This window comes from Pseudomonas sp. MIL9, from assembly GCF_016887925.1.
GTDB classification, from domain to species: domain Bacteria; phylum Pseudomonadota; class Gammaproteobacteria; order Pseudomonadales; family Pseudomonadaceae; genus Aquipseudomonas; species Aquipseudomonas mohnii.
Genome location: NZ_JAFEHE010000026.1, coordinates 1 through 56,613 on the forward strand (window position 1 = coordinate 1; position 56,613 = coordinate 56,613).

Here is a 56,613-nt window from a genome sequence, read left to right on the forward strand (position 1 = left end):
GCACCCACACGAATTGCTTGATTCAGTTGTTAAAGAGCGGTTGGTTAAGAGCTTTCGTCTCAACCGAGGCGCGCATTCTACAGCAGCCTCATTTGCTGTCAAGTGATTATTTTCAGAAGTTTTCAAGGATTCCTTAACAACTTCAACCACTTGCGCTTTCGATCTCTCGTCAGCGGGAGGCGAATTCTACAGCGTTACTCGCTGCTGTCAACACCTCTTTTTCAACTTCCTTCGCGCTTCGATGACCTGAAGCAACTTGCTGCCGAAAACTGCGTAACTCATTGTATTCCAAGGAGTTTTCAGTTTCGACTGCGCCGGAAGTGGGGCGAATTATAGGCTTCCAGAATCTGCCGTCAAGCACTGATTTGGGTTTTCTATCAGACAGACAAAATCACCGCTTATATATAGACGCGCCTGTAACGATTGCGCAGTATATTGCCCATTACCAAGAACAATACCCCCAAGCTCTCTACTTCGGACGATGCCACTCAATGAATGATCAGCCTCGCAGCCTTGCCTCGACCTTGTTTTCGGTCGGCCTGCTATTAATAGCCATGGCATCGATCCAGTCCGGAGCCTCCCTGGCCAAAAGCATGTTCCCTGTTGTCGGCGCACAAGGGACCACCACCCTGCGCCTGATCTTTGCCAGCGTAATCATGCTGCTGTTGCTCCGACCATGGCGGGCGAAGCTCACGGCAAAATCTCTGCGCACTGTCATCGTCTATGGCATGGCGCTGGGCGGAATGAACTTCCTCTTCTATATGTCTTTGCGCACCGTTCCGCTAGGGATCGCGGTGGCGCTGGAGTTCACCGGGCCATTGGCAGTTGCCATCTACGCTTCACGCCGCGCTATCGACTTTCTGTGGATCGCCCTGGCAGCCGTCGGTCTCCTGCTGTTAATTCCCACAGGAGCAACCACAGCGAGCATCGATCTGGTGGGTGCCGGTTATGCGTTGGGGGCCGGTGCCTGCTGGGCGCTGTACATTCTTTTCGGCCAAAAGGCCGGTGCCGACAATGGTGTGCAGACCGCCGCGCTGGGAGTAATGATTGCTGCGCTGTTCGTAGCCCCCATCGGGATTGTTCATGCGGGCGCAGCGCTGCTGACCCCCTCACTGATCCCGATCGCCCTCGGCGTCGCCATTCTCTCCACCGCACTGCCTTACACCCTGGAGATGGTCGCCCTCACACGCATGCCGGCCAGGACTTTCGGCACATTAATGAGTATTGAACCCGCTATTGGCGCCCTTTCAGGGTTGCTGTTCCTCCATGAGTACTTGTCGCTGTCACAGTGGATGGCCATCCTGTGCATCATTCTGGCTTCCGTCGGTGCCACCATGACGATGGGCAGTGCCGCAAAGCCCGCTGTTGCGGCGGATTGATACAGGAATTGACGAGACTCTGGTATTTACCGCTCAATTAGGCCATGTTTAGGCCCGCAACCCAGTGACAGACATGGACTTTTCAAGACAGGGATATCAGAACGCTTCATGCGTAAGCGATTACAGCCGAACCCGGGCAAAAGACCCGGGACGCTACAAGGACAGCAATGAAACGAATTTTGATACTGATCGCCGTACTTGCAGTTGCGGGCTGCGCGGCGACATCCAAAACCCAGATCAAACACGGCAAGAAAGGACTGCATATCAACTGTTCCGGGCTGTCGTCTTCCTGGGACAAGTGTTATGAGAGCGCCGCGAACTCATGCGCGCCCAAGGGCTACAAAGTCATCGCCAAGTCAGGGGATGTCGTGGAAGAGCCAGGGGACTACCCTTTTGGCCTCAATCCGGCCGGGTATACAAGCCGCAGCATGATCGTCATCTGCAAATAGCTTGAAGCCTCCGTGTCAGGCTCTCGGACTTGCAATCTGGCGGCTGGTCTCATCGTAACTGGACTTCAGCACCCTGCGCTGCAGCTCCGGAGTAACGAGCATCCGCGCCACCACCAACGCCCCGATGCATTGCGACAGAATGGCCCAAGCCAGGCTGTCGCTCTCCAGCACCTGCGCCCAGCTTTCCTGAAGCTGGCAGATCCAGTGCTCTGCCTGCTGCCGTATCACTACGTCGGAACGGGCGATCTCGGCACCCAGGGCCGGTAATGCACAACCGGTTTCCGGATGATCGACATGGGACATGCTCAAGTAATGCTTCAAGCATCGCTCGAGTCTATCCCGGTCCTGATCAGCCCCCAGCCGTTCCAGGCTTTGACGCAGCTCACGCTCGACAATGGACGCGAACAGCTCGTCCTTCGACGAGAAATGGTTGTAGAACGCGCCGCCGCTCAAACCGATCGCTTTCATCAAGCCGTCCACGCCCACGCTGGAAAAACCAGACTTCTTGGCCGACACCGAACTGCTTTGCACAGGAAGGTTTCATCGCCTGCCTCACCCGGCGCAGTGCGAACAAACTCCAGCCACTGGTCGATGCCATCAAAGCCAATGGTCACGAGGCCCATGGTTTTGCCTGCGATGCACGCAAGGAAGATGACGTGATCGCACGGGTCGAACAGATCGAAAGCGAAATTGGCCCCATCGAGGCGTTCGTATTCAAGATAATCAGTTGTTCTTCGGCCAGGATCGTCTGGAGGTCGTCCTGGACGCTCTGAGTTAAATATCGATGACCAACCGCCCTTGCGCCGCTCCCGACAGGAGCAGCTCATGGGCGACCTCGGCGGATTCCAGGTTGAACCGGTGCGGATCGAGAATGGGCACCACACTGCCCGCTTCGATCAGTCGCGCCGCCTCCTGAAGGATCCGGCCATGGTACTCACGCCCGTTCCCGGTCAACAACGGTAACAAGGTGAACACGCCGGAATAGGTTGCACCGCGAAAGGACAGCGGCGCCAGGCTGTGCTGCCCCCAACCCAGACAACTTACCACATGACCGTGATAGACCCGTGCCGCCTTGAAGGACGCATCCAGGGTTTCACCGCCTACCGTGTCATAGACAATGTCAAAACCCTCCCCGTCCGTATGCTCAGCCACGTAGGCCTCCACCGACGTCTTTCGGTAATCAATGAAGGTCGCGCCCAAGCCTTCGATGATTTCCTGCTGCCCCGCCGACCCGGTGGCGAACACCTCGGCACCAAACACGCGGGCGATTTGCACCGCCACATGCCCGACACCTCCTGCACCACCGTGAATCAGCACTTTCTGACCCGCACGCACCCGAGCGCGGTCGACCAATCCTTCCCACGCCGTAATCAGCACCAATGGCAATCCCGCCGCTTCGCGCATGCTCAGATTGGCCGGCTTGCGCGCCAGCAAACGCGCATCGACCACCGCGTACTCAGCCAGCGAACCCTGGACACCGCCGATTCCTGTCGCCATGGCATACACCTCATCGCCGGGCAGCCAGTCACTGACGCCCTCGCCTGACGCTTCGACGGTGCCCGCCAGATCCATACCCAGTACCGCTGGCAGTGGCTGGCGAGCATGGGCAGCCTGGCCCGAACGAATTTTCCCGTCTAACGGATTGACCCCGCTGGCCGCGATCCGCACCAGTACCTGTCCCGCTCCAGGCACCGGTCGCTGAATCGAAGCCAGGCGCAGAGGTGCATTAGCAGAGTCAACAATCAGCGCGCGCATATGCATTGAGTCATTCATTTCGGCTACTCCCGTCAAAGGTGGTAGAGCCATCTTCCAGCAAGCCACTCATGCCGATAAGACGCCGAATAGCTATAGTGACCATTCCCATATGGCATCAATGAGAAATCCCGTGGACAAACTCCATGCAATGGCGATTTTCGTCCGGGTGGTCGAACGCGGCAGCTTTTCCGCCGTCGCCCGGGAAATGCAGACCAGCCAGCCGACCATCAGCAAAGTACTGCGCGCACTGGAAATCGAGCTGGGTGGAAAGCTGATCGCACGCAGTACCCGTCGGTTATCCCTGACCGATGAAGGCCAGCGCTACTACAACGAGTGCCGACAAATCCTCGCCGCCGTCGATGCAGCCGAGCACAGCTTCCAATCCGGCAGGGAAACGATTGCCGGTCATCTGCGCATCGGCTCGTCGGTCAGCTTCGGGCGCTTGCAGATTGCTCCGCGCCTGCCGGCATTCCTCAAGCGATATCCAGAGATTGAAATCGACCTGCAACTGAATGATCAGAACCAGGACCTGGTCAGCGAAGGCCTGGACGTGACGTTCAGGATCGGACAAATGAATGACAGTGGCCTGATCGCTCGTCACATCGGCACCACCCACCGGGTAACCGTCGCAACGCCCGCCTACCTCAAGCAACACGGTGAACCACAAACACCGCAGCAATTGAGCGAACACAACTGCCTGCTATTCAACCTGCTGAACAGTCAGAACCTGTGGGTTTACCAGCGCGATGGACAACTTCATGAGGTGCGGATCAAGGGCAACGCCCAAAGCAACAACTCCGAGGCGATTCGCGAGATGGTGCTGGGTGGCCTGGGCATTGCAATGTCGCCGGTGTGGCTGTTCAGCGAGGATCTGAAAGCCGGGAGAGTGACCGCGATTCTGCAGAATTACACTGCGCAATCGCTGCCGATACACGCGGTGTCCCCGGCGAATCGTCGTCAATCCGCCAGGGTCAAAGCCTTTGTCGACTACATGAGCCAGGCGCTGGAAGCAGCGCCCGACTTGCAGGCGATCAAATAGCCGCGGTGCGCGTGTTCAACCATTCCAGGGCCGCACCATCGAGCAACGGGCTCAAGCGCTTGCGCACTTCGGCGTGATAAGCATTGAACCACTGCTTTTCTTCTTCCGTCAGCAGCGACGGCTCCAGGCAACGAGTGTCGATCGGGCACAGGGTCAGGGTTTCGAATTTCAGGAACTCGCCGAATTCGCTGGTGCCTGCTTCGCGGTTCATCGCCAGGTTTTCGATCCGCACACCCCAGCGGCCCGGACGGTAAGTGCCTGGTTCGATAGAGGTGATCATGCCCGGTTGCATCGCGGTTTGCGGTGCAGGTGCGGCTTGATAGGCAATGACTTGCGGACCTTCGTGAACGTTGAGGAAGTAGCCAACGCCGTGACCGGTGCCATGGCCGTAATCGACGCTTTCGGCCCAGATTGGCGCACGGGCGATCGAGTCCAGCAGCGGCGACAGGATGCCTTTCGGGAATTGTGCACGGGACAAGGCAATCACGCCTTTGAGCACACGGGTGCAATCGCGCTTCTGCTCGGCCGTCGGTGTACCGACCGGTACCATCCGCGTGATGTCCGTGGTGCCCCCCAGGTACTGGCCGCCGGAATCGATCAGCAGCAGACCATCACCTTCGATCACCGCGTGTTCTTCTTCGGTGGCGTGGTAATGCGGCATGGCGCCGTTGGCGTTGAACGCGGCGATGGTGTTGAAGCTCAGCGACACATAACCCGGACGGCGCTCACGGGCGGCGGTCAGTTTCTCGTCGATGGTCAGCTCGGTGATGCGCTCGCTGCCCGCGAGTGCCGAGTCCAGCCAGGTGAAGAATTCGCAAAGCGCCGCGCCATCCTGTTCCATGGCCTGACGGATGTGCTCGGCGTCAGCCAGGCTTTTTTGCGACTTGGCCAGGGTGGTCGGGTTCAAGCCTTCGATCAACTTGACGCCGCTGTCGAGGTTATCCAGCAATCCTGCCGTGACCCGCGCCGGGTCGACCAGCAAGCTCGCCCCTTTCGGAACGGCGCGCAGTGCTTCGGCCACTTCGCTGTAATCGCGCAGGGTCACGCCATCCTGTTCAAGGACCGCACGCAGTTCGGCATCGACCTTGCTCAGTGCCACGAACAGGGTTGCCTGCTGCTGGCTGATCAAGGCGAAGGAAACGAACACCGGATTGAACGACACATCGCCGCCGCGCAAGTTGAACAGCCAGGCGATGTCATCGAGGGTGGCGATGAAGTGCCAGTCAGCGCCGCGCGCCTGCAGGGTTTCCCGCAGTTTGGCGAGTTTTTCGCCACGGCTGACGGTCGCCTGCGGAGGCAAGTGCTGATAGATCGGCTCGTTCGGCAGGCTCGGGCGGTCGCTCCAGACCTCGCTCAACAGATCGATATCCGTGCGCAGACGAGCGCTGCGTTCTTCCAGCTTGCCGCTCAAGGTACGTGCGGAGGCCACGGCCATCACCGCGCCATCGACCGCGACCACACCGCCTTCCGGGGTTTGCTCGGCCAGCCAGTCCAGCGGCCCCGGCTGACCCGGTTGCAGCTTGACCAGTTCGATGCCGCTGCCCTTGAGTTCCTTGGTCGCCTGCTCCCAGTAACGGCTGTCGGCCCAGACGCCAGCAAAGTCCGCAGTCACGATCAGGGTGCCGACCGAGCCATGGAAGCCGGACAACCACTGCCGCCCCTGCCAGTAGCCCGGCAGGTATTCGGACAGGTGCGGGTCGGCCGACGGCACCAGCAGGGCGTGAATGCCCTCGCGGCTCATCAGTTCACGGGTTTGCGCCAGGCGCTGGGGCACCGATCCATTGATCGAAGACTGCGTACTCATCATGACTCCTGCTAACCACTCATCATTATTGTTTAGCGCCGATCGGTGTCGGCGCTTCGAGGCACTACTGCCAGAATGCCGGAGCACTGGCGCAGGCCGTTTTAATCAGTTGTACCGCTTGATCGATATCCTGCTCGGTGGTGAAACGCCCCAGGCTCAAGCGAATGGTGCGACTCGCCGAACGAGCGTCATGCCCCAGGGCCAGCAGCACATGGGACGGAGCATTGCTCGCGGAATTGCAGGCCGAGGTCGCGGAAAACGCGATCGACGCGAGCAACGCCGCCGAATTGAACTCGCCCTCACTGAAGGTCAGGCTCAGGGTATGGGGGATGCGTCGGGTCGGGCTGCCATTGAGGCGTACGCCGGGAATGCCCAGCAATTGATCGAGCAGGCGTTCACGCAGACGCACGATCAAGGCTTTTTCTTCATCGAACGCAGCCGCCGCCAGAGCGAATGCCGCGCCCATGGCGGCAATCTGGTGGGTGGCCAGGGTCCCGGAACGCAAGCCGCCCTCGTGACCGCCACCATGAATCTGCGCCTGCAAACGCTGGTGCGCGCGCGGCCCGACATACAACGCACCAATGCCTTTGGGCCCATAGATTTTGTGCGCCGAGAACGACATCAGATCCACCGGCCATTGCGCCAGATCGATCTGCACTTTGCCTGCCCCCTGCGCCGCGTCGACATGAAACAAGGCGTCGCGATCACGCACCACCTGGCCAATGGCCGGGATGTCGTTAACCGTGCCCAGCTCGTTGTTGACCAGCATCAGCGACACCAGGAAGGTGTCCTCGCGCATGGCTTCGCTGACGGCTTGCGCGGTGATCAGGCCGTCGCCGTCCGGCACCAGATAGGTCACTGCCACACCCGCGTCCTGCAATTGTCTTGCGGTATCGAGGATGGCCTTGTGTTCGATCTGGCTGGTGATGATGTGGCCGCCGGCAACGCCGCGGGCCTGGGCAACACCCTTGAGGGCAAGGTTGTTCGATTCGGTTGCGCCGGAAGTCCAGACGATCTGTTCAGGCGTGGCGCCAACCAGTTCGGCGACCTGGCGCCGGGCCTGCTCGACGGTTTGCCGGGCCTGCTGGCCGAATGCGTGGGAGCTGGATGCCGGGTTGCCAAAGTTGCCGCTGAAACCCAGACACTCGACCATGACCTTGATGACCCGCTCATCCACCGGCGTGGTGGCGGCATAGTCGAAATACAACGGACGTTTATTCATAAAAGACTCGCAGAGCGTGTTCCGGGATCAGGAGGCTCGTCACTGTAAACATCAACACGCAGCCTCGTGAGCGGCGCCCGGTTTCAGAACGTTACCAATACCTGATCGGATGCTGTTAAAGAAGTACCACTTCATTAAAAGTGCGTAGGAACGCTCCTGAAAAGCGAGCTTAACAGGCATCGGGCGACCGGTTGAAGCAATGCGTCAGCGAAAGCTTTCGAGCAGCAGCGGATACAGCGAAGCCACCAGCAACGCGGCCATGCCCCAGTTGAACAGGCGCAACCAGCGACGGTCCTTCAGGACGTTGCGCAACAGCGTGCCGCACGCAGCCCAAACGCCAACGCTCGGCAGGTTGATCAGGGCGAATACCGCGGCAATCACGATGACATTGGTGAAGTAACCCTGCATCGGCGTGTAGGTACTGATGGCACCAATGGCCATGATCCAGGCTTTGGGATTGACCCATTGGAATGCAGCGGCGCCGAAGTAGCTGATGGGTTGCCCTCCAGCCTGTTCGCCGTCCGAGACCGGCCCGGAATGGGCGATTTTCCACGCCAGATACAGCAAATACGCAGCGCCGACATAACGCAGCGCGGTGTAGAGCAATGGATACGTCTGAAACACCGCGCCCAGGCCAAAGCCCACCGCCACGACCAGCACGAAAAATCCGCAGGTAATGCCGAGCATGTGAGGAATGGTGCGGTTAAAGCCGAAGTTCACCCCGGATGCCAGCAACATTGTGTTGTTCGGGCCTGGCGTGATTGAGGTGACAAGGGCGAACAGGGCGAAGCCCAGCAGCAGATCAAGCGAGAGTGTCATGGGTGGCAGTCCATCAGGGTCGATCAAGTAACGACCCTATCGCACACCCCGGGTGAAACCCACGGACAGTTGGGTAAAACTTCCGGCAGTACAGTTTTCGCTTAGCTAGGACGACCGTGAAGCTGTACAGCGCGTCCAGCGTTCATCTCACCCTGCTTGTCGAAGCCGAACGATTTTTGCGGTTCGCCGAGCAATTCAGCTTTTTTCGCCTGGTATTCGTCGAAGGACAGACCCCGGCGATTCAACGCCTCCAGCGCAAGCTCCCTGGTTTCTTCAGCGGTGTAAGGGCGCAACTCCGGCGAAGTCTGACTGGCGCATCCGGCGAGAACGGAGACGGTCAGCAGCAACAACGTGGCGATCAGAGGTTTCATGTTCAGGCGTCCTGGCATCTGGGTTCGGGGCAATGAACACAGGCTACTCGCGTCTCTGGCCGGGTAAAAATCATCGTTCTCGATAGTCGCTATCGAGTTTTCCTGATGTTGCCAGACCGTAGGCGCCGTCTCGGGGGCGTGTCGACCTTGAACCTTGCGCTGTTCCAGGTGCCGACATCGCCGACAAGCCAGCTCTATTGGGATCTTTATATTTCCAAATGATCTATAAATATCAACCAACGATCTTTTGAGGAATAACAAATTGCCTTTATAACAACTGCATCCCCTGACGCACTGTTGCTCACGCAACTGTTCGCCAGGCAACAGTCAATCAACAAACAGCCCTTGGAAATCAACAGCGCGGTCTGATCAACTCGCTGCAAGCCCCGTAAAACGTGGCTTCGAGGGATTGGTACAGCTCTTGCTCAATGGGGAAAAGCCCAGTGATGACTCACTGCTCCCACAGCAACTGTTTAAAAAGGAACTGATCATGTCGCGTCCATTGAAAGTCGTTGCCGTCTCCGGCGGCACCTGGCGTCCCTCCCGCACCCTGGTGCTGACCCAAGCGCTGTTGGCGCAACTGGCCGAGCAACTGCCGATCGAGAGCAAGTTGATCGAACTGGGTGACATCGCCCGGCCATTGGGCGCGGCGCTGTCTCGCCAGGAACTGAGTGAGGACGTCGAAGCCGAACTGCAAGCGATTGAAAACGCCGATCTGCTGATTGTCGCCGCACCGGTTTATCGCGGCTCCTACCCTGGCCTGCTCAAGCACCTGTTCGACCTGATCGATCTGAATGCACTGGTGAACACCCCGGTACTGCTGGCCGCCACCGGTGGCAGCGAACGTCATGCGCTGGTGCTCGATCATCAGCTGCGCCCCCTGTTCAGTTTCTTCCAGGCGTTGACCTTGCCCATTGGCGTCTATGCCACCGAAGCCGATTTCTCCAATTACCAGATCACCAGCGAACTGCTCAGGGCCCGCATTCAACTGGCTGCAGAACGCGCGGCGCCGTTGTTCAGCGTGCACCCCAACAATCTGCTGAAAATCGCTTAAGGAATTCGTCATGGATGTTTTCTGGTTTTTGCCGACCCACGGCGACGGGCATTACCTGGGCACCACTCAGGGCGCACGCCCGGTCACCCTCAACTACCTGAAACAAGTGGCACAGGCCGCGGACAGCCTCGGCTACCACGGCGTATTGATTCCCACCGGGCGCTCCTGCGAAGACTCTTGGGTGATCGCTTCAGCCCTGGTGCCGCTCACCGAACGCTTGCGTTATCTGGTGGCGATCCGTCCGGGCATTATCTCGCCCACCGTGTCGGCACGCATGGCCGCCACCCTGGATCGACTATCCGGTGGCCGCTTGCTGATCAACGTCGTGACCGGCGGCGATCCGGACGAAAACCGTGGCGACGGCAGCTTCCTCGATCACAGCGAACGCTATGAAGTCACCGACGAGTTCCTGAAAATCTGGCGCCGGGTATTGCAAGGCGAATCGGTGGACTTCGAAGGCAAACACCTGCGGGTACAGAATGCCAAGGCGCTGTATCCACCGGTGCAGAAACCTTATCCGCCGCTGTACTTCGGCGGCTCGTCCGATGCCGCACACGACCTGGCCGCCGAGCAGGTCGATGTCTACCTGACCTGGGGCGAACCACCGGCCGCCGTGGCGCAGAAACTCGCCGATGTCCGTGAACGTGCCGCCCGTCACGGGCGCACGGTGAAGTTCGGGATTCGCTTGCATGTGATCGTCCGCGAAACCGCCGAAGAAGCGTGGAAAGCCGCAGACAAACTGATCGAACACATCAGCGACGAAACCATTGCCGCCGCGCAGAAGTCGTTCTCGCGCTTCGACTCCGAGGGTCAACGGCGCATGGCCGCGCTGCATGACGGGCGTCGCGACAACCTGGAAATCTCGCCCAATCTGTGGGCCGGTGTCGGCCTGGTGCGTGGCGGTGCCGGGACGGCGCTGGTCGGCGACCCACAGCAGGTCGCCGCGCGCATCAAGGAGTACGCGGACCTGGGGATCGAGAGCTTCATCTTCTCCGGTTACCCGCATCTCGAAGAGGCGTATCGCTTCGCCGAACTGGTCTTCCCGCTGCTGCCCGAGCCGTACGCGAGTCTCGCCGGGCGTGGCGTCACCAATCTCACCGGGCCGTTTGGCGAAATGATCGCCAATGATGTGCTGCCGACCAAAACCACGGCCTGACCCACGCACTACCTGTAGGAGCGAGCCTGCTCGCGATGGTCGTCAACGATGACGCTGTCATTCAGACATCCCGCGTAATCGTTGTTCTCCATCGCGAGCAAGCTCACTCCTACAGGGGACCTGCGTCTTTTAAAAAGGAAAACAGCGTGACTGCCAAGCCGCAAAGCGCCCTGATCCCCCCATTGCAGACCGCCCGTCAATTGGCCGCCGAATTTGCCCTGACCGCCGTCGAGCGCGACGAACGCGGTGGTACGCCCAAGGCCGAGCGTGATGCGCTGCGCCACAGCGGGCTGCTCGCGTTAAGCATTCCCACCCGGTTCGGCGGCCTCGGCGCCAGCTGGAGTGAAACCCTGACCATCGTGCGTGAATTCGCCAAGGTCGACAGTTCGATTGCCCATGTGTTCGGCTTCCATCACCTGATGCTCGCCACCGTGCGCCTGTTCGCCCGCCCCGAACAATGGCAGCCATGGTTTGAACAAACGGCGCGCAAGAACTGGTTCTGGGGCAATGCCCTCAACCCGCTGGACACCCGCACCGTGGTGAAAAAGCTTGATGGCTGGCGCGAGTTTTCCGGCAAGAAAAGCTTCTGCTCCGGCGCCAGCGATTCGGAGATGCTGATCGCTTCGGCGGTGGACGAAAGTGCGGGCGGCAAGCTGTTGATCGCCGCCATCCCCAGCGGTCGCAGCGGCATCACCTTGCACAATGACTGGAACAACATGGGCCAGCGCCAGACCGACAGCGGCAGCGCCACCTTTGAACGGGTGCGGGTCGAAGAATCGGAACTGCTGCTTGATCCGGGGCCGTTGAGCACGCCGTTCGCCTGCTTGCGCCCACTGATTGCCCAGCTGACGTTCACCCATATGTTCCTCGGCATTGCCGAGGGAGCGTTCGAAGAAGCGCGCCAGTACACGCAGACCGAGACTCGGCCATGGCACAAATCCAGTGCCCAGGAAGTCAGCCAAGACCCTTATGTACTCGGCCATTACGGTGAATTCTGGGTGGCCCTCGAAGGGGTGCGGCTGTTGGTGGAGCGCGCAGCTGATTTGCTCGACAAGGCTTGGGCGAAAGGCCCGAACCTTAGCGCCGAAGAGCGCGGACATCTGGCCACCGCCATCGCCACGGCCAAGGTCGCCGCCACGCGCAATGGCCTGGAACTGTGCAGCCGCTTGTTCGAAGTCACCGGCGCTCGCTCGACCCACGCCTCGCTGCGCCTGGACCGCCACTGGCGCAACCTGCGCACGCAAACCCTGCACGACCCGGTGGATTACAAACTCCATGAACTGGGTGACTGGGCGCTGAACCAGGCCTTGCCGATTCCGACTTTCTATTCATAGCTTCCCAACCAAGGAGCGTGCCCCATGCAACTGCTGACCTTACCGCCCTCGCCCGCTCTGGCCACGTCGATCCGCGCCACGGCCCAGGTGTTCGAAGACCCGAAATCCCAGGCCTTGCTCGCCCACTTGCAACAAGTCGCCCCGAGCGAAGCCAGTGTGTTGATCATTGGCGAAACCGGCACCGGCAAAGAGCTGGTGGCGCGCCATATCCACAACCTCAGTGCCCGGCGCAACCGGCCGTTTGTGGCAGTGAACTGCGGTGCGTTCTCTGAATCACTGGTCGAGGCCGAGCTGTTCGGCCACGAAAAAGGCGCTTTCACCGGCGCCCTCAGCGCCAAGGCCGGCTGGTTCGAGGAGGCGGACGGCGGCACCCTGTTCCTCGATGAAATCGGTGATTTGCCGATGGCCATTCAGGTCAAGTTGTTGCGGGTGCTGCAGGAGCGTGAAGTGGTGCGCCTGGGTTCGCGCAAGAGCATTCCCATCGACGTGCGGGTGTTGGCAGCGACCAACGTGCAACTGGAGAAAGCCATCAACGCCGGCCATTTCCGCGAGGATCTGTACTACCGGCTGGACGTGGTCAGCCTGGAGCTGAGCCCGCTGCGAGATCGCCCCGGCGACATCCTGCCCCTGACCCGTCACTTCATCGACGCCTACAGTCAGCGCCTCGGTTACGGCAGCATCACCATCAGCAAAGAAGCCGAACTGAAACTGCGCAGCTACAGTTGGCCGGGCAACATCCGTGAGCTGGAAAACGTCATTCACCACACCCTGCTGATTTGCCGCAACGGCATCATCGAACGCGATGACCTGCGCCTGTCCAACATGCGCATCGAACGCCAGGACGATCACCACACCCAGGTCGACGATTGCGCCGAGGCCCTGCTCGACCGGGCGTTTCAAAAGCTGTTCGAGGAACAGGCCGGCGCGCTGCACGAAAAAGTCGAGGACGCCTTGCTGAGGGCAGCCTATCGCTTCAGCCATTACAACCAGGTGCACACCGCCGCGCTGCTGGGCTTGAGCCGCAACGTGACCCGCACGCGCCTGATCAAGATCGGCGAACTGGCGGTGAACAAGCGACGACCGACGGAAAACGTGCAGGGCGAGCGCTTGATGCAGTTGTCCATCTAACAGGCGCCAGGGCCGACTGCTGCGGATTTCGGTTGCTGATGTACTCGGGAACGTGGCTATTGGCCTCCGGGACAGATCTGAAATTGCGGCGCGGCCATCGCGGGCAAGCCACGCTCCCACAGGGTTTGGGTCGTTTGCACATTTCGTGAACGACCCAAAAAGCTGTGGGAGCGCGGCTTGCCCGCGATGGCGTCCTCAAGATCAACCGAAGCTTAGAACCCCGGCGCAATCTGCCCCTTGTAGCGCGTCAAAATGAACTGCCGAACCTCATCGGAGTTCAACGCCTTGGCCAGTTTCTGCACGCCCGGATCGTTGATGTTGTCCGGCCGCGCCACCAGGAATTCGACGTACAGACTCTTGCCCTTCTCGACGATCAACGCACTGTTGGTATCGATCCCCGCTTCCAGCGCGTAGTTGGCGAAAACGAATGCCAGGTCCACCTGACTCACCGAACGCGCCAGCAGCGCGCCTTCCAGCTCACGGATTTTCAGGTGCTTGGGGTTTTCGGCGATGTCCCGTTGCGTCGCCAGGGTGTTGCTCGGGTCCTTGAGCTTGATCAGCCCCGCTTCGTGCAGCAGCACCAGGGCGCGACCGGTGTTCACCGGGTCGTTGGGGATCGACACGGTGGCGCCGTCCTTGAGCTCGGAAATGTTTTTGATCTTGGTCGAATAAGCCCCGAACGGTTCGATGTGCACACCGACCACCGGCACCAGGTCGGTGTGGCGGGTCTTGTTGTAATCATCGAGAAACGGCCGGTACTGGTAGTAGTTGGCGTCGAGGTTCTTCAGCGCCAGCTGCTGGTTGGGCTGGATGAAATCGGTGAAGACCTTGATGTCCAGGTCCACGCCTTCCTTGGCCAGGGTCGGTTTGACGAATTCGAGGATTTCCGCGTGCGGCACCGGCGTGGCGCCGACGGTCAGTTTTTCGTTGGCGTGAACGCTCAGAGAAATCAAGGCAGCCAGAACGGCCAGGGTCTTTTTCATGTTGTGCTCCTAGGCAGATAGAGTGGCCGTCGTGGGGCGGACGTGGGGCCGATTGTTGGTTTTGAACAGAATGTTTATCGATGGCTGTAGCGCGCCACCAGTCGGTCGCCGCTCATTTGCAGGGCCTGGACCAGGATCAACAGCAGCACCACGGTGACCACCATCACGTCGGTCTGGAAACGCTGGTAGCCATAGCGGATCGCCAGGTCACCCAGACCACCGCCGCCGATCACCCCGGCCATCGCGGTGTAATCCACCAGCACGATGGCAGTGACTGTCACCGCCGCCAGCAGCCCTCCTCTCGCCTCGGGGAGCAAGGTGAAGCGGATGATTTGCCAGGTGTTGGCGCCCATGGCCTGGGTCGCCTCCACCACCCCGCGATCGACTTCGCGCAACGCGGTTTCCACCAGCCGCGCGAAGAATGGCGTGCAACCGACCACCAGCGGCGGAATGGTCCCCGGCACGCCCAGGGACGTGCCCACCAGTAACGTGGTCAGGGGAATCAGCACGATCAGCAAAATGATGAACGGCAGCGAACGCAGCATGTTCACGATCACCGACAGCACCCGGTAAACCCCGACCGCTTCATGCAACTGGCGCTTGCCGGTAAGGAACAGCAGCACCCCCAGCGGCAGGCCCAGCAACACGGTGAAACCGAGGGCCGCGCCGAGCATGCTCAGGGTGTCGAGGCAGGCCTGGCCGATGTCGGCCCAATAAATGTTCTTGAACCATTCAGCCATGGTCACGACCAGTCATGACGCGGCGGTTTCACGCCGTTGAGCAGCCAGTTGCCGACCACGTGGTATTTCCAGCGCACCGGATCGTGCAGGGTATGCACCCGCGCGTTGCGCCAGTGGCGGTCGAAATTGTGTTTCTTCAGGGTCGAACGAGTGCCGCCCAGTTCAAACAGCTTGTTACTCGCTTCAATGGCGATCTCGGTGGTCAGCACCTTGGCTCTGGCCACGGCCAGGGATGCCAGGGCCACGTTGTCCTCATCCGGTGCCGGGCGCGCCGCGTCCAGTGCCCGTCCTGCCCGTTCCAGCAAGGCTTCGGCGGCTTCCAGGCGAATGTCCAGGCCACCGACCTGAATGATGGTCAGCGGATCTTCGCTGGCCCTTTCCACACCCGAGTCGATCCATGGCCGGGCGAATTGCCGGACAAAGGCGATGGTGTCGCGCAGGGCGGCGCGGGCAATGCCGGCATCGATGGCCGCGGTGGTCAGCTGGGCGAACGGGCCGGCCAGGGTCGGGCTTTCATAGGAACGATACGTCGGGAACAGGTTGAACGCCGAGACGTGCAGATCTTCGGCCAGCACGGTGCCGCTGGAGGTGGTGCGCTGGCCGATGCTGTCCCAGTCGTCGACGATCACCAGCCCTTGAGTGCCTCGCTGGACGAATGCCAACTGGCCTTTCTGCTCTTCATCCAGCGCCAGCACCGCGAGCCAGTGCGCATACAACGAACCCGTGCAATACCCCTTGCGCCCGTTGATCACATGGCCGTCGCCGTAACGGCGGATGGTCGCCTGAATGTCCTGCACATTCTTGCCGCCGGTTTCCGACAAGGCGTTGGCGAACCGATGCCCCTGCAGTGCCAACTCAAAGAAATGCGCCTGCTGCTCCGGGGTGCCCTGCAGACGAATGTCTTCCAGCAGGCAGTAGTGGTTTTGCGGGATCTGCCCCAGGGACGGATCGGCCGCCGAGATGATCGCGATCACCTGCGCCAGCACCGCGGAGGACACCTGTGCTCCGCCAAATTCCCTGGGCACCGTAATGCCCCACAGGCCGCTGTTGGAGAACAGATCGACGACATCGGCGGGCACCTGGCGGGTGCGATCACGTTCGGCGTCCTGCTCCAACAGAATCGTGGCGACATGCTCGGCCACGCACAGGGCTTCGGCTTCGCTGGCGATCCGGTGGGCGGCCGGCGGGTTGATCGGATAAACGGCAGATTCAGACATACAAGACTCTCGATACCAGTGTTTACCGAAGGTCATTGCAGCTTCTGTGCCTGACTGCGAGAGCCCGTGTTTCCGGGCACTTCAACGGGTTCTGGCGGGTTCGACAATGCCGAAGTCAAGGCAATCTGTTGCTTCACTGTTGATTGCCGGACAGTGGCGCTGCTGCCGAGCGCTGTGATCTTTTTTTGTGAACTCGGCGAGTGCTGAAGATCAAACACAAGACATCGCCTTTTTCGTCAGGACCTACACTGGGAAGTCCTGCTGAAAAGCAGCGAGTGAGATCTTCCATCTACAACAAAATCAGGGAGAACGATCATGAGCGTCAAACCCATTCCAGAGGGTTACCACAGCATCACCCCGTACCTGGGCATCAAAAAAGCGGCCGAAGCCATCGACTTTTACAAGAAAGCCTTCGGCGCGATTGAGGTCATGCGCCTGTCCATGCCGGACGGCGGCATCGGTCACGCCGAACTGCGCATCGGCGACTGCCCGATCATGCTCGGTACACCGTGCGATCAAGGCCCGTTGAGCAATCCGGACCAGTCGCCGTCCGTGGGGCTGCATTTGTATGTGACCGATGTGGACAAGTCGTATAACCAGGCCATCGCGGCGGGCGGCACTGTGGTGTCGGAGGTCAAGGATCAGTTTTATGGCGACCGTTCAGGGACGTTGAAAGACCCCTATGGCCATCTGTGGTTCCTGGCCACGCGCAAGGAGGATTTGACCCAGGAGCAGATCGAGCAGCGGGCAAAGGAGATGTTTCAGCAGGGTTAGTCATTTCACGGGTGGCGAGGGGGCTTGCTCCCTCGCCACAGGTAGCAACACGCCTCCCGAAAGAAACGCCCTCTCGAAATACGAAATATTTTCTTTCATATCCCTCTTCGGGATTTCCCATGCTCATCCGTCTTATCTAGATACAGTCCTGTCGCGCCGTTAAAAGCGGCGACCGGACCTGGATCGACCTCATCGCTGCGAAGCCCGTGGCAGAGGCCTTCTCATCGAACCAAGACCCTTGATCATGTCGAAGAAATCCCGTTCCAAACTCTGGTTTCTGGTCCACAGCTGGCTGGCGCTGCCGATTTGGTTTTTTGTCCTGATCGTCTGTGTGACCGGCACCCTGGCGGTGGTCAGTCAGGAAATCGTCTGGCTGGCCAACCCGCCCATGCGCGCCAGCCAGCCCTCGGACGATGCTCCACGGCTCAACTACGACCAGATTGTCGCCGCCATCAAGAAAGCCGAGCCCGACACACTGATCGAAAGCATCAGCCGGCCCGACGAGTCGCACTTTGCCCTGGACGTGGAAGTCAGCTACCCCGACGGGCGTTCGGCGACGGTCTACGTCAATCCGTACACCGGCGCCATTCAAGGCACGGCCCCGCCCTTTGACTTCAAGGCCTTTACCCGAGCCCTGCATGGCTGGTGGCTGGTGCCGTTCACCCATGGCTACAGTTGGGGCTGGTACCTGGTGTCGTTCCTCAGCCTGCCGATGCTGGCGTCCCTGGTAACCGGACTGGTGGTGTACAAGCGTTTCTGGAAAGGTTTTTTTTGTCCGACCCTGCGGATACGTCAAGGTGCACGGATTTTCTGGGGCGATTTCCACCGCCTCAGCGGCATCTGGTCGATCTGGTTCATCGCAGTGATTTCCATCACCAGTACCTGGTTCCTGATCCAGGCGTTCCTGTTCGATAACCGGATTTCGATCTCCACCGAACCGGTCGCCGCCGTGGTACCCCGTGAAAGCGTACCGCTCAGCGCCGATGGTTTGCCGGCACCGATGATCAGCCTGGAGACCGCGATCCGCCAGGCCAGGACACGTATTCCCGGACTCGACGAGGGTTTTGTCAGCCTGCCCGACAATGCCTACGGCTATCTGTCGGTGGGCGGTCGCAGCGGGTATCCGTTGATGTACCAGACCGCGGACATCAACCCCTATACCGGCGACGTCGCCGCCACACGCCTGCTCTCGGACCGCTCGGGCCTGGAGTGGGTGACCGAGTCCATGCGTCCGTTGCACACCGGAGACTTTGGCGGGATCTGGATCAAGCTGATCTGGTTTTTCTTCGGCCTGCTGCTGAGCATGATGGTGCTCAGCGGCCTGTTGATCTGGACCAAGCGAACCGCCCTGGCCACGGCCAATGCCCTCAGGCGCAACCACAAAACGTCACGCAGCCAGACGGCTGCGGCCATCCGCCACGAGTCCACGCAGGTCAGCCCATGAACCCGGTCACCGCTGAAAAACCGCGTTCGCCGCTGAGCCGTCTCTGGCACAAGTGGCGCTTTCACCTCAACGTTCTGCTGTTGCTGGTGCCGCTGGGTTTCATGCCCGAGTATTTCGCCGACGCTGCGCTGTCCCGGGGTGACACTGGCCTGGGCGAACGGGACATCGGCGAAGTCACCGTCGGCCCGTGGAGCCTGCGCCTGGCCGAGTTGCACGACGAGGCCCCACAGCTCGATGGCCCGGCCGGCTACATGAAGAGTTTCAACGCGGCGCTGTGCACCAGCTGCCGCGAACAGGTCAAGGCGACTTACCTGCGCATCGGCAAACCGCGCAGCCTGCGCGCCGCCGGGGTGATTTTCTTCGGCACGCCGTACCGCATGGGCGCGATGTTGCCGATCCCGGCCAGAACCAGGGCCGACGCGGAGCTGTGGATCACCGTGGAAGGTTGGGACGGTGCGATGCACCAGGCATCCATTCCTCTGAGCCAGGCCTCCCCCGCCACCCTCGCCTGGCTGAGCACACAAAGAGGTACACCATGATCGACCTTATTCGCCCGCTGAGCGCCGCACTGCTGATGTTCTGCGCCGGTTTCAGCGCCAGCGCCCTGGCCCATAACCCGATGTGCGAATGCAAGGCCATCGACGCCGGGCAGATCAAGTGCACGGGCGGTTTTTCCGATGGCAGCGGCGCGCCTGGCGTGACCCTGGATGTGATCGGTTACGACGAAACCATTCTCGTGGCGGGCAAGCTCGGCGCCGATTCGACCCTGACCTTCAGGCAGCCTGAGACCGAGTTTTATGTGTTGTTCGACGTGGGTCCCGGCCATGCGGTCGAAATCGATCAGGCGGACATCGCCCCCCCCATGAGCAGCCCGACCACGCCAATCGTGCGCCCGACCGGGTCTGAACCTGAAAAAGCCCGCTGACCGCACTCTCGATCAGCTTTCTATGCCGGCAGTACCAGGCCTTTGTGCATGGGGATGGCGCACAGACCCGCGACCATGAAGCTCCGGGAACAGGGCCGATAGCCCAGATGCCGGTAGAACCCTTCGCCGGTTCTGGTGCTATTGAGACGCGCCTGCTGCTGGCCCTGATTGATCAACCAGCCCTCGAGATCTTGCACCAGCGCTTGCCCCGCGCCGCGACGAAACCACTCCGGTTGTACATAACAGAACACCACCTTGCCGTTGCTTGCGGCCATGGCGACGCCAACGGGTTTGTCCTGCAACAGGGCGATATTCAGGTACAGCCTTGGGTCGCTCAACCAGGGCTGGATATGTTCGATGGTTTTGTTGTGGGTCCAGGTGGCAACGGTTTGCGGGTCGTTGCGATGGTCGAGTGCACAACCGACGCGGATGGAGCGATCGATGATCCGGCTGATGATGCCGGCGTCGGCCGGGGTGGCCTTGCAGATCTGTATGGATGCTTCCATGGCGCTTTGCCCTCAATCCATTGAGTGTGGGCAACCATAGTCCCGAGAGATTCGGGCGGCCAATGAAGAGAAGTTACATTTGATGAGCGACAAAAACCTGTGGGAGCGGGCTTGCCCGCGATGGCGGTGAAACAGCCAACATGGATATTGAATGTAAGGGCCTCATCGCGGGCAAGCCCGCTCCCACAGGGTCTTATAGTGTTGATCAGACCGGTTGCAGCGGCATCGTCAACTCAACCCGCAACCCGTCCGGTCGACTGTCGAAACGCAGGGTGCAGCCGCAGCGCTGGACGATGGCCTGGACAATCGCCAGGCCAAGGCCGCAGCCGGTGCTTTGACCGTTGCGCCAGAAGCGTTGGGTCAAGTGCTGCAGATCGTCTTGAGCAATGCCCGGCCCGTGATCCCGCACCACGAACTGCACGCGATCGCCACTGGTTTGCAAACTCAACTCCACCGGACCTTTGCCGGAGGTATGGCGCAGGGCGTTGTCCAGCAGGTTGCGCAACGCCGCAATCGACAGCACGGCGGGCATTTGCACCGGGGCATGGGAAAACCTGGCCGGCACCTCGAACCGGATACGCTCGCGATCACCGCCGGCCGCATCCTGTATCGCCAGTTTCGCCACTTGCTCGGCGCTGCATTGCACACCGTCATCGAACGACAGACTGCCTTCGACCCGCGCCAGCAGCAGCAATTGCTCCAGGGTCCGGTGCAGGCGGTCGGCCCCCTCTTCGGCCCGGGCCAGGGACTGATCCCGCGCGGCGCCGTCGGTCATGCGCGCCACCTGCAGGTGGGTCTTGATCGCGGTCAAAGGGCTGCGCAGCTCGTGCGCCGCATCGCCGGTCAAGCGACGCTCACGCTCGATGGTCTTGCCGATTCGCTGGAACAACTGATTCTGCGTATCCAGCAAGGGTTGCAGTTCGCTGGGCAAAGGCTGGACCTGCAAGGGCTCGAGCGAATCAGGGCTGCGCCGCATCAGCGCATCACGCATGCGATTGAGCGGCGCCAGCCCCTGGCCGATCCCCAGCCACAGCAGGCACAGGCAAACGAGCAGCGCCACGCCCACCGGCACGGAAGCGGCCAGCAGGATCGACATGTTCAACGCCTCGCGCTCGATCTGCCGGTCGGCGGTGGTGATCCGCAGATCGCCACGGGCCAGGGTAAAACTGCGCCACGGCGCGCCATCGATCATCTGATCGTGGAAGCCCATTTTCTCCGCTTCCAGGGTTTGCCCCGGATCGCTGTGGCTACGGGCAAGAATTTCCCCGCGCAACGAACTGACCTGACAGGCCATGCCACCGGGGATATTCAGTTGTTCGGCGCTGAAATGGGTGCCCTCGCCCTTGCTCGGCACGGGCGGCAATTGCTCCATCAAGCCGGCCACCATCCGCGCCGAGGCCACCAGCCGCTGGTCGAGGGAAAACATCATTTGATTGCGCAGGTCGCTGAGCATCCAGGCCGCAGCCAGCGCCCAGATCAGCGCAAACGCGGCACCGAGCGTCAGGCTCAGGCGCAAACGCAAACTCATCACTTCTGTGGTTCTCCGCCATCAGCCGGTCCCAGGCGATAGCCCAGGCCGCGCACGGTCTCGACAATGCCATTGCCGAGTTTGCGCCGCAGGTGATGGATGTGGACATTGAGGGCATTGCTCTCCAATTCGTCGTTGAACCCGTAGACGCTGTCCTTGAGCTGCTCGGTCGACAATACGCGGCCACGGTTGTGCAACAGGGCCTGCAACAGCGACTGTTCACGACGCGACAGGTCTACCGGCTGGCCGGCGAGCGTGGTCTCGCGACTGCTCGGGTCATAGGTCAGGGCACCGTGTTCGATCAGGTTGACGCTGCGGCCCGCCACCCGACGCAACAAGGTGTGCAGGCGTGCGGCCAGTTCACGCAGGTCAAAAGGCTTGAGCAGGTAGTCGTCGGCACCGGCCTGCAGGCCGTCGACGCGGTCGGTGACCGAGTCCCGGGCCGTGAGGATCAACACCGGCAACTCCAGGCCGTTGTGACGCAGTTGCTGCAACAACTTCAGACCGTCCTCGTCAGGCAACCCGAGGTCGAGCACCATCACATCGAACTCCGCGACCTTGAGCATCGCCCGGGCGGCGGACGCCGTGGCCACGTGCTCCACGGTCAAGCCCTGGGCGGAGAGGCCGGCGACGATGCCGCTGGCGATCAACTCATCGTCTTCGCAAACCAGAACGTGCATGAAAAGCCTCGCAGAAATAAAGCGGATTAGGCCGGTGACCGATTAAGCGGACATTATGCCGCAAGTGCTGCGGCCACAAGGCTGCCAGGGTTAATCATCGGTTAATCGCTACCGCCCATTGTGCCTTTCACTTGCACAGAACCAAGGCTTATTCATGCGTCGTCTGTTTTTACTTTTTTTTCTCCTGATCTCGGGTCTGGCCCAGGCGGGAACCAATCCGTTTGAAACCAAACCCGACTTTCTTCCGGTCGGCAAAGCTTTCACTTTCACCTCTGAACGCCTGGAATCCGGTGAAACCCAACTGTTCTGGCAGATTGCCGATGGCTATTACCTGTATCAAAAGCGCCTGAAATTCGATGGATTGCCTACTGAACAGCATCCAGCGCTGCCGGAAGGCGAAGCTCACAGCGACGAGTTTTTCGGTGATCAGCAGGTCTATCGCCAGGGCCTGGAACTGAAAATCCCCGCCGGTGCCAGTGGCCAGGTCAAGGTGGGGTTCCAGGGCTGTGCCGATGCCGGTTTGTGCTATCCGCCGCAGACCCAAGTCGTCGATCTGGGGGGTAAAGCTGCCAGCGTCGCGCCAGACGAAGCCACGGATCAAGCCTTGGCCAATGGCCTGCAGCAGCGGGCACTCGGCTTAAGTCTCCTGGTGTTCTTCGGCCTGGGGCTGCTGCTGGCCTTCACCCCCTGCTCGCTGCCCATGTTGCCGATCCTGGCCGGGCTGATCGTCGGTAGCGGCGCTTCGCCCAAGCGCGGTTTTGCCCTGGCCAGCAGTTATGTGGTGAGCATGGCGCTGGTCTATGCGGCGATGGGTGTGCTCGCGGCGCTGCTCGGTGCGAACCTGCAGGCGCTGTTACAGAACCCGTGGCTGCTCGGCAGTTTCGCGGCGATTTTCGTTCTGCTGGCGTTGCCGATGTTCGGTTTCTTCGAACTGCAGTTGCCGGTGGCCGTACGCGATCGCCTGGAAAACGTTTCGCGCAATCAGCGTGGTGGCAGCCTGGTCGGCGCCGGTGTGCTGGGGGCCTTGTCGGGCCTGCTGGTCGGCCCGTGCATGACCGCTCCGCTGGCCGGCGCCCTGCTCTACATCGCACAAAGCGGAAACGCGCTGCATGGTGGCTTGATCCTGTTTGCCATGGGCATCGGCATCGGTGTGCCACTGTTGTTGCTGGTGACCGTCGGTAATCGCTTCCTGCCCAAACCTGGCGCCTGGATGAACCTGCTCAAAGGTATCTTCGGCTTCCTGTTCCTGGCCACCGCGTTGCTGATGCTGCGCCCGGTGCTGGACGAGTCGCTGTGGGTCGGCTTGTGTGGGGCGTTGTTGTTGATTGCGGCGTATAGCGCCTGGAAACAGTCGGAAGGTTTTGGCCGTGTCGCTCATCTGTTCGGCGCCAGTTCGCTGCTGCTCGGGTTGTGGGGCAGTCTGTTGATGATCGGTGCGGCGGGTGGCGCGGATGATCTGTTCAAGCCGTTGCAGGTCTATAGCGTCGCCAACGCGCGCGGCGCCACTGACCAGGTCGGCCACGACGCCTTCACCACCCTCAAGGATCCCGCCGAACTGCAACGGCAACTTGACGCGGCACAGGCTCAGGGCCAGTGGGTGCTGCTGGATTACTATGCGGACTGGTGCGTGTCGTGCAAGGTCATGGAAAAACAGGTGTTCGGCAAAGCGGAGGTGCTCGAAGCCCTCAGCGACGTGCGCTTGCTCCGCCTGGACGTCACCGCCGACAATGCTGCCAGTCGCGAACTGCTCGGCCGCTATAAAGTGCCGGGACCGCCGAGCCTGCTGTGGATCGGTGCCGATGGCAACGAGCGTCGCAGCCAGCGCATCACTGGCGAGGTCGATGCCACCACTTTCCTGCAACGCTGGACCACCACCCGAGACGCCCGTTAATGCTGACATTCACCCTCGGCACCTTTGCCATCGCGCTTAACCATCTACTGCTGATCAGTGCATTGGCACTGGCGACATTCGTCGGCTGGCGGGTGGCCAAGCGCGGTGGCGAAAACCCCGAGTCGGTGCTGTTCAGTCTGTTCCTGATCGGCATGCTCGCGGCGCGGATCAGTTTCGTCGCCGTTTACTGGATGCACTATCGCAATGATCCCTGGCAGATCATCGACCTGCGCGACGGCGGTTTCCTCGCCTGGCCGGGAGTGATCGCGCTGGTACTTGCCACGCTGTACCGCGCCTGGCGCCGTCCGGGACTGCGTCGCCCGTTGGGCTTTGGCGTGGCGAGTGGCCTGGCCTTCTGGCTGCTGGCGACGTTCTCCTTGAGTATCTACGAACAAGGTACGCGCCTGCCGGACATCACCCTGCGCAACGCCGCCGGTGAAACCGTGCAACTGGCCGACTACAAGGGCGGTCCGCTGGTCATCAATCTCTGGGCCACCTGGTGTCCACCGTGTCGCCGGGAAATGCCTGTGCTCGAAAGCGCCCAGCAACAGCGTCCGGACCTGACCTTCCTGTTCGTCAACCAGGCCGAAAGCATGCAAAGTGTCAGCACCTTTCTGGAAACCCAGGGCCTGAGCCTGTCCAACGTACTGTTCGACGGCAGCGGCCGCCTGGGCCACGCTGTCGGCTCCATGGCGCTGCCGACTACGCTGTTCTATAGCCCTGAGGGTCGCCTGCTGGGCAGCCATCTGGGCGAGTTGTCGCAAGCCAGCCTGGCTCGCGCACTGGAAAATTTCGATACCGCTCCTGCCACCTCCTCAAGGAAACTGCCATGCCCCGCCTCCGCCACCTGCTGACCCTGAGCCTGGGTGCCGCCCTGCTGCACCTGCCATCGGTGCAGGCTGAAGAGCTGCCCGAGGCGATCAAGAAGATCGAAGCCAAGGGCGCGAAAATCGTCGGCCAGTTCGACGCTCCCGATGGCCTGCGCGGTTATGCGGCGCAATATCAGAACCGCGGCATGGCGTTGTACCTGACACCGGATGGCAAGCACGTGCTGCTGGGCAATCTGTACGACGCCGAGGGCAATGACCTGAGCAGCGCGCCGTTGCAGAAACTGGTCTATGGGCCAATGTCCAAGGAGGTCTGGGGCAAGTTCGAGGCGAGCAGCTGGATCGGCGACGGCGACAAGAATGCCCCGCGCATCGTCTACCTCTTCAGCGATCCGAACTGCCCCTACTGCAACCTGTTCTGGGAGCAGGCGCGGCCATGGGTCAAGGCTGGCAAGGTGCAGTTGCGCCACATCATGGTCGGTATCATTCGCGAAGACAGTCCGGGCAAGTCCGCTGCACTGCTCGCCGCCAAGGACCCGCAAAAAGCCCTGGCGGACCACGAAGCCGCTGGCAAGGGCAGTTCGCTCAAGGCGTTGAAGGATGTACCACCGGCGATTCAAGCGAAACTCGCGGCGAACATGCAGTTGATGGAAGACCTGGAGTTGCAAGCCACCCCGGCGATCTTCTACATGGATGACAAGGGCGAGCTGCAACAGCAGCAAGGGGCGCCGTCGCCGGACAAACTGGTGAAGATTCTCGGACCCAAGTGACCTCATCGGCCCCATCGCGAGCAGGCTCGCTCCCACAGGGAAATACGATCATCTGTGGGAGCGAGCCTGCTTGCGATGGGGCCATTGCAACCGATTAGTTTCTCTCGGCTAAAAACCCGAGCAACACCTCAGTGACGAACTGCGGATTTTCCAGATTGGAAATATGCCCCGCGTCCGGCACCAACACACACGGGCAACCGATCAGCTCGGCCATTTCCCGCGCTTCGCCGGGTGGGCGTGGCTTGTCCTGATCGCCACAGATCACCAGCGTCGTCGCGGCGTTCAATTCGCCCAAGCGTGGCAACAGATCCTCTCGGCCAAAGGTGATCCGCCCCATCGGCACGATGCTTTCGCGCAGGCGTTCAGGCGGCAGCGCGGCGAGTTTGGCGCGGAAGTCCCGGTACAGTGCCGACTGCGGATCGATGCCCGGACGGAAAAAGATCGGCACCACGATGTCGAGCAGTTGCGGCGATATTTCGCCGCTTTCCTCGATCATCTTGAACAGCGAAAAATAGTATTGCCGGGTTGGCTCCGGCTCGACGCCGACATAGGTGTCCATCAGCACCAGGCCGTTGAGCCGTTGCGCTGACGACAACGCCAACCGCACGCCCCACATGCCACCGACCGAAAGCCCCACCAGCGTGAAGCGTTCTATTTCCAGATGATCGATCAACGCCAGCGCCTGACGGGCGATATCGTCCAGCGACCGTGTGTCCTGCGGAAGTCGCCCGGATTCACCATGACCCCACAGGTCCGGCGCAATCACCCGATACTGTTGTGACAACGCGGCAATCTGCGGCGCCCACATGTTCTGGTCCCACAGGTAACTGCCGGCCAGCAGCACCGCCGGGCCAGTGCCTTGATCAATATAGTGAAGGGCTTGTCCGTCTATGGTCAGGAAGGGCATCGGATGACTCCGCTTGAAAAAATGGAGCCGGAAGGCTGATCCGAGAGTTATCGATAGTCAATTGCCTGGAAGCAACGAGCGCAGGTTTATAGCCAGAATTTGTAACGTCAATTTAGGAAGTGTCTGACATCAATTTATTGGCTGTTTTATTAGTGTTGCCACAGGCGTGCAAATCTCCAATAAATCACTAGAGCGTTAACAACACCCAAGCGGCACTATTTAATCGGATTTTTATAAGATCTTTATTCTTTTGCCCCCAATCCTTTTAACAATTTACTAAAAGGCCAACTAGGCTTCCCCCATCGCTGGAGGGAATGCCATGGACTTCGTCTTTTTAGTGCTCGGCGCATTGTTCTTTTTCGTCTTCGTCGGCCTTGCTCGTGGCTGTGCCGCGCTTAACAGGAGGCGGTCATGACTGGCTTTTATCTTTTCGGCGGGCTGATAGCGGCAGGTTTACTGATTTACCTGATCTGCGCACTGCTTTTTCCGGAGGACTTCCTGTGACTACTCAAGCCTGGGGCTTGCTCGTGGCCTTTCTGCTGGTGCTGGGTATTCTGGCCTGGCCTCTCGGGCGCTGGTTGGCCACGGTGATGGAGGGCCGATTTGCCTTCGGTGCACGCCTTGAGTCGCCGCTGTATCGCTTGGCCGGCGTCAAGCCCGAAACACCGATGAGTTGGCTCCAGTATGCCCTGGCCTTGTTGCTGTTCAACGCACTGGGATTGCTGGCCGTCTATGCCCTGCAACGGCTGCAGGGCGTTCTGCCATTTAACCCCCAAGGTTTCGGTGCCGTCACTCCAGACTCCTCGTTCAATACCGCCTCGAGTTTCGTCACCAATACCAACTGGCAAGGCTACGGCGGCGAAACGACGATGAGTTACCTGACCCAGATGCTCGCGCTGACGGTACAGAACTTCCTGTCCGCCGCGACCGGTATCGTCGTCGCGGTTGCTCTGATCCGGGGATTCGCGCGCCACAACGCGAACAGCATCGGAAATGCCTGGGCCGACCTCACGCGCGTCACGTTGTGGGTGTTGTTGCCGTTGTCGCTGATTTTTGCACTGTTTCTGGTTAGCCAGGGCGCGATTCAGAATCTTGACCCGTATAAGGAAGTCACGACGCTGGAGGTCACGCAGTACCAGGCCCCGGTACTCAATGATGCCGGCCAACCAACCCTCGACGCCCAGGGCAATCCGGTGACCAAGAGCGTCAGCACCGACAAGCAGACGATTGCCATGGGGCCTGTAGCATCACAAGAAGCCATCAAAATGCTGGGCACCAATGGTGGCGGTTTCTTCAACGCCAACTCGGCCCATCCTTATGAAAACCCCAGCGCCGTCACGAACTTCTTTCAGTTGCTCGCGATCTTCCTGATCCCGACCGCTCTGTGTTTTGTCTTCGGGCACATCGTCGGTGACATACGTCAGGGCTGGGCGTTGCTGGCGACAATGACGATCATCTTCGTGATCGCGGTAGTGGCGGTCACCCACTACGAACAACTTGGCAACCCGCAGTTCTCGGCGCTGGGTATCGACACGGCGGCGGGCAACATGGAGGGCAAGGAACTGCGCTTCGGCATCAGTGCATCCAGTTTGTTTGCGGCGGTGACAACGGCAGCGTCGTGCGGCGCCGTTATCGCAATGCATGATTCGTTTACGCCGCTGGGCGGGGCGGTGCCACTGATACTCATGCAATTGGGTGAGGTGGTGTTCGGCGGAACCGGCTCGGGTCTGTACGGCATGTTGGTGTTCGCCATCCTCGCGGTGTTTATCGCCGGTCTGATGATCGGCCGCACACCCGAGTACCTGGGCAAGAAAATCGAAGCCTACGAGATGAAGATGGTGGCCATCGCGATTCTGGTGACGCCATTGCTGGTGCTATTCGGTACGGCCATCGCTGTCATGGCCGAGGCTGGGAGACTGGGGATCGCCAACCCCGGTGTCCATGGCTTCTCGGAAATCCTCTACGCCTTCACCTCCGCGGCCAACAACAACGGCAGTGCATTTGCCGGGCTGTCGGCCAACACCCCGTTCTACAACACGATGCTGGCCATCATGACCTGGTTCGGCCGGTTCGGCGTCATCGTGCCGGTGCTGGCAGTCGCCGGCAGCCTGGCGGCGAAGAAGCGATTGGCGGTCACCGCAGGCACTATGCCCACCCACGGGATGCTGTTCGTGGTGCTGCTGATCGGCACGGTGTTATTGGTCGGCTTGTTGAACTACGTACCGGCGCTCGCGCTGGGGCCCGTCGTTGAACACTTCATGATGATCAAGTGAGATCACGAACATGACACGCAAAGCGTTCTCCTTGTTCGACCCGAAACTGATAATGCCGGCCATCGTCGATTCAGTGCGCAAACTCAGCCCCAGGATCCAGTGGCGAAACCCGGTGATGTTCGTCGTCTACATCGGCGCGATCATCACCACCGCCCTATGGGCCCAGGCGCTGAGTGGCAAGGGAGAAGCCGGTAGCGGGTTCATCCTGGCGATCACTTTTTGGCTTTGGTTCACCGTGCTGTTCGCTAACTTCGCCGAGGCGCTGGCCGAAGGACGCAGCAAGGCCCAGGCCGCTTCCCTGCACAAACTGAAAAAGGAAACCTGGGCCAAGAAACTGCGCGAGCCACGCTACGGCGCAGAGTGGCAGCTGGCTAAATCGACCGACCTGTGCAAGGGAGACGTGGTGATCGTTGAAGCCGGTGACCTGGCCGACTCGGTGATCCCGGCCGACGGCGAAGTCATCGAAGGCGCGGCCTCGGTGGACGAATCGGCCATTACCGGTGAGTCGGCACCGGTTATCCGGGAAAGTGGCGGCGACTTTTCGGCCGTGACCGGGGGAACACGGGTGCTGTCGGACTGGATCGTCGTTCGAGTGACCACCGATCCCGGCGAAACCTTCGTCGACCGCATGATCGCGATGGTCGAGAACGCCAAGCGACAAAAAACCCCGAATGAAATTGCCTTGTCGATTTTATTGGTCGCACTGACGATCGTGTTTCTGGGGGTGACGGTGACGCTCCTGCCGTTCTCACTGTTCGGGGTTGCAGTGGCCAAATCCGGAACCCCCGTCTCGATCACCGTCCTCATCTCGTTGCTGGTCTGCCTGATTCCCACGACCATTGCCGGCCTGCTCTCGGCCGTCGGTGTGGCGGGCATGAGCCGCATGATGGAGGCCAACGTGATTGCCACGTCCGGCCGAGCCGTGGAGGCTGCCGGTGACGTGGACGTCCTGCTACTCGATAAAACCGGGACCATTACGCTGGGCAATCGCCATGCCTCGGCCTTTTTACCGGCACCGGGCATCAAGGAAGCTGAACTGGCGGATGTGGCGCAACTGGCCTCCCTGGCCGACGAAACCCCCGAGGGGCGCAGTATCGTCGTTTTGGCCAAGCAGCGTTTCAATCTGCGGGAGCGGGAAATCGGCGCACTCGACGCCCACTTCGTGCACTTTTCGGCGCAAACGCGAATGAGCGGCGTCAACATGGGCGACCGGCAAATACGCAAGGGCGCTGGCGAGGCCATTCTCAAGCATATCCAGAGCCTGGGTGGCAGCTTTCCCGAAGCCGTGCAGAACAGCATTGAGGAGGTGGCGCGCCGGGGCAGTACTCCGCTGGTCGTCGCCGACGGGCCCAAGGTGCTGGGCGTGATCGAACTCAAGGACATCGTCAAGGGCGGGATCAAGGAGCGTTTTCTCGAGTTGCGGCGCATGGGTATCAAGACCGTGATGGTGACCGGCGACAACCGGGTCACCGCCGCCGCCATCGCCGCAGAGGCTGGCGTCGATGACTTTCTGGCGGAAGCGACACCCGAACAGAAATTGCAGTTGATCCGCGACTACCAGGCCGAAGGCCGGCTGGTGGCCATGACCGGCGACGGCACCAATGATGCCCCGGCATTGGCCCAAGCGGATGTCGCCGTGGCGATGAACTCGGGGACTCAGGCCGCCAAGGAAGCCGGGAACATGGTGGACCTGGACAGCAACCCGACGAAGTTGATCGAAGTAGTGGAAACCGGCAAACAGATGCTGATGACCCGAGGCTCGCTGACCACTTTCTCGATTGCCAACGACATCGCCAAGTATTTCGCGATCGTGCCAGCGGCCTTTGTCACTACGTACCCTCAGCTCGCGGCACTCAACATCATGGGGCTGACAAGCCCGAACTCGGCGGTGCTGTCAGCGGTTATCTTCAACGCTCTGATCATCATCTTCCTGATTCCCCTGGCACTTAAAGGCGTGAAGTACCGTCCGGTTGGCGCCGCCTCGCTGTTGCGCCGCAACATGTTGATCTATGGGCTGGGTGGCGTGATCGTTCCATTCATTGGCATAAAAGTGATCGACATGGTGCTGTTTGCCGTCGGTCTGACTTAAGGGAGCACTGTCATGGCTTCTCTACTGCGCCCGGCGTTTACCCTGTTCATTGCATTGTCGTTGATCACCGGCCTGGCCTATCCACTGCTCACGACGGAGATTGCCAGATGGGTCTTCCCTTATCAGGCTGCGGGCAGCCTGATTGAACGGGATGGCAAAACCGTAGGTTCGTCGTTGATCGGTCAGAGCTTCAGCGATCCCGGGCATTTCTGGAGTCGCCCGTCTGCGACCAGCCCCATGCCCTACAACGCGGCGGCATCATCCGGATCGAACCTGGGGCCACTGAATCCCGCACTTGCAGACGCGATCAAGGGCCGCATCGATGCCTTGCATGTTGCCGACCCAGGCAACACCGCGACCATCCCCGCCGACCTGGTCTACAGCTCGGCCAGTGGCCTCGACCCCCATATCAGCATCGCAGCAGCCCAGTATCAGGCGGGCCGAATTTCGCGGGTGCGCAACTTGCCCATAGAGCGCGTTCGGCAACTGATTGCCGAGCACTCTGAAGGCATGCTCTTTGGATTCCTGGGCGAGCCTCGGGTCAACGTATTGACATTGAATCTGGCACTCGACGCCCTGCATTGAGTGGTAACTCACACACGGTGGCCCTGATGGCCGAACAACGTCCAGACCCGGATCAGCTCCTGGCCCAGATTCGCGAAGAAGAAGCGCAGGCCAAACGCGGTCGGTTGAAAATTTTTTTCGGCGCCAGCGCTGGAGTTGGCAAGACCTACGCGATGCTGGCGGCCGCCCAAACGGCGCAACAACAGCACATCGATGTACTGATCGGCGTGATCGAAACCCATGGTCGCGCTGAAACCCAGGCGCTGACCAAAGGCCTGGACGTGCTGCCGCTCAAACAGGTCATCGACAAGAACCGCACGCTGACCGAGTTCGATCTGGACGCCGCCCTGTTGCGCAAACCGCAGCTGATCCTGATCGACGAACTGGCCCATTCCAACATCATCGGTTCGCGCCATCCAAAACGCTGGCAGGACGTCGAAGAACTGCTCAGCGCCGGTATCGATGTCTGGTCCACCATGAATGTTCAGCACCTTGAGAGCCTGAATGACATCGTTGGTGGTATTACCGGTATTCGGGTCTGGGAGACCGTGCCCGACCATGTGTTCGACACGGCCGATGAAGTGATCATCGTCGACTTGCCGCCGGATGACCTTCTGCAACGCCTCAAGGAAGGCAAAGTGTATCTGCCTCATCAGGCCGAACGTGCCGTGCAGAACTTCTTCCGCAAAGGCAACCTGATCGCTTTGCGTGAACTGGCGTTGCGTCGTACCGCCGACCGTGTCGACAGCGAGATGCTGCAATACCGCACAAGCAGTGCAGTCAAACCTGTCTGGGGCACCCGCGACTCGCTGCTCGCGTGCGTCGGCCCGCATGAACAGGGGGAAAAAACCGTACGCTCGACAGCTCGACTGGCCGCTCAGCTCAACGTGCCGTGGCATGCTGTGTATGTCGAAACATCTGCCTTGCAGCGCCTGCCTGAGACGAAGCGCCGTCGCATTCTGGCGACCCTGAAACTGGCCCAGGAGATGGGCGCCCAAATCTCGACACTGGCCGGACAGGACGTTGCCGAGGCGCTGGTCAAGTACGCACGGCAGCACAATCTCTCCAAAGTCGTGATGGGGCGCGACGACCACTCTCATCGTCGTTTCTGGAAGGGGATACTCGCCGATCGAATTGGTGCGCTGGGTACTGACCTGGACGTGATTCAAGTCTCTCTTGCGACCAGCCCGCGTACTCAGACCGAGCCCCGGTCCACGAAAACCGAGACCCCGGTGATGTGGCGTTCCTATATTTGGAGCGCGGCACTCTGTGCGGTGATGACCCTTGCGGCTTTACCACTGGCACAGGTGCTGGAACAGGCCAATATCGTCATGCTGTTCTTGCTGGCCGTGGTCGCCGTCGCCGTTCGCTTTGGTCGCGGCCCAGCGATTCTGGCGGCCTTTTTGTCAGTGGCCGCATTCGATTTCTTTTTTGTGGCGCCGCGCTATTCGTTCGCCTTCGCCGATATTCAATACCTGGTGACCTTCAGCGTCATGCTCGTGGTCGCACTGGTGATCGGACAGATGACCGCCGGCCTGACCTACCAGGCACGGGTGGCTCAAAAGCGCGAAGACCGCATGCGGGCGCTGTATGAAATGTCGCGCCTGTTGTCCGCAGCGCTGATGACCGAGCAAGTCGCCGACATCAGCGCACGCTTTCTCTCCGACGAGTTTGGTGCAAGGTCTGCCCTGCTGGTCGCCGATGACAACAATAAACTGCTGCCCCCCATGGTCACGGGAGATGCACCGCAAGTGGACGTAGCCATCGCCCAGTGGTCATTCGACAAAACCGAACCGGCCGGGTATGGCACCGACACCCTGCCTTCGAGTTCTACGCTCTATCTGCCGTTGTCAGCCCCAATGCGGGTGCGCGGTGTGTTGGCCGTGCAACCGCGCGACACGAGCCGGCTGGTGGTGCCGGAGCAGCGACGCCTGCTTGACACCTGTGCATCACTGCTGGCCATCTCGCTCGAGCGGATTCACTACATCAACGTGGCTCAGGACACGACGGTTCAAATGGAATCCGAACGATTGCGCAACTCGTTGCTATCGGCCATTTCCCACGACCTGCGCACCCCGCTGTCGGTTATGGTTGGACTCGCCGAAGCGCTCAAGCTCACCAAGCCACCACTGGCCGGCGAAGCAGCCGAGATCGCCACGGCGGTGGGTGAATCGGCGCTGCGCATGAATACGCTGGTCAATAACCTGCTGGACATGGCGCGCCTCGAATCCGGCAAAGTGATATTGAATCGGCAGTGGCAACCCATTGAAGAAGTGGTGGGCAGCGCCCTGCGAGCCATCCAGCCGATTTTGGACAAACATTCGGTGAAGGTCGCGATGGACGATGATTTGCCGCCCGTGCACATCGATGCGGTACTGATCGAACGCGTCCTCATCAACCTGATCGAGAACGCCGTCAAATACACGCCTCAAGGCACCACCATCAAGCTGGGGGCCACGGCCACGCCTGACAACATCGAGTTGTGGGTCGCCGACGAAGGACCAGGGTTACCGCATGGTCACGAAGAGGCGATCTTCAGCAAATTCATGCGCGGCAAGAAGGAAAGCTCGATACCGGGCGTCGGGCTGGGGCTGGCCATCTGTCGAGCCATCGCAAAAGCTCATGGAGGAACCATCCTGGGTGTTACACGCCCAGAGGGCGGTGCGCGCTTCACGTTACGTCTTCCCCGTGAGGAGCCTCCAGTCATCGACCCCTTTGATCAGAAAATCGACAAGGAATAGCCATGACCGAGTCGGCACTGCACGTCTTGATTATCGAAGACGAGAAGGAAATCCGCCGCTTCGTGCGTATGGCTTTGCAAGCTGAAGGCTTGGAAGTTCATGAAGCCGATACTTTTCACCGTGGCCTCATCGACGCAGGAACACGCCATCCGGACCTGATTGTGCTCGACCTCGGACTTCCCGACGGCGACGGCATTGACCTGATCCGGGACGTAAGGAGCTGGTCGCCAGTGCCCATTATTGTGTTATCGGCCCGGGGGGCTGAGTCAGACAAGATCCTGGCGCTGGACACTGGTGCAGACGATTATCTGGTGAAGCCTTTTGGCACCGGGGAACTACTCGCCCGCGTTCGCGCATTGTTACGCCGACACGTGAAAGATACCGAAAACAACTCGGTACTGTGCTTTGGTGACGTGCGAATCGATGTCGAACGCCGCGTCGTGGAACGCTCAGGCACTCCGTTACACCTGACGCCACTGGAATACCGCCTGCTGGTCCATCTTTGCTCGCATCCGAACCGGGTCCTGACACACCAGCAACTGCTCAACGCGGTATGGGGCCCATCGCACACCACTGATACGCCTTACCTTCGAGTATTCATGGGTGGCCTGCGAAAGAAAGTCGAGGCTGACCCTTCCCAGCCACGACACCTCATCACCGAAACCGGTGTTGGATACCGTTTTATTTCTTGATGCTGCAAATAGAGGATATTGGCAGTTTTTGGCCAAACGTAACCGGGCGCGTCGAAGCCGTTATCTGGCGATATGAAAAGCGTTCGCGTGGCTGTTCAACGATGTAACGCATTCCGGGGCGTGAAATTCAAGCAAGGTCAGTCAATTCGCCAGCTGCGGCGCGCTCTGTGTCGCCGGGACCGGCAACACCGCAATTTTGTACGGATCGAATATCCTCAGCATCTGACCGTTATCCCGCAGCCCTTGCAACAACTTGCCGAATGCCTCGCCGCTGATGGGCGAGGCCGGGCGCAGGATCGCGTAATGGTGATAGACCTGATCGACGCGCTCGGAGACCAGAAATTGTTCAGCCACCTTGTCGTTGCGCAAAAAATAGTCGCTGAGATAGGAGCGCGTGACCAGGGCGATGTCGGCGCGCCCGCGCAGCACCATCAGCAAGTTGCTGTCATGGGAATACGTCAGCGTTGCGTTGTAGTTCTGCGCGAGGAATTTGGGATCGGCATTGAAGCCGGCAAATTCGTAGTGATAGCCGCTGAACATCGCCAGACGCTTGCCCGTCAGGTCGGCAAAGTAGTTTTGCTGGCGCACTGGCTGACCTTCACGCTGGCGTTGCGCGACAAAAATCTCGGCGTCTTCCAGGCCCATGTCGACGCTGGTGTGGGGGATGTCCTTCCAGCCCCAGTCGGGGTTTTCGAAGATCGCCATATCGACCCGGCCTTGTTTGAAATCGCCGAAACGCCGGGGAATGGAAGTGGGTACCAGGACGAACTGATAGTCACTTTGCAGGGCGTTGAGCGCCTCGACCAATTGCGGCAGCAAACCGGTGTCGGCACCGGATTCCGGGCGTACGGTGTAGGGCGGAAAATGCGCCGCACCGATACGCACCAACTGTGCAGCCTGGGACGGCAGTATCCATAACGCAACAAGCGCCATCAGCAAAAGCCGCGAAGCCGTCCGAATTGGCGAAGACATCAAAACTACTCCCCAAAAGTGCTGCATCAATGCATTCAAGCTAGGCGGTTTCACCCAATTAGCCAGTTTCCTGCCGGCCAATGCAATCTAATTATTTTTCCTTCAACACCAGAATCAGCGCCTCGTCGGCCAGTTGATCGAGGCTCATGCTGCCACCGGCGCGAAACCAGGTGGTGGTCCAGGACAGCGCCCCGGTGAGAAAGCGTCGCGTGACAAACACATCACCGCGAATGAGACCGGCACTCTTCGCTTCCCCCAGTACCTGCAACCAGATGTCTTCGTAAATATCGCGCAACGCCAGGACCTTGGCCTGCCCGTCCTCGGACAGTGAGCGCCATTCGTAGACCAGCACCGCCATGGCCTCGCCACTGCCGCCCATGATCGACTGCAATTCGCAACGGATCAGCGCCAGCACCCGCTCGCGCACGTTGCTGGCGTCGGCAATGGCCGCACGCATCAGCGCGGTGTTGTAGTGAATGGTCTCCTCCATCACCGCCCGCAGGATTTCTTCCTTGCTTTTGAAGTGATGAAAAATGCTCCCTGACTGAATGCCCACGGCACCGGCCAGGTCGCGCACCGTGGTGCGTTCGTAGCCTTTATTGCGAAACAGGTGAGCCGCCACTTGCAGGAGCTTGCCGCGGGCACTGTCCGGATCGGTCAATTGGCCGTTTTCGACCAGTTCGTGCATGACCCTCAGGGCTTTTTGCTCGTCCACCCGTTTTCTCCTACAGTCGAGATCACCGCTAAAACAGCGGGGTTGCGCGGGCAATTTAAGCTGCTGCCCGCAACCAAGCAAGCGCTCGGGCAGAAGTTATTTTAGCCGTTTACAAACCAAGCGCTTGCTTGGTAGTCTCGAGGCACTTCTGTCGGAGGTGGTTATGGAGTTGACTGCGCCAAAAACGATCCGCATCGGTTGCGCCAGCGCGTTCTGGGGCGACACCTCGACCGCCGCCGCGCAACTGGTGGAAGCTGGGCGCCTGGACTATCTGGTCTTCGACTACCTGGCGGAAATCACCCTGTCGATCATGGCCGGCGCACGGATGAAAGATCCCCAGGCCGGCTATGCCAGCGACTTCATCGAAGTGCTCAGTCCGCTGCTCAGCCAACTCTGCGAACAAAAGATCCGGGTCATCAGCAACGCCGGCGGGGTCAACCCACAGGCCTGCGCCGCCGCGCTGCAAGCGGCGTGCGACAAGGCCGGCGTCGCACTGAAGATCGCCGTCCTGCTGGGCGATGACCTGCAACCGCAGTTCAAACAGCTGGGTTCTCGCGGCATCCATGAGATGTTCAGCGGCGCGCCCCTGCCGCCCCTGTGCGTCTCGACCAACGCCTACCTGGGCGCACCGGGCATTGTCGAAGCCCTGCGCCTGGGGGCGGACATCGTGATCACCGGGCGCGTGGTCGACAGCGCTGTGGTCAGCGCCGCCCTGGTGCATGAGTTCGGCTGGTCGTGGCATGACTACGACAAGCTGGCCCAGGCGGCCTTGGCCGGCCACATCATCGAATGCGGCGCCCAGTGCACCGGCGGCAACTTCACCGATTGGCGCGACGTGCCCGACTACGAACACATCGGATTTCCCATCGTCGAAGTCAGCGCCGACAGCCAGTTCATCGTCAGCAAACCCGAAGGCTCTGGTGGGCTGGTCACCCCGCTGACGGTGGGCGAGCAAATGCTTTATGAAATCGGCGACCCGAGGGCCTATCTGCTGCCCGACGTGGTCTGCGATTTCACCCGGGTCAAACTCGTGCAGCAAGGCAAAAACGCGGTGCAGGTGCACGGCGCGAAGGGATTGCCGCCGACCGATCAATACAAAGTCAGCGCCACCTACCCGGATGGTTTTCGCTGCACCGCCAGTTGCCTGATCGCCGGCATCGATGCGGTCGACAAGGCTCGGCGGGTCAGCGAAGCGATCATCAACAAGACCTCGGAGATCTTCAGCCAGCGCGGCTGGGCGCCCTATAGCGAGGTCAACATCGAACTGCTCGGCAGCGAGGCCACTTACGGCCCCCACGGCCAGCGTCACGACAGCCGCGAAGTGGTGATCAAACTCGCCGTGCGTCACCCGAATAAACAGGCATTGATCGTGTTCTCCCGGGAAATAGCCCAGGCTGCCACCGGCATGGCGCCGGGGCTGACCGGGATTGTCGGCGGCCGCCCCACCGTGTATCCGCTGATCCGCCTGTTCTCGTTCCTGATCGACAAAAACGCCTGCACGCTGGAAATTGATCTCATGGGCCAGCGCCATCCGTGCGCCCTGCCCGCCGTCGATCTGCTCGACAGCGCCGACTTGCCCGCGCCGTTCGAGCCCCCCAAACCCGCGGGCCTGGCCGACGCCAGCGTGGCGCTGGTCAAACTGGCGGTGGCCCGTTCGGGCGACAAGGGCAACCACAGCAACATCGGCGTGATGGCCCGCGACCCCGAGTACCTGCCCTGGATCGCCGAAGCCTTGACCCCGGCGGTGCTCGTCGACTGGATGAGCCATGTGCTGGACCCGATCCACGGCCGTGTCGAGCGCTGGTATCTACCCGCCTCCCACAGCCTGAACTTCCTCCTGGAAAACGCCCTCGGGGGCGGCGGTGTCGCCAGCCTGCGGATCGACCCACAAGGCAAGGCGTTCGCCCAGCAACTGCTGGAAATCCAGATTCCGGTGCCTCAGCGCATCGCCGACCAGGTCAACTAGAGGGCTGCCGCCATGGCCTACGATTCGATTTTCAAAGCCGATTTGTTTGCAGGTTTTACCGTCATCGTCACCGGTGGCGGCAGTGGCATTGGCCGTTGCACCGCCCATGAACTGGCCGCCCTCGGCGCGCACGTGCTGCTGGTCGGACGCAAGGCCGACAAGTTGAAAGCCGTCGCTGCCGAAATTGCCGAAGACGGCGGCAGGGCCGACTGGAGCACCTGCGATATTCGCGAGGAAGACGCGGTGACGCACCTGGTTGGCGAACTGATCCGCAAGCACGGCCCGATCCACGGTCTGGTCAACAATGCCGGCGGGCAGTACCCGTCGCCCTTGGCGTCGATCAATCAGAAGGGGTTCGAAACGGTGATGCGCACCAATCTGGTCGGCGGTTTCCTGATGGCCCGGGAAGTGTTCAACCAGTCCATGAGCAAGCACGGCGGCGCCATCGTCAACATGCTCGCCGACATGTGGGGCGGCATGCCGGGTATGGGCCACTCGGGCGCCGCGCGTTCCGGCATGGACAACCTGACCAAGACCGCGGCGTTCGAGTGGGGTTACGCCGGGGTGCGGGTCAACGCCGTGGCGCCGGGCTGGATCGCGTCCAGTGGCATGGACACCTATGAAGGCGCGTTCAAGGCGGTGATCCCGACCTTGCGCGAACACGTGCCGCTCAAGCGGATCGGCACCGAGTCGGAGGTCAGCGCGGCCATCGTTTTCCTGCTCAGCCCGGCGGCGGCGTTCATCAGTGGCAGTACCCTGCGCATCGATGGCGCCGCGAGCCTCGGTGGCCGCGCATGGCCGATTCACAAGGCGACCAACAGTGAGTCGTACAACGGCTTTCACCGTGCGTACCTTCCAGACGTGCTCAAGGACAAGGAATAACCCATGCCGGTGATTCAGTCGCAACTCGATCCCCACAGCGAACAGTTCGCCCGCAATCGCGCGGCCATGCTGGTGGGGATCGAGCAGGTCCGCGAACTCGAGCAGAACCTGTTGAACAAGGCGGCCGAGGCCAAGCCCAAGTTCGACAAGCGCGGACAATTGCTGCCCCGCGAACGCCTCAATCTGCTGCTGGACCCCGGCGCGCCGTTCCTCGAACTGGCGAGCCTGGCCGGTTACAAACTGCACGACGACAAGGATGGCAGCTCGGCCGGTGGCGGCCTGATCGCTGGCATCGGTTACGTGTCCGGCGTGCGCACCCTGGTGGTGGCGAACAACAGTGCGATCAAGGGCGGAACCATTTCCCCCAGCGGTTTGAAAAAGTCCCTGCGCCTGCAACAGATCGCCATGGAAAACAAACTGCCGGTGATCACCCTCGCCGAAAGCGGGGGCGCCAACCTCAACTACGCGGCGGACATTTTCGTCGAAGGCGCGCGCAGCTTTGCCAATCAGGCGCGGATGTCGGCCATGGGCCTGCCGCAAATCACGGTGGTGCATGGTTCGGCGACGGCGGGCGGTGCTTATCAACCCGGATTGTCGGATTACGTGGTGGTGGTGCGAGGCAAGGCCAAGCTGTTTCTCGCCGGCCCACCGCTGCTCAAGGCGGCGACCGGTGAAGTGGCGACCGACGAAGCGCTGGGCGGCGCCGAGATGCACGCGCAAGTGGCCGGCACCGCCGAATACCTGGCTGAAAACGATGCCGACGGTGTGCGTCAGGTGCGCGAAATCGTCAGCCTGTTGCCGTGGAATGACCGGTTGCCTGCGCTACCGGAACGTCACTGGGAAGAACCGCTCTACCCCATCGATGAATTGCTCGGTCTGATCCCGGATGATCCGAAAAAGCCCTACGACGTCCGCGAGATCATCGCCCGCATCGCCGATGGTTCGAACTTCCTCGAGTTCAAGGGCGAGTTCGACCGGCAAACCGTCTGCGGCCAACTGAAAATCCAGGGCCGCGCCTGCGGCTTCATCGGTAACAACGGCCCGATCACGCCCCAGGGCGCGAGCAAGGCTGCGCAGTTCATCCAGCTGTGCGACCAGAGCCAGACGCCGCTGCTGTTTTTTCATAACACCACGGGATTCATGGTCGGCACCGAATCGGAACAGCAAGGCGTGATCAAGCATGGCGCCAAGATGATTCAAGCGGTGGCCAACGCCCGGGTACCGAAACTGACGATCGTCGTTGGCGGTTCCTATGGTGCCGGCAACTATGCGATGTGCGGCCGTGGGCTCGACCCGCGCTTCATCTTCGCCTGGCCCAATAGCCGAACGGCGGTGATGGGCGGCGCCCAGGCCGGCAAAGTGCTGCGTATCGTCACTGAGGCCAAACAGGCCAAGGACGGTCTGGTGCCCGATCCGAAAATGCTCGACATGCTGGAACAGGTCACCGCGCAGAAACTCGACAGTCAGTCCACGGCGCTCTACGGCAGCGCCAACCTATGGGATGACGGCCTGATCGATCCGCGCGAAACCCGGACCTTGCTCGGTTACTTGCTGGATATCTGTCACGAGGCCGAGGTACGGCCGCTGCAGTCCAACAGTTTTGGTGTAGCCCGCTTCTAGGGCGATCAGGAGAACAACAAGAATGATCTTCACCCAGGAACACGAAGCCCTGCGCCGCACCGTCCGCCAATTCGTCGACAACGAAATCAATCCCCACGTCGAAGAGTGGGAAAAGGCCGGACGCTTTCCGATCCACGAGATCTTCCGCAAGGCTGGCGACCTTGGCCTGCTGGGGATTTCCAAGCCGGAAAAATTCGGCGGCATGGGCCTGGACTACAGCTACTCGATCGTCGCCGCCGAAGAATTCGGCACCATTCATTGTGGCGGTATCCCGATGTCCATCGGCGTGCAGACCGACATGTGCACCCCGGCCCTGGCGCGTTTCGGCTCCGATGAATTGCGCGATGAATTCCTCCGTCCGGCCATCAGCGGCGAGCAAGTCGGCTGCATCGGCGTCTCCGAAGTCGGTGCCGGTTCCGACGTGGCCGGGTTGAAGACCACCGCGCGCAAGGACGGCGACGATTACGTGATCAACGGCAGCAAGATGTGGATCACCAATTCGCCGTGTGCCGATTTCATCTGTTTGCTGGCCAACACGTCGGACGACAAACCGCACATCAACAAATCGCTGATCATGGTGCCGATGGACACGCCGGGGATCAGCCTCAGCTCGCACCTGGACAAACTCGGCATGCGCAGCTCGGAAACCGCCCAGGTGTTTTTCGACAACGTGCGCGTGCCGCAACGCAACCGCATCGGCCATGAAGGTGCGGGGTTCATGATGCAGATGCTGCAGTTCCAGGAGGAACGCCTGTTCGGCGCGGCGAACATGATCAAGGGGCTGGAGTACTGCGTCGACAGCACGATCGAGTACTGCAAGGAGCGCAAGACCTTCGGCAGTGCATTGATCGACAACCAGGTCATTCACTTCCGCCTGGCCGAATTGCAAACCGAAATCGAATGCCTGCGAGCGCTGGTCTATCAGGCCACCGAGCAATACATCAAGGGGCATGACGTCACTCGCCTGGCGTCCATGGCCAAGCTCAAGGCCGGCCGGCTGGGCCGCGAAGTCAGCGACAGCTGCCTGCAATACTGGGGCGGCATGGGCTTCATGTGGGACAACCCGGTGGCCCGCGCCTACCGCGATGTACGGCTGGTGTCGATCGGCGGCGGGGCCGACGAAATCATGCTGGGGATCATCTGCAAACTCATGGGCATCCTGCCGGGGAAAAAGAAATGAGCACCTTGCCGGATTGCCAGACCTTGCTGCTCGAACCGCATAACGGCGTGCTGCACATCACCCTCAATCGCCCGGACAGCCGCAACGCCATGAGCTTGCAGATGGTCAGCGAACTGCGCGCGGTGCTGGCGGCGGTGCGCGATGACCGGACGACCCGCGCCCTGGTCATTGGCGGTGCTGGCGGACACTTTTGCTCCGGCGGCGACATCAAGGACATGGCCAATGCCCGCGCCCAGGGTCCCGACGCTCACCGCGACTTGAACCGATTGTTCGGTGCCCTTCTGCAAGAGGTGCAACACGCGCCGCAAGTGGTGATCACCGTGCTGCAGGGCGCCGTGCTGGGCGGCGGTTTCGGTCTGGCCTGTGTCAGTGACATCGCCCTGGCCGATCATCAGGCGCAGTTCGGCCTGCCGGAAACCAGCCTTGGCCTGCTGCCGGCGCAGATCGCGCCGTTCGTGGTCCAGCGCATCGGTTTGACCCAGGCCCGGCGACTGGCCCTGACGGCGGCGCGATTCGATGGGACCCAGGCGCGACGGATGGGACTGGTGCATTTTGTCGAGCACGATCCACAAGCACTGGCCGAACGCCTGGATGAGGTGCTGGCCCATGTGCTGTGTTGTGCGCCGAGAGCGAATGCGGCGACGAAAAAGCTGTTGCTGGCAAGTGCTCCACAACCCTCGGATGAGCTGCTGAACGAAGCCGCGCAGTGGTTCAGCGAGGCGGTGACCGGGGCCGAAGGTATCGAGGGAACGATGGCCTTTGTGCAGAAGCGTAAACCGGGGTGGGCCTCCTGAAAAACATCGCTGGCAAGCCAGCTCCCACGGTGGATTTGTGCCACACACAACCCTGTGGGAGCTGGCTTGCCAGCGAAGAGGCCAGCACTTTCACCGCAAAACCAAGGGAAAAACCCATGCCCGCACTCAAGAAAATTCTCATCGCCAACCGCGGTGAAATCGTCTGCCGCATCCAGCGTACTGCCCAGGCCCTGGGCTACCGCACCGTCGCCGTGTTCAGCGATGCCGACGCCGATGCGCTGCACGTGAAGATGGCCGATGAAGCGGTGAACATCGGCCCGGCTACGGTGCAACAGTCTTATCTGAACATCCCGGCAATCATCGAGGCCGCCCGGCGCACCGGCGCGGATGCGATCCATCCCGGCTATGGCTTTCTCTCGGAAAACGCCGGCTTCGCCCTCGCCTGTCAGCACGCTGGCATCATCTTCATCGGCCCCAGCCCCGAGGCGATTGAGTTGATGGGCAGCAAACGCCTGTCGAAGATCGCCATGCTCGAGGCCGGTGTGCCGTGCATCAAAGGCTATCAAGGTGCCGAACAGGACGATGCGACCCTGAGCCGCGAAGCCGAACGCATCGGCTATCCGCTGATGATCAAGGCCAGTGCCGGCGGTGGCGGACGCGGCATGCGCCTGGTACACGCGGCCAGCGACTTGCCGGAGCAGCTTCGCACCGCGCGCTCCGAAGCCCTGCACGGTTTTGGCAACGACGAACTGATCCTCGAACAGGCCCTGATCGAACCACGGCATGTCGAGGTTCAACTGTTCGGCGACCAGCACGGCAACCTGATCTACCTGGGCGAACGGGATTGTTCGATCCAGCGCCGACATCAGAAGGTCATCGAGGAAGCCCCGTGCCCGGTCATGACCGCCGAGTTGCGCCAGGCCATGGGCGAAGCGGCGCTCAAGGCGGGACGCGCGGTGAATTACGTCGGTGCCGGTACGGTGGAATTTCTGCTGGATGCGCGTGGACAGTTTTACTTTCTGGAAATGAACACGCGGCTGCAGGTGGAGCATCCGGTGACGGAGCTGATCACCGGGCTTGATCTGGTGGCCTGGCAACTAAATATCGCCGAGGGACAGCCGTTGCCGCTGCGTCAAGAGCAGGTGCAACTCAACGGCCACGCCATGGAAGTACGACTGTATGCCGAAGATCCGGCCCAGGGATTTCTACCGCAAACCGGGCACGTCGAGGCTTGGGAACCTGCAGCGCAACATGCCGTGCGGATCGACCATGGCCTGATCGAAGGCCAGCAGATCAGCCCTTTCTATGACCCCATGCTGGGCAAGATCATCGCCCATGGCACCACCCGCGAGGAAGCCCGGCGCAAGTTACTGCGAGCGGTGCAGGACACCGTGCTGCTGGGAGTGCAGAGCAATCAGCGTTTGCTCGCCAGCCTGCTGGATCATCCACAATTCATCAGCGGCGAATTCAGCACCGGGTTCATCGCGCAGCATTTCGCCGACCATTCCTGCCTGCACCCACATGTCCCCAGCGCCGAGGAACTGGCGATTGCCGCGGCGCTGTTCTATCAGGCCTCTGCTCAATCGCATCGCGCCCCGCTGGCCGGTTGGCGCAACAACGCCAGTGTGCCGCTCCAGTATTCTCTGGGTTTGGAGGATCAGACGTGGTCGGTGGAGCTGAAGGCTATGCCGGGCAAGGCCTACCGGATTCAGATCGCGACCCGCAGCCTGGATCTGAACATCATCGAGTGCGACGGGCGCTGGGCCACGTTGGAAATCGACGGCATCCGCAAGCGCCATGCCTACCGGCTGGAGGCGCGGCAACTGTGCCTGTTCACCCGTCCGGGCAGTCTGAGCCTGACAGACCGGACCCAGGCGCTGGTCAGCAGTCTGGCCAGCGTCAGTTCCGGCACCCTCAAGGCACCGATGGACGGCGCGATCGTCGATGTGCTGGTCCGTGAAGGCAGCCCGGTGAGCAAAGGCCAATTGCTGGTGGTGCTGGAGGCCATGAAGATGGAGCATCCGCTCAAGTCGGGCATCGACGGCGTCCTCAAGCGCTTGCAGGTGCAGGTGGGCGATCAGGTGAAAAACCGGCAGATTCTGTTGGAGGTCGAATAAGCCGCTAGGCGGATCCGCCGGGTTTGGCTACGCTCAAGCCCTATCAGGACGCGGATACCAGGAACCCTGCAATGCCTCACTGGCTGGTCATTGATCTGGAAGCCACCACCGATGAAGGTGGCTGGCCCATCACGGAAATGGAAATCATCGAAATCGGCGCCACCCTGGTGGACCGCAAGGGCCGGGAGCTGGATCACTTCCAGCGCTTCGTCAAACCGGGACGGCGTCCGTTACTGACATCGTTTTGCCGGGAACTGACCCACATAACCCAGGCCAATATCGATGCCGCGCAGCCATTGGACGAGGTATGGGAATCGTTCGAGCGTTGGCTCGGCCAACATCGCACGCACCTTGAAGGCTGGGCCAGTTGGGGCGATTACGATCGCAAACAGCTGCTTCAGGAATGGCAGCGCCTGCACATCGACAGTGCACTGGCCAAGGTGCAACACATGAACCTCAAGCAGCGTTTTGCCAAGGTCCGACGCCTGGAGCGCCCGCTGGGGCTCAATGGTGCCCTGCAACTGGCGGGTTTGCAGTTCACCGGCCAGCAACACCGGGCGCTGGAAGATGCGCGCAATACCGCACGGCTGCTGCCACTGGTTCTTCCCCTTTAGAGAGGTGACTCGGCGTTGGGCGTTGTGCATACTGGCCGGCCCTTTTTAGCCCTTTTCGAGGAATCGCCCATGTTTAAAGTCAACGAGTACTTCGACGGCAACGTCAAGTCGATCGCCTTTGACAACGTTGAAGGTCAGGCGACCATCGGTGTCATGGCTCCGGGTGACTACGACTTCGGTACCAGCCAGCGTGAAATCATGCACGTGGTGTCCGGCGCGTTGACCATTCAACTGCCGGATAGCACCGAATGGGAAACTTTCAACGCCGGCGAACAGTTCAACGTTCCGGCCAATAGCAAGTTCAAGGTGAAAGTGGCCGTCGCCACCGCTTACCTGTGCGAATACCGCGGCTAACCCCCGGGTTTCACAGCAACAAAAAAATGCCCGTGTCCAAGGACACGGGCATTTTTTATTGAGCGCCGTTACTCGAGGATGGTCACCGGCATACCGACTTGCAGCCGGCCATTGCCGTCATTGACCAGATTCTGGCCGAACATCGCGCCATCGGCTTCGGACCGGTACTTCTGCAGGGAGGCCAGGGGTTCGCGATCTGCGCTGCGCTCGCCGGTCTGCGGATCGATGGTGGTCAAAATGCAACGCGCGCACGACTTGACCACCCGGAACTCGACATCGCCGATGCGAATGCGCTTCCAGCTATCCTCGGCATACGCCTCGCTGCCTTCGATCACCAGATTCGGCCGAAAACGCAGCATTTCCAGCTCACGTCCGACTTTTTGCGACAGGTCTTCCAGCGATGCCTGGCCGATCAGCAGCAGCGGATACCCATCGGCAAACGCCACCTGATCGTCGTCCTTGCCATAACCGGCCTCGGTCATGCGCGCACGCTCCAATGGCACTTGTACCAGACGGGTCGGCTTGCCAATGAATTGGCTGACCCAAGCGCCCGCCTCGTCGCCGGCATCGGGCACACGCAGGGTGTCGCGCCAGATGGTGACGCCACGCAGTTCGGCGTCGCTTGCGGGCAAGGCGATATCGATCGGTGGGTGACCGGGGGCGTTGAGGGTCAAGCCGCCTTCAGCATTCCACAGCGCTGACAGTTGGCTCATCTGCGCCACCGCACGCTGGGTCAAAAAGCGCCCGCTGGCCTCATCGACCAGCATCCAGCGTCGATCTCCGTCCAGCCCCAGTTTGTCGAGGCTGACCTGCTGCAAAGGCTCACCCTTGCCGGATTTCAACGGATAACGATAAAGCGCGCTCAGACGCAACATGACCAGCTCCCTGGGAGGTAAAAACGCCACCCTATACGAGCTTGATCGCTGAATCAAAGGCCAAAAAACAGTGGGAGCGGCTCGCCGGAGAAAGCGACTTCACAGACTCAGCCGGCTCCTACACGTTATTTCCGGGCGTGGTCAGGCCGGCACGGCGTCGAGCATCAGGCGCTGACGCACCACGTCGACGAGTTTATCGGGCTGGAACTTGGAGAGGAAATTATCGCAGCCAACCTTCTTGACCATGGAGTCGTTGAAGCTGCCGGACAAAGAGGTGTGCAGCACCACATACAGGCCCCGCAGACGTGGATCGTTGCGGATCTCGGTGGTCAGGCGATAGCCGTCCATTTCCGGCATTTCCGCATCGGTGAAAACCATCAGCAGTTTGTCGGTCATGTTGACGCCGGTATCGGCCCAGCCCTTGAGCATGTTCAGCGCCTTCAAGCCATCGCTGGCAATGTGCATCTTCACGCCCAACTGCCCGAGCGTGTCACGCAATTGCGCCAGGGCCACATTCGAGTCATCCACCAGCAACACTTCACGACCACGGGCACGCTCCAGCACCGGATCGTCGAGTTTGTCGCGGGATACCTTGGCGTTGTACGGGACGATTTCCGCCAGGACTTTTTCAACGTCGATGATTTCCACCAACTGATCGTCGACCTTGCTGATGGCGGTCAGGTAATGCTGACGACCGGCGCTGGTCGGCGGCGGCAGAATGGCTTCCCAGTTCATATTGACGATACGGTCCACACCACCCACCAGGAATGCCTGTACCGAACGGTTGTACTCGGTGACGATGATCGTGCTGTTCGGGCCCGGCACCAGTGGACGCATGCCGATGGCCTGGGACAGGTCAATCACCGGCAGGGTCTGGCCACGCAGGTTGACCACGCCACAAACGAACGGGTGACGCTGAGGCATCAGGGTCAGCTTCGGCAGTTGCAGGACTTCCTGCACTTTAAAGACGTTGATCGCAAACAATTGCCGTCCGGCCAGCCGGAACATGAGAATTTCCAGGCGATTCTCACCCACCAGTTGCGTACGTTGGTCTACCGTATCGAGAATGCCGGCCATTCAATGACTCCTGGGCTTGTTCTGATGAATTCACTAATAGAGGGTTATCGGCTGTTTTTGCCGGAGCTTGACCCCTTGCAAAATGCCACGCACAGGCATTGATGTCACATTAACATCATGCTTTACTGGCGTTGTGATTCCATCTGCTACACTCCTGCAACGCGACCACAGCTTTCGCGTTCGGTTCCTTTGCGTAAGGGATTCCCCTAGCATCAATCAGGTAAAACCTGATATTCGCAATATCCAATAGCCATTAATGTCACGCCATTCTCATTGCATGAATGGAGTCAGGCTTGTGTGTGCGATTGCAGGTAAGTGGCCAGCCACCCTTTCTATTACTACTGCCCGCACTCCAGCCGGCTGTAGCGCGATCCCACGACCAAACGGTTACGTCGGGACGCTGTCCGTCCTGATCGACACGCGCGACATCCCCTCATTAGTCATGACGTTGTGGAGATAAGCATGCCGAACAATCGCAATGAATGGGCACAGCGGATCCCTGAATTTATCGTCGAAGCTGAAACACTCCTGGCCAAGACCGAGGAATGCCTGAGTCATTTGCAACTGATCAGCAATGACAAGGACGCGATCGACTGCATGCTCAGTACCCTCCTCAAGCTGGCCAACAAGGCCGATGCCCTGGCGCTGGCCGCTGTTTCGGAATTCTCCTTACACATACACGGCTTGCTGAATCATGCGCAGAATCATATGGACCTGCATGACGAGGCCCTGAGCGCGCTGAAAGACTGCCTGACACTGATTGCCTGGCAACTCGAACTCATCGACCAGAAAACCGGCCAGCTCAGCCTTGATGAGAGTGAACAGACCACCCTGATTGAAGCGTTTGCCTGTCAGGTTGGACAAAGTCAGTTTCGGCCACCGGTTAATTCCAAACCCTTCACAATCATTTCCTATGCTGAACAGACTTAAGAACGACAGAACGCCCCGTATTTCTTTTTTCCCCAATGACGACTCAGCAACTTGAGCAAACACACATCGCAACTGGCTATTGCATATTTAAGCGACAACCCCCAACAAATAACTAATCTCCTCGACAGCCGACAGCCTAGGGTTTTGCCTGATATTAAATGACAAAAACCTATAGACAAACGGCACCCCCTGCGCCGACGAAACAGCCTCCTTTTTGCTGGCTGGAGCCAGGGTTTGGACTCGTGTTTCCTGACTCCAAGGACATCTATCGCGTACGCGACCAACGGTATCTTAAGTGTTATTATGCCGCCCAATAGTTTGCGTCAAGTAATGGCACCGTGATTGCAGACGGTCGTAATCCGATCAAGTTCCAGACTGGATTCTTAGTCAGAATACGCCCCGTTGAAGTCGATGCCTGATACTAAAAAACATAGACCCGTCAGCTTGCATGACCGGTCTGCCCGCAGCGAACATCCATTGGCTCCATCCGCTATGCACGCCAGCCTCAAGTCCATCGCCAAGTGGCCACCTTCCAGAGAAAATGCAAGTCGGTTCACCCTTGCTCTGTGCGCCGCCTCGACGCTCGGCAATCTGCTGATCTACAGCCTGTCCGCGTATCTGCCACCAGGTTTGCTGGTGCTCAACATAGCGGCACTGGGCTGCGTCTGGATGCAGTATCACCTGTCGCGCAAGTCGATCAAATTTCAGCCTCAGGAGTTGGCCGACCGCTTGTTGCAGGTTCAGGAAAACGAGCGTCATCGACTGAGCCGGGAACTGCATGACGACATCGGTCAGTTGCTGACGGCAGCAAAGCTTCAAAGTGACTGGCTCAGGCGCCGGATGCCGGAAGACCTGCAGGGACAATGCTCGGTGCTCTGCGATACGCTGGACGAAACCCTGACCAAAGTTCGCGATGTATCGGCCATCCTCAATCCCCGACAACTGACCAGCCTTGGGCTGGAAGCCAGCCTGCGTGCGCATTTACTCAAGACGCTGACCAATACGTCGGTACACTGGAGCCTCGAATGCCATCAACGCCTGACGGGCATCCCGGAAGAGATGGCAGTGGCCGCTTTTCGAATCACTCAGGAAGCGATCACCAACATACTGCGGCATGCCGAAGCAAAAAACCTTCTGGTCTGCCTCCAGCGCTTGCCGCAAGGCCTGTCGCTGCTGATCAGTGACGACGGCCTGGGGTTTGCGCCGGCTACAGATCCCGGTCGCGAGGGGCAACGCGGTATGGCCGGGATGTCGGAACGGATCGCTCAGTTGGGTGGCACGCTGACCGTGACCAGCGAACCGGGCAAAGGCACTCAAATCGAAGCTCTCTTCCCTTGGGCACCTCGCGCGCTCGAACGGGCCAGTACGAAAAAGGTTATACATTGACTTGTAACTTACTTCTGGTGGATGACCACTCGCTGATCAGGGCTGGCGTACGCGCCCTGGTGCTCGACCTTCCTGGCTACGCGGTCATTGGCGAGGCCGATGACGGCTCGCAATTGCTCGCGATGGTCGAGCATCTGTCCCCGGATATCGTACTGCTGGACATTTCCATGAAGCAAATCGGCGGCGTTGAAGCCTTGCAGCAGCTCAAGCGTATACGCCCTCAGGCCAAGGTGCTGATCCTGTCGATGCACACCGACCCGGCACTGATCATGCAGGCGCTGGAATCGGGCGCCCATGGCTACCTGCTCAAGGACACCACAGCCACTGAACTGGAACAGGCGCTGGAGGCGTTGCGAAACAACGAACGTTACCTGAGCCCGGCCATCGCCCATACGGTTATCAACCAGGCGCTGACCCGAACCCAGAAAAACCAGACGGAATCCGCTGACTCGCACAACCTGACGCCCCGTCAGCTGGAAATCCTTCGTTTGATTGTTCGAGGAAAATCCACCCGGGAAATCGCCAACGGCCTGGGCCTGAGCGTCAAGACTGTCGAAACCCATCGCTCGCAGATCATGAAACGCTTGCAGATCTTCGATGTGGCAGGCCTTGTTTTATTCGCCGTGCGCGAGCAGATCATCAGCCTGGACGATTAACGCTGGCGCCCAACAACGGCGAATGTTCGGGCAAATGCACCCGTAACGCCCCCGGTCGAGCCGAGAATCGCAGGCTGTCACCTTCCAGCGGCTCGCCATCGAGGTTGATGTAGAGGCCTTCAGAGGCCTTGATCTCGACCCATGGCAGGCGTGCCCGCACGAACATATTGTCGATACCAAAGCCATCGGCCAGCAGGTTCTTCAAGGTGCCCACCAGTTCCTGCGGTGCCGGCAAAATGCTGATATCGAGCAGACCGTCGTCCGCCAGCGCTTGTGGACATAACACATGGCCGCCTCCCGCCTGCCGGCCATTCCCGATGCCCAACGCCAACAGCTCGCCACTCCAGTGAAAATCCGGCCCGTGCAACTCGCCATAAGCCGCGTGCAACTCACTGAAACGTGACAGGCCCGTGAAGAGATACGCAGCGCCACCGAGGACTTTTTTCAGCTCCTCCGAGGTATTGGCGGTGACCTGGCTGCCGAAACCGCCCGTGGCCATGTTCAGGAACACTTGCCCGCCCACGTCCCCCAGATCGATGGCGCTGGGCGCACGCTCCAGAAGTTCCAGTGCCTGATCCGGCTCCAGAGGAATACCGGCGGCGCGGGCAAAATCATTGGCGGTTCCCAGAGGCATCAGCACCAGACTGGCCTCGGTCGAATGCGCCGCCATGGCCTCGGCAATATCACGCAACGTGCCATCGCCACCGCCAGCAACGATTCGCCGGTAGCCGGCGGTCAGTGCTTCATTCACCAGCCGCTGCGCGTCACCGGCCTCCCAGGTCACCCGGACAGCCAGTTCCCAACCCTGCTCACGCTTGCTTTCGACGGCAGCACGCACTGCCTCGTTGAGCGCCTGTTTACCATGCAATATCAACAGCGCCTTGCGTTCGCTCATCGTTGTCACTCCCGGGATTGATTGGCCTATGGGAGATGTTGACCGCGACGCTACCGATAAAAGTCGCAGGACATTGAATTATTTCCAGTCGAGTCGACTTGAGCCCTATGTAGCGGGATTTTTCTTACAAAACGTGAGGAATCGGCTCAATTGACCAGAAAGTGTGATTGGTCCACTTTGGTGCCTTCGGTTTTTAGCGATCAGCAGCATAAACACAAGGACGTGCCATGCAGAGCCATCACTTCAGCCTATCGGTGTTTCCGGTCGCACCACTCGCAGAGAAACAGGCCAACCAGCCGGCTGAAATCAAAAACAGCATGAAATCCAACGGAGAAGTTGATATGGAACCTCGCGTCACTGAACTGGAAACACGCCTCAAGTCCATCCGAAGGGACATGGAAGACATTCGCAGTGACGTCAAATCCATCAAGCACCGACTCGCCTATTCAGCTGGCGGAACAGCCGTAGTCCTCGGGCTTCTCGGCTGGATCGCCAATAGTCGTTTCGAGCAGCTCGTGACACTGCTTCTGGCGAATTAAAGCCTCATCAACGCAAAACCCGGTTCGATCAACCGGGCTTGTAAGGCGAAGATTGTTCACCGGGTCAGCCCAGGACTTCGCTCAACGGTATGAAGTACACACTGTCACCTGCGACAAGCGTACGATCCTCGAGCACCTCAACCAGTCCATCGGCCCAGGCGGCGCTGCGCAACACCCCGGAACTCTGGTTCCTATAGATGATCGCCCGACCATTCTCCAGGTGACCGCGCAAATACTCGCGTCGATTGCCGGCTTTGAGCCAGTCAAATCCCGCCTGTACCTGCACTTTCAACGGCTCGACTTCTTTTACCCCCTGACGACGCAGGAGATAGGGCCGTGTCAGCAAGGCAAAGGTCACCAGGGTCGATGCCGGATTGCCGGGCAAGCCAATGACCGGAACGCCACGGAAGTGCCCGAATGTCAGTGGTTTACCGGGTTTGATGGCGAGTTTCCATAATGCCAACTCTCCCTCTTCCCGCAAGGCAATGCCCAAAAAGTCCGCCTCACCTACCGATACGCCCCCCGTCGAGAGAATCAGATCGACATCCTTCAACTCGCCAAGGCGCGCGCGCGTGGTGGTCAGGTCATCCGGCAGAATGCCAGCATCGATCACTTCGCAACCCAAACGCTGTAACCAACTGCAGAGCAGCACACGGTTGCTGTTATAGATCTGGCCAGGCCCCAGCGGCTGCCCGGGTTCAATCAATTCGTCCCCGGTGGAAAGAACCGCAACACGAACTTTGCGAATCACGTCCAGCTCGGCACACCCCAGCGAAGCTGCCAGGCCTTGCTCGATCGGCCCCAGACGAGTCCCCGCCGGCAAAATCAGTTCACCGATGGTGGTTTCCTGGCCTTGTGGACGAATGTTTTGCCCAAGGGTCATGGTTTCGGTGAAATGTACTCGCTCATTCGCCTGGATGACCGCGTTTTCCTGCATCTCGACGCAGTCAGCACCCGCCGGTACAGGGGCACCCGTAAAGATCCTGGCACAGGTACCCGGCTGCAATGGCTCGGGTGCCTGCCCGGCAAATATCTTCTGACTGACAACCAACGGCTCCCCCGTCCAGTCAGCCAGGCGCAAGGCATAACCGTCCATGGCGCTGTTGGGCCAAGGGGGCAAATCGAGGGTCGACACCAAATCGTCCGCCAGCACACGGCCCTGAACCTGCGCCAACGGCAAGCGTTCACGCTCATGAATCCGCGAGTTGTCGGCCAATTCCAGCAGGCGTGCCAGCGCCACCTCGACCGGCATCAGGCTGCCGGTCTTGCCCGGTTTACCCACGGGATTCACAGGGTGCCGCCTGTTTCAAATGAGCCACGAAATTACAGGGGCGATGGCGCGAGTCCAGTTGTTCGGAAAGAATGCCATCCCAACCGGTGCGCACCGCATTGGTCGAGCCTGGCAGGCAGCAGACCAGCGTCCCGTTCGCCAGACCGGCCAGGGCGCGGGACTGAACAGTGGAGGTGCCGATGTCCGCCACCGAAATCTGCCGGAACAACTCACCGAACCCATCGACTTGTTTATCGAGCAGGCAGCTCACCGCTTCCGGGGTGCTGTCGCGACCGGTAAAACCGGTGCCGCCGGTGATCAGCACGACCTGCACCACATCATCGGCAATCCAGTTGGCGACTTGCGCGCGAATTTTGTAGAGGTCATCTTTAAGCAATACCCGGGAGGCCAGGTTATGGCCGGCAGCCGTCAAGCGGTCGACGAAGACCTGGCCTGAGGTATCGGTTTCCAGGGTACGGGTATCGCTGACAGTCAGCACCGCAATGTTGAGCGGCGCGAAAGGTACATCAGCCTTGGCTTTCATAGGCTCGTCCAGTTGTAGGAGAAACAGCCCGGTGTTATATCACAGCGCCTCATTTTTTCGCCGCCCTCCCATGTCTGATGGAGAACTGCCATGACTTCGAATCAGCTGCCGCCCTGCTCCATTCTGCTCCTGGCAGGCGGTCGCGGCCAGCGCATGGGAGGGCAGGACAAAGGGTTGCTGGACTGGCACGGTGAACCGCTGATTGCACATCTGCATCGCAAGACACGGCCACTGAGCGATGACCTGATCATCTCCTGCAACCGGAACCCGGAAAAATACGCGCCTTATGCCGACCAACTGGTGCATGACGACGAAGGTGACTTTCCCGGGCCGTTGGCCGGCATTCGTGCGGGATTGAAAGCCGCTCGCCATACACATCTGCTGGTCTTGCCGTGTGATGTTCCGCGCATCGATGCCGCGCTGCTCAACAGCATGCGCGTAACCGCCAACCAGCATCCCGACAAGCCGTTGATGCTGCGCCATGGCGATCATTGGGAACCTCTTCTGTGCGTCATTCCCGTGGCACTTCGCGCTGACTTCGAAAGCGCCTGGAACGACGGCGAGCGCAGCCCGGGCCGACTCATGCGCAAACTGGGGGCTACCGCATTGCAGTGCCCTGATAATGATCCACGCCTGGCCAATCTCAACACACCGGAACTGTTAAGCGCGCACAACACTGTGTCAGACTGAACCTATCAAGGAACTTGCACGATCTGCATACGTCTCAAGCTCAGTAACCAAAAGAATTCATTTTCGGAGATACACCCATGACTCAACGGATCCTGGCCACTTTCATGCTCGCACTGGGTCTCGCTACCCTGGCCGGTTGCGCGTCGCCCGCAGTGATCACCTTGAACGACGGTCGCGAAATCCAGGCCGTCGACACGCCACACTATGACAAGGATTCGGGCTTCTACGAATTCGAACAACTGGATGGCAAACAGACCCGCATCAATAAGGATCAGGTTCGCACCGTTAAAGAGTTGTAATTTGCGCAGCGGACACTGGATACAAGAATGCCCCGATTTGTCGGGGCATTTTTTTGTCTGCATCAGAATCATGAAGCCAAACCGGATTGACGCGATTACGGATTCGGCTCGTTGCTCAGCTTATCCGCGCGTGACAGGGCTTGCGTAGCTTCGGTAACGCATTTCGTGTCATCCCCGGCGCGCTTGGACGCTTCGGCACTGGCCAACAACCGCCTGACTTCCATGGTGGTGTTTTCAGAGGTGGCTGGCAGGCTCGTGACTTTGTCCTTGAGCTCCTGAAGCTTGGCGGTGCAGAGATTGTTGTCTGCGGCGAATGCAGGAGAGGCCAACATTGCAGCGCAAATGAATATTCCAGCGAAAGCGGTACGTTTCATGGGTGTCTCCTTGCACGAAAGGTCTCGGTGTTACCGGGCGATCCGGCTGCTGTGCCGAGGTCGTTGAAAGCCACGATCGCGAGGCCTTATCAACTGACTGTAGAGCGGCCCTTAAATTCGATATTTTTTGCAGGCATGGCTAAATAAAACGCCCTGGCTCATCACCATTGAAGGGTAATGGCGCTCTCAAACTCTCGTTCCTGCCCCGTGACCGGATCGACAAATTTCAGTCCTTGGGCCAGCAGCTTCAAAGGATTGGCATAGTCATCCTCGACATCCTTGAGCACCCGGGGATAAAACGGATCATTGCAAATGCTCGCACCCAGCGCCGTCATGTGTACCCGCAGCTGATGCTTCTTGCCTGTCACCGGGTAAAGTCCATAACGCCAGAGATCCCCGTTTTTCTCCCTGACCTCGACGGCTGTCTCGGTATTGCTGGCGCCCGGCCCTTCCTGCATGCGGAAAAAAGGCTCGCCATCGACAAGACGGCTCTTGTGCACCAAGGGAAATGAGAGATCAGGCAATGCCCCGGCAATGGCCTCATACCGTTTCTCGATCTGCCGCGCAGGAAACAACGACTGATACGCCGATCGGCTCTGCGGGTTGGCAGAAAACAACACAAGCCCCGCGGTATGCCGGTCAATTCGATGCAAGGGCACCAGGTGCGGGTTATCCAGGCGACGAATCAGCCGTCTGAGCAAGGTCTGCTCCACATACTCCCCCGCCGGAGTCACGGGCAGAAAATGCGGCTTGTCTGCCACGACCAGATGCTCATCCGCGTACAAGATCGACTCGACCACCGGGATCGTTTTTTCGTCCGGTATTTCGCGGAAATAGTGAAT

General features: G+C 60.1%; 55 protein-coding genes and 2 pseudogenes (1 of these 57 only partly in view). 35 read left to right on the plus strand and 22 right to left on the minus strand.

Annotated features, from left to right (window positions below; translation table 11 throughout):
* The first annotated feature begins 491 nt into the window (after window positions 1-491).
* Together rhtA and JQF37_RS25065 are read left to right on the plus strand one after the other, a co-directional pair.
* Window positions 492-1,379, plus strand: a complete 888-nt coding sequence (rhtA, locus tag JQF37_RS25060; protein ID WP_130210342.1) for a threonine/homoserine exporter RhtA — start codon at window positions 492-494, stop codon at window positions 1,377-1,379.
* Window positions 1,380-1,546: 167 nt separating this feature from the next.
* Entirely contained in the window at window positions 1,547-1,828 is a 282-nt protein-coding gene (locus tag JQF37_RS25065; protein ID WP_130210344.1) for a hypothetical protein, read from the plus strand.
* A gap of 15 nt (window positions 1,829-1,843) precedes the next feature.
* On the opposite strand, the gene JQF37_RS25070 is transcribed toward JQF37_RS25065, so the two are convergent.
* The gene (locus JQF37_RS25070) at window positions 1,844-2,359 is read right to left on the minus strand and encodes a TetR/AcrR family transcriptional regulator (protein WP_130210346.1); all 516 of its coding nucleotides are present in this window, start codon (window positions 2,357-2,359) and stop codon (window positions 1,844-1,846) included.
* On the opposite strand from JQF37_RS25070, the pseudogene JQF37_RS25075 reads away from it, so the two are divergent.
* Window positions 2,353-2,544 (plus strand): annotated as a pseudogene (locus tag JQF37_RS25075) (SDR family NAD(P)-dependent oxidoreductase); the annotation flags it as partial. The gene JQF37_RS25070 and the pseudogene JQF37_RS25075 sit on opposite strands and share 7 nt — an antisense overlap.
* 58 nt (window positions 2,545-2,602) lie before the next feature.
* Here JQF37_RS25075 and JQF37_RS25080 read toward each other — a convergent pair.
* A complete protein-coding gene (locus tag JQF37_RS25080; protein ID WP_130210348.1) occupies window positions 2,603-3,601 on the minus strand; it encodes a zinc-dependent alcohol dehydrogenase family protein in 999 nt (332 codons plus the stop codon).
* Window positions 3,602-3,701: 100 nt separating this feature from the next.
* On the opposite strand from JQF37_RS25080, the gene JQF37_RS25085 reads away from it, so the two are divergent.
* Entirely contained in the window at window positions 3,702-4,622 is a 921-nt protein-coding gene (locus JQF37_RS25085) for a LysR family transcriptional regulator (protein WP_189340468.1), read from the plus strand.
* On the opposite strand, the gene JQF37_RS25090 is transcribed toward JQF37_RS25085, so the two are convergent.
* From JQF37_RS25090 to JQF37_RS25105, 4 genes are all read right to left on the minus strand, one after another.
* Entirely contained in the window at window positions 4,615-6,426 is a 1,812-nt protein-coding gene (locus tag JQF37_RS25090; protein ID WP_130210352.1) for an aminopeptidase P family protein, read from the minus strand. The two genes, JQF37_RS25085 and JQF37_RS25090, sit on opposite strands and share 8 nt — an antisense overlap.
* A gap of 64 nt (window positions 6,427-6,490) precedes the next feature.
* Window positions 6,491-7,648, minus strand: a complete 1,158-nt coding sequence (locus JQF37_RS25095; RefSeq protein ID WP_130210354.1) for an aminotransferase class V-fold PLP-dependent enzyme — start codon at window positions 7,646-7,648, stop codon at window positions 6,491-6,493.
* Between the two features lie 204 nt (window positions 7,649-7,852).
* Window positions 7,853-8,467, minus strand: coding sequence for a LysE family translocator (locus JQF37_RS25100; protein WP_130210356.1), 615 nt, complete (start codon window positions 8,465-8,467; stop codon window positions 7,853-7,855).
* Window positions 8,468-8,568: 101 nt separating this feature from the next.
* On the minus strand, window positions 8,569-8,838 hold the full coding sequence (locus JQF37_RS25105) for a hypothetical protein (RefSeq protein ID WP_130210358.1): 270 nt from the start codon (window positions 8,836-8,838) through the stop codon (window positions 8,569-8,571).
* A gap of 490 nt (window positions 8,839-9,328) precedes the next feature.
* Between JQF37_RS25105 and msuE the strand changes: the two genes are divergently transcribed.
* From msuE to JQF37_RS25125, 4 genes are all read left to right on the plus strand, one after another.
* A complete protein-coding gene (gene msuE / locus JQF37_RS25110; RefSeq protein ID WP_130210360.1) occupies window positions 9,329-9,892 on the plus strand; it encodes an FMN reductase in 564 nt (187 codons plus the stop codon).
* Between the two features lie 10 nt (window positions 9,893-9,902).
* Window positions 9,903-11,048, plus strand: a complete 1,146-nt coding sequence (gene ssuD, locus JQF37_RS25115) for an FMNH2-dependent alkanesulfonate monooxygenase (protein ID WP_130210362.1) — start codon at window positions 9,903-9,905, stop codon at window positions 11,046-11,048.
* 146 nt (window positions 11,049-11,194) lie between these two features.
* Window positions 11,195-12,382 (plus strand): acyl-CoA dehydrogenase family protein, encoded by a 1,188-nt coding sequence (locus tag JQF37_RS25120; protein ID WP_130210364.1) that lies wholly within the window; start codon window positions 11,195-11,197, stop codon window positions 12,380-12,382.
* Window positions 12,383-12,406: 24 nt separating this feature from the next.
* On the plus strand, window positions 12,407-13,510 hold the full coding sequence (locus JQF37_RS25125) for a sigma-54 dependent transcriptional regulator (protein ID WP_047527301.1): 1,104 nt from the start codon (window positions 12,407-12,409) through the stop codon (window positions 13,508-13,510).
* A gap of 212 nt (window positions 13,511-13,722) precedes the next feature.
* Here the strand turns inward: JQF37_RS25125 and JQF37_RS25130 are convergent, their stop codons facing one another.
* The 3 genes from JQF37_RS25130 to JQF37_RS25140 form a co-directional block, all read right to left on the minus strand.
* Window positions 13,723-14,493 (minus strand): MetQ/NlpA family ABC transporter substrate-binding protein, encoded by a 771-nt coding sequence (locus JQF37_RS25130; protein WP_090468149.1) that lies wholly within the window; start codon window positions 14,491-14,493, stop codon window positions 13,723-13,725.
* 74 nt (window positions 14,494-14,567) lie between these two features.
* Window positions 14,568-15,233: a methionine ABC transporter permease gene (locus JQF37_RS25135; protein WP_130210366.1), complete on the minus strand. Its 666-nt coding sequence runs from the start codon at window positions 15,231-15,233 to the stop codon at window positions 14,568-14,570.
* 2 nt (window positions 15,234-15,235) lie between these two features.
* Window positions 15,236-16,450 carry an SfnB family sulfur acquisition oxidoreductase gene (locus JQF37_RS25140; RefSeq protein ID WP_130210368.1) on the minus strand — a complete coding sequence of 405 codons (1,215 nt, stop codon included), beginning with the start codon at window positions 16,448-16,450 and terminating at the stop codon, window positions 15,236-15,238.
* Window positions 16,451-16,765: 315 nt separating this feature from the next.
* Here JQF37_RS25140 and JQF37_RS25145 point away from each other — a divergent pair, with 315 nt between their 5' ends.
* The 4 genes and pseudogenes from JQF37_RS25145 to JQF37_RS25160 form a co-directional block, all read left to right on the plus strand.
* Window positions 16,766-17,224, plus strand: coding sequence for a VOC family protein (locus JQF37_RS25145; RefSeq protein ID WP_130210370.1), 459 nt, complete (start codon window positions 16,766-16,768; stop codon window positions 17,222-17,224).
* 244 nt (window positions 17,225-17,468) lie between these two features.
* A complete protein-coding gene (locus JQF37_RS25150; RefSeq protein WP_130210372.1) occupies window positions 17,469-18,668 on the plus strand; it encodes a PepSY domain-containing protein in 1,200 nt (399 codons plus the stop codon).
* Window positions 18,665-19,207 (plus strand): thiamine pyrophosphate-binding protein, encoded by a 543-nt coding sequence (locus JQF37_RS25155; RefSeq protein ID WP_130210373.1) that lies wholly within the window; start codon window positions 18,665-18,667, stop codon window positions 19,205-19,207. The genes JQF37_RS25150 and JQF37_RS25155 overlap by 4 nt, the downstream gene beginning before the upstream one ends.
* A pseudogene (locus tag JQF37_RS25160) lies at window positions 19,204-19,530 on the plus strand (hypothetical protein); the annotation flags it as partial. The gene JQF37_RS25155 and the pseudogene JQF37_RS25160, both read left to right, overlap by 4 nt.
* Before the next feature lie 83 nt (window positions 19,531-19,613).
* On the opposite strand, the gene JQF37_RS25165 reads toward JQF37_RS25160, so the two are convergent.
* The 3 genes from JQF37_RS25165 to JQF37_RS25175 form a co-directional block, all read right to left on the minus strand.
* On the minus strand, window positions 19,614-20,099 hold the full coding sequence (locus tag JQF37_RS25165) for a GNAT family N-acetyltransferase (protein WP_130210375.1): 486 nt from the start codon (window positions 20,097-20,099) through the stop codon (window positions 19,614-19,616).
* Between the two features lie 205 nt (window positions 20,100-20,304).
* The gene (locus JQF37_RS25170) at window positions 20,305-21,630 is read right to left on the minus strand and encodes an ATP-binding protein (protein ID WP_130210377.1); all 1,326 of its coding nucleotides are present in this window, start codon (window positions 21,628-21,630) and stop codon (window positions 20,305-20,307) included.
* The gene (locus tag JQF37_RS25175; RefSeq protein ID WP_047527280.1) at window positions 21,627-22,307 is read right to left on the minus strand and encodes a response regulator; all 681 of its coding nucleotides are present in this window, start codon (window positions 22,305-22,307) and stop codon (window positions 21,627-21,629) included. Before JQF37_RS25175 ends, JQF37_RS25170 begins: the two co-directional genes overlap by 4 nt.
* Before the next feature lie 154 nt (window positions 22,308-22,461).
* On the opposite strand from JQF37_RS25175, the gene dsbD reads away from it, so the two are divergent.
* Genes dsbD through dsbG form a run of 3 tightly spaced genes read left to right on the plus strand, consistent with a single transcriptional unit; the run spans window position 22,462 to window position 25,795 of the window.
* Window positions 22,462-24,198, plus strand: a complete 1,737-nt coding sequence (gene dsbD / locus JQF37_RS25180) for a protein-disulfide reductase DsbD (RefSeq protein ID WP_130210379.1) — start codon at window positions 22,462-22,464, stop codon at window positions 24,196-24,198.
* The gene (locus JQF37_RS25185) at window positions 24,198-25,052 is read left to right on the plus strand and encodes a TlpA disulfide reductase family protein (protein ID WP_047527276.1); all 855 of its coding nucleotides are present in this window, start codon (window positions 24,198-24,200) and stop codon (window positions 25,050-25,052) included. The genes dsbD and JQF37_RS25185 overlap by 1 nt, the downstream gene beginning before the upstream one ends.
* Window positions 25,028-25,795, plus strand: a complete 768-nt coding sequence (gene dsbG, locus JQF37_RS25190; protein WP_047527275.1) for a thiol:disulfide interchange protein DsbG — start codon at window positions 25,028-25,030, stop codon at window positions 25,793-25,795. Before JQF37_RS25185 ends, dsbG begins: the two co-directional genes overlap by 25 nt.
* 94 nt (window positions 25,796-25,889) lie before the next feature.
* Here the strand turns inward: dsbG and JQF37_RS25195 are convergent, their stop codons facing one another.
* Window positions 25,890-26,702, minus strand: a complete 813-nt coding sequence (locus JQF37_RS25195; protein ID WP_130210381.1) for an alpha/beta fold hydrolase — start codon at window positions 26,700-26,702, stop codon at window positions 25,890-25,892.
* Window positions 26,703-27,113: 411 nt separating this feature from the next.
* Between JQF37_RS25195 and kdpF the strand changes: the two genes are divergently transcribed.
* Genes kdpF through kdpE form a run of 6 tightly spaced genes read left to right on the plus strand, consistent with a single transcriptional unit; the run spans window position 27,114 to window position 35,061 of the window.
* Window positions 27,114-27,206: a K(+)-transporting ATPase subunit F gene (gene kdpF, locus JQF37_RS25200; RefSeq protein ID WP_130210383.1), complete on the plus strand. Its 93-nt coding sequence runs from the start codon at window positions 27,114-27,116 to the stop codon at window positions 27,204-27,206.
* Complete coding sequence (gene kdpA, locus JQF37_RS25205) at window positions 27,203-28,975, plus strand: potassium-transporting ATPase subunit KdpA (protein WP_130210385.1); 1,773 nt, start codon at window positions 27,203-27,205, stop codon at window positions 28,973-28,975. The genes kdpF and kdpA overlap by 4 nt, the downstream gene beginning before the upstream one ends.
* Before the next feature lie 10 nt (window positions 28,976-28,985).
* A complete protein-coding gene (gene kdpB / locus JQF37_RS25210) occupies window positions 28,986-31,064 on the plus strand; it encodes a potassium-transporting ATPase subunit KdpB (RefSeq protein ID WP_130210387.1) in 2,079 nt (692 codons plus the stop codon).
* A 12-nt stretch (window positions 31,065-31,076) separates the two neighbouring features.
* Complete coding sequence (kdpC, locus tag JQF37_RS25215) at window positions 31,077-31,649, plus strand: potassium-transporting ATPase subunit KdpC (protein WP_130210389.1); 573 nt, start codon at window positions 31,077-31,079, stop codon at window positions 31,647-31,649.
* A gap of 26 nt (window positions 31,650-31,675) precedes the next feature.
* A complete protein-coding gene (gene kdpD, locus JQF37_RS25220; protein ID WP_130210391.1) occupies window positions 31,676-34,369 on the plus strand; it encodes a two-component system sensor histidine kinase KdpD in 2,694 nt (897 codons plus the stop codon).
* Window positions 34,370-34,371: 2 nt separating this feature from the next.
* Window positions 34,372-35,061, plus strand: a complete 690-nt coding sequence (gene kdpE, locus JQF37_RS25225; protein WP_130210393.1) for a two-component system response regulator KdpE — start codon at window positions 34,372-34,374, stop codon at window positions 35,059-35,061.
* A 141-nt stretch (window positions 35,062-35,202) separates the two neighbouring features.
* On the opposite strand, the gene JQF37_RS25230 is transcribed toward kdpE, so the two are convergent.
* Both JQF37_RS25230 and JQF37_RS25235 read right to left on the minus strand, forming a co-directional pair.
* Entirely contained in the window at window positions 35,203-36,033 is an 831-nt protein-coding gene (locus tag JQF37_RS25230; protein WP_189340470.1) for a transporter substrate-binding domain-containing protein, read from the minus strand.
* 91 nt (window positions 36,034-36,124) lie between these two features.
* Complete coding sequence (locus tag JQF37_RS25235; RefSeq protein ID WP_130210397.1) at window positions 36,125-36,748, minus strand: TetR/AcrR family transcriptional regulator; 624 nt, start codon at window positions 36,746-36,748, stop codon at window positions 36,125-36,127.
* A 163-nt stretch (window positions 36,749-36,911) separates the two neighbouring features.
* Here JQF37_RS25235 and JQF37_RS25240 point away from each other — a divergent pair, with 163 nt between their 5' ends.
* The 8 genes from JQF37_RS25240 (at window position 36,912) to JQF37_RS25275 (ending at window position 46,236) form a co-directional block, all read left to right on the plus strand.
* The gene (locus JQF37_RS25240) at window positions 36,912-38,714 is read left to right on the plus strand and encodes an acyclic terpene utilization AtuA family protein (protein WP_204149781.1); all 1,803 of its coding nucleotides are present in this window, start codon (window positions 36,912-36,914) and stop codon (window positions 38,712-38,714) included.
* A 12-nt stretch (window positions 38,715-38,726) separates the two neighbouring features.
* A complete protein-coding gene (locus tag JQF37_RS25245; protein WP_130210401.1) occupies window positions 38,727-39,596 on the plus strand; it encodes an SDR family oxidoreductase in 870 nt (289 codons plus the stop codon).
* A gap of 3 nt (window positions 39,597-39,599) precedes the next feature.
* Complete coding sequence (gene atuC / locus JQF37_RS25250; protein WP_130210403.1) at window positions 39,600-41,216, plus strand: geranyl-CoA carboxylase subunit beta; 1,617 nt, start codon at window positions 39,600-39,602, stop codon at window positions 41,214-41,216.
* A 22-nt stretch (window positions 41,217-41,238) separates the two neighbouring features.
* Entirely contained in the window at window positions 41,239-42,396 is a 1,158-nt protein-coding gene (gene atuD / locus JQF37_RS25255) for a citronellyl-CoA dehydrogenase (RefSeq protein ID WP_130210405.1), read from the plus strand.
* Window positions 42,393-43,190, plus strand: a complete 798-nt coding sequence (locus JQF37_RS25260; protein WP_130210407.1) for an enoyl-CoA hydratase-related protein — start codon at window positions 42,393-42,395, stop codon at window positions 43,188-43,190. The genes atuD and JQF37_RS25260 overlap by 4 nt, the downstream gene beginning before the upstream one ends.
* Before the next feature lie 116 nt (window positions 43,191-43,306).
* Window positions 43,307-45,268 carry an acetyl/propionyl/methylcrotonyl-CoA carboxylase subunit alpha gene (locus JQF37_RS25265; protein WP_130210409.1) on the plus strand — a complete coding sequence of 654 codons (1,962 nt, stop codon included), beginning with the start codon at window positions 43,307-43,309 and terminating at the stop codon, window positions 45,266-45,268.
* Between the two features lie 71 nt (window positions 45,269-45,339).
* Window positions 45,340-45,882, plus strand: coding sequence for an exonuclease domain-containing protein (locus JQF37_RS25270; protein WP_130210411.1), 543 nt, complete (start codon window positions 45,340-45,342; stop codon window positions 45,880-45,882).
* Window positions 45,883-45,951: 69 nt separating this feature from the next.
* A complete protein-coding gene (locus JQF37_RS25275) occupies window positions 45,952-46,236 on the plus strand; it encodes a pyrimidine/purine nucleoside phosphorylase (protein ID WP_130210413.1) in 285 nt (94 codons plus the stop codon).
* A gap of 68 nt (window positions 46,237-46,304) precedes the next feature.
* Here the strand turns inward: JQF37_RS25275 and JQF37_RS25280 are convergent, their stop codons facing one another.
* Together JQF37_RS25280 and JQF37_RS25285 are read right to left on the minus strand one after the other, a co-directional pair.
* On the minus strand, window positions 46,305-47,111 hold the full coding sequence (locus JQF37_RS25280; RefSeq protein ID WP_130210415.1) for an MOSC domain-containing protein: 807 nt from the start codon (window positions 47,109-47,111) through the stop codon (window positions 46,305-46,307).
* A gap of 141 nt (window positions 47,112-47,252) precedes the next feature.
* A complete protein-coding gene (locus JQF37_RS25285) occupies window positions 47,253-48,188 on the minus strand; it encodes a chemotaxis protein CheV (RefSeq protein WP_130210417.1) in 936 nt (311 codons plus the stop codon).
* 462 nt (window positions 48,189-48,650) lie between these two features.
* On the opposite strand from JQF37_RS25285, the gene JQF37_RS25290 reads away from it, so the two are divergent.
* From JQF37_RS25290 to JQF37_RS25300, 3 genes are all read left to right on the plus strand, one after another.
* On the plus strand, window positions 48,651-49,118 hold the full coding sequence (locus JQF37_RS25290; protein ID WP_130210419.1) for a hypothetical protein: 468 nt from the start codon (window positions 48,651-48,653) through the stop codon (window positions 49,116-49,118).
* 492 nt (window positions 49,119-49,610) lie between these two features.
* Window positions 49,611-50,504: a sensor histidine kinase gene (locus JQF37_RS25295; RefSeq protein WP_130210439.1), complete on the plus strand. Its 894-nt coding sequence runs from the start codon at window positions 49,611-49,613 to the stop codon at window positions 50,502-50,504.
* Window positions 50,501-51,160: a response regulator transcription factor gene (locus JQF37_RS25300; protein WP_130210421.1), complete on the plus strand. Its 660-nt coding sequence runs from the start codon at window positions 50,501-50,503 to the stop codon at window positions 51,158-51,160. The genes JQF37_RS25295 and JQF37_RS25300 overlap by 4 nt, the downstream gene beginning before the upstream one ends.
* Here JQF37_RS25300 and yegS read toward each other — a convergent pair.
* Window positions 51,144-52,055 carry a lipid kinase YegS gene (gene yegS, locus JQF37_RS25305; RefSeq protein ID WP_130210423.1) on the minus strand — a complete coding sequence of 304 codons (912 nt, stop codon included), beginning with the start codon at window positions 52,053-52,055 and terminating at the stop codon, window positions 51,144-51,146. The two genes, JQF37_RS25300 and yegS, sit on opposite strands and share 17 nt — an antisense overlap.
* A gap of 227 nt (window positions 52,056-52,282) precedes the next feature.
* Here yegS and JQF37_RS25310 point away from each other — a divergent pair, with 227 nt between their 5' ends.
* A complete protein-coding gene (locus JQF37_RS25310) occupies window positions 52,283-52,594 on the plus strand; it encodes a hypothetical protein (protein ID WP_130210425.1) in 312 nt (103 codons plus the stop codon).
* Window positions 52,595-52,658: 64 nt separating this feature from the next.
* Here the strand turns inward: JQF37_RS25310 and glp are convergent, their stop codons facing one another.
* The gene (glp, locus tag JQF37_RS25315; RefSeq protein WP_130210427.1) at window positions 52,659-53,885 is read right to left on the minus strand and encodes a gephyrin-like molybdotransferase Glp; all 1,227 of its coding nucleotides are present in this window, start codon (window positions 53,883-53,885) and stop codon (window positions 52,659-52,661) included.
* Complete coding sequence (gene moaB / locus JQF37_RS25320) at window positions 53,869-54,408, minus strand: molybdenum cofactor biosynthesis protein B (RefSeq protein WP_047527249.1); 540 nt, start codon at window positions 54,406-54,408, stop codon at window positions 53,869-53,871. The genes glp and moaB overlap by 17 nt, the downstream gene beginning before the upstream one ends.
* Before the next feature lie 90 nt (window positions 54,409-54,498).
* Between moaB and mobA the strand changes: the two genes are divergently transcribed.
* Together mobA and JQF37_RS25330 are read left to right on the plus strand one after the other, a co-directional pair.
* On the plus strand, window positions 54,499-55,098 hold the full coding sequence (mobA, locus tag JQF37_RS25325) for a molybdenum cofactor guanylyltransferase MobA (RefSeq protein ID WP_130210429.1): 600 nt from the start codon (window positions 54,499-54,501) through the stop codon (window positions 55,096-55,098).
* A gap of 77 nt (window positions 55,099-55,175) precedes the next feature.
* Complete coding sequence (locus JQF37_RS25330; RefSeq protein ID WP_047527245.1) at window positions 55,176-55,397, plus strand: YgdI/YgdR family lipoprotein; 222 nt, start codon at window positions 55,176-55,178, stop codon at window positions 55,395-55,397.
* A 95-nt stretch (window positions 55,398-55,492) separates the two neighbouring features.
* On the opposite strand, the gene JQF37_RS25335 is transcribed toward JQF37_RS25330, so the two are convergent.
* Together JQF37_RS25335 and JQF37_RS25340 are read right to left on the minus strand one after the other, a co-directional pair.
* Window positions 55,493-55,771, minus strand: a complete 279-nt coding sequence (locus JQF37_RS25335) for a hypothetical protein (protein ID WP_130210431.1) — start codon at window positions 55,769-55,771, stop codon at window positions 55,493-55,495.
* A gap of 161 nt (window positions 55,772-55,932) precedes the next feature.
* Window positions 55,933-56,613 carry the 3' portion of a pseudouridine synthase gene (locus JQF37_RS25340; protein ID WP_130210433.1) on the minus strand. The gene runs 210 nt beyond the window's last position, so 681 of the gene's 891 nt are visible here — the last part of the coding sequence; its start codon lies off the right edge, out of view; the stop codon is at window positions 55,933-55,935.

Coding starts and splice junctions, on each gene's coding strand:
- kdpC (WP_130210389.1), top strand. CDS start 31,077: ATGGCTTCTCTACTGCGCCCGGCGTTTACCCTGTTCATTGCATTGTCG.
- moaB (WP_047527249.1), bottom strand. CDS start 54,408: ATGAAAGCCAAGGCTGATGTACCTTTCGCGCCGCTCAACATTGCGGTG.
- JQF37_RS25150 (WP_130210372.1), top strand. CDS start 17,469: ATGTCGAAGAAATCCCGTTCCAAACTCTGGTTTCTGGTCCACAGCTGG.
- rhtA (WP_130210342.1), top strand. CDS start 492: ATGAATGATCAGCCTCGCAGCCTTGCCTCGACCTTGTTTTCGGTCGGC.
- JQF37_RS25230 (WP_189340470.1), bottom strand. CDS start 36,033: ATGTCTTCGCCAATTCGGACGGCTTCGCGGCTTTTGCTGATGGCGCTT.
- mobA (WP_130210429.1), top strand. CDS start 54,499: ATGACTTCGAATCAGCTGCCGCCCTGCTCCATTCTGCTCCTGGCAGGC.
- JQF37_RS25270 (WP_130210411.1), top strand. CDS start 45,340: ATGCCTCACTGGCTGGTCATTGATCTGGAAGCCACCACCGATGAAGGT.
- JQF37_RS25175 (WP_047527280.1), bottom strand. CDS start 22,307: ATGCACGTTCTGGTTTGCGAAGACGATGAGTTGATCGCCAGCGGCATC.
- JQF37_RS25195 (WP_130210381.1), bottom strand. CDS start 26,702: ATGCCCTTCCTGACCATAGACGGACAAGCCCTTCACTATATTGATCAA.
- JQF37_RS25285 (WP_130210417.1), bottom strand. CDS start 48,188: ATGGCCGGCATTCTCGATACGGTAGACCAACGTACGCAACTGGTGGGT.
- JQF37_RS25155 (WP_130210373.1), top strand. CDS start 18,665: ATGAACCCGGTCACCGCTGAAAAACCGCGTTCGCCGCTGAGCCGTCTC.
- kdpF (WP_130210383.1), top strand. CDS start 27,114: ATGACTGGCTTTTATCTTTTCGGCGGGCTGATAGCGGCAGGTTTACTG.
- JQF37_RS25185 (WP_047527276.1), top strand. CDS start 24,198: ATGCTGACATTCACCCTCGGCACCTTTGCCATCGCGCTTAACCATCTA.
- dsbD (WP_130210379.1), top strand. CDS start 22,462: ATGCGTCGTCTGTTTTTACTTTTTTTTCTCCTGATCTCGGGTCTGGCC.
- JQF37_RS25330 (WP_047527245.1), top strand. CDS start 55,176: ATGACTCAACGGATCCTGGCCACTTTCATGCTCGCACTGGGTCTCGCT.
- JQF37_RS25090 (WP_130210352.1), bottom strand. CDS start 6,426: ATGAGTACGCAGTCTTCGATCAATGGATCGGTGCCCCAGCGCCTGGCG.
- atuC (WP_130210403.1), top strand. CDS start 39,600: ATGCCGGTGATTCAGTCGCAACTCGATCCCCACAGCGAACAGTTCGCC.
- JQF37_RS25135 (WP_130210366.1), bottom strand. CDS start 15,233: ATGGCTGAATGGTTCAAGAACATTTATTGGGCCGACATCGGCCAGGCC.
- JQF37_RS25095 (WP_130210354.1), bottom strand. CDS start 7,648: ATGAATAAACGTCCGTTGTATTTCGACTATGCCGCCACCACGCCGGTG.
- JQF37_RS25245 (WP_130210401.1), top strand. CDS start 38,727: ATGGCCTACGATTCGATTTTCAAAGCCGATTTGTTTGCAGGTTTTACC.
- kdpD (WP_130210391.1), top strand. CDS start 31,676: ATGGCCGAACAACGTCCAGACCCGGATCAGCTCCTGGCCCAGATTCGC.
- JQF37_RS25310 (WP_130210425.1), top strand. CDS start 52,283: ATGCAGAGCCATCACTTCAGCCTATCGGTGTTTCCGGTCGCACCACTC.
- kdpE (WP_130210393.1), top strand. CDS start 34,372: ATGACCGAGTCGGCACTGCACGTCTTGATTATCGAAGACGAGAAGGAA.
- JQF37_RS25260 (WP_130210407.1), top strand. CDS start 42,393: ATGAGCACCTTGCCGGATTGCCAGACCTTGCTGCTCGAACCGCATAAC.
- JQF37_RS25145 (WP_130210370.1), top strand. CDS start 16,766: ATGAGCGTCAAACCCATTCCAGAGGGTTACCACAGCATCACCCCGTAC.
- JQF37_RS25105 (WP_130210358.1), bottom strand. CDS start 8,838: ATGAAACCTCTGATCGCCACGTTGTTGCTGCTGACCGTCTCCGTTCTC.
- kdpB (WP_130210387.1), top strand. CDS start 28,986: ATGACACGCAAAGCGTTCTCCTTGTTCGACCCGAAACTGATAATGCCG.
- JQF37_RS25290 (WP_130210419.1), top strand. CDS start 48,651: ATGCCGAACAATCGCAATGAATGGGCACAGCGGATCCCTGAATTTATC.
- JQF37_RS25280 (WP_130210415.1), bottom strand. CDS start 47,111: ATGTTGCGTCTGAGCGCGCTTTATCGTTATCCGTTGAAATCCGGCAAG.
- JQF37_RS25335 (WP_130210431.1), bottom strand. CDS start 55,771: ATGAAACGTACCGCTTTCGCTGGAATATTCATTTGCGCTGCAATGTTG.
- JQF37_RS25295 (WP_130210439.1), top strand. CDS start 49,611: ATGCACGCCAGCCTCAAGTCCATCGCCAAGTGGCCACCTTCCAGAGAA.
- yegS (WP_130210423.1), bottom strand. CDS start 52,055: ATGAGCGAACGCAAGGCGCTGTTGATATTGCATGGTAAACAGGCGCTC.
- ssuD (WP_130210362.1), top strand. CDS start 9,903: ATGGATGTTTTCTGGTTTTTGCCGACCCACGGCGACGGGCATTACCTG.
- JQF37_RS25165 (WP_130210375.1), bottom strand. CDS start 20,099: ATGGAAGCATCCATACAGATCTGCAAGGCCACCCCGGCCGACGCCGGC.
- JQF37_RS25275 (WP_130210413.1), top strand. CDS start 45,952: ATGTTTAAAGTCAACGAGTACTTCGACGGCAACGTCAAGTCGATCGCC.
- JQF37_RS25240 (WP_204149781.1), top strand. CDS start 36,912: ATGGAGTTGACTGCGCCAAAAACGATCCGCATCGGTTGCGCCAGCGCG.
- JQF37_RS25130 (WP_090468149.1), bottom strand. CDS start 14,493: ATGAAAAAGACCCTGGCCGTTCTGGCTGCCTTGATTTCTCTGAGCGTT.
- JQF37_RS25100 (WP_130210356.1), bottom strand. CDS start 8,467: ATGACACTCTCGCTTGATCTGCTGCTGGGCTTCGCCCTGTTCGCCCTT.
- JQF37_RS25085 (WP_189340468.1), top strand. CDS start 3,702: ATGAGAAATCCCGTGGACAAACTCCATGCAATGGCGATTTTCGTCCGG.
- dsbG (WP_047527275.1), top strand. CDS start 25,028: ATGCCCCGCCTCCGCCACCTGCTGACCCTGAGCCTGGGTGCCGCCCTG.
- msuE (WP_130210360.1), top strand. CDS start 9,329: ATGTCGCGTCCATTGAAAGTCGTTGCCGTCTCCGGCGGCACCTGGCGT.
- JQF37_RS25265 (WP_130210409.1), top strand. CDS start 43,307: ATGCCCGCACTCAAGAAAATTCTCATCGCCAACCGCGGTGAAATCGTC.
- JQF37_RS25125 (WP_047527301.1), top strand. CDS start 12,407: ATGCAACTGCTGACCTTACCGCCCTCGCCCGCTCTGGCCACGTCGATC.
- JQF37_RS25080 (WP_130210348.1), bottom strand. CDS start 3,601: ATGAATGACTCAATGCATATGCGCGCGCTGATTGTTGACTCTGCTAAT.
- JQF37_RS25140 (WP_130210368.1), bottom strand. CDS start 16,450: ATGTCTGAATCTGCCGTTTATCCGATCAACCCGCCGGCCGCCCACCGG.
- atuD (WP_130210405.1), top strand. CDS start 41,239: ATGATCTTCACCCAGGAACACGAAGCCCTGCGCCGCACCGTCCGCCAA.
- JQF37_RS25065 (WP_130210344.1), top strand. CDS start 1,547: ATGAAACGAATTTTGATACTGATCGCCGTACTTGCAGTTGCGGGCTGC.